The organism is Brevibacillus composti, from assembly GCF_016406105.1.
Lineage (GTDB): Bacteria > Bacillota > Bacilli > Brevibacillales > Brevibacillaceae > Brevibacillus > Brevibacillus composti.
The window spans coordinates 3,837,835-3,895,505 of the sequence record NZ_CP066308.1 but is presented as its reverse complement, the minus strand read 5'-3'; the positions used below and the strand labels follow the sequence as shown (position 1 = coordinate 3,895,505).

At 47.6% G+C, this 57,671-nt stretch carries 50 protein-coding genes, 2 other RNA genes, 2 pseudogenes and 1 other annotated feature (2 of these 55 only partly in view); of the genes and pseudogenes, 43 read left to right on the top strand and 11 right to left on the bottom strand.

Annotation, left to right across the window (positions count from 1 at the left end):
• From rnr to ssrA (JD108_RS19515), 3 genes are all read left to right on the top strand, one after another.
• Nucleotides 1-1,991: the 3' portion of a ribonuclease R gene (gene rnr / locus JD108_RS19525; protein WP_198827604.1), read on the top strand. Its footprint begins 496 nt before the window's first position; 1,991 of the gene's 2,487 nt are visible here — the last part of the coding sequence; the start codon falls outside the window, past its left edge; the stop codon is at nt 1,989-1,991.
• Nucleotides 1,992-2,325: 334 nt separating this feature from the next.
• A complete protein-coding gene (gene smpB / locus JD108_RS19520; RefSeq protein ID WP_198827603.1) occupies nt 2,326-2,799 on the top strand; it encodes an SsrA-binding protein SmpB in 474 nt (157 codons plus the stop codon).
• A 221-nt stretch (nt 2,800-3,020) separates the two neighbouring features.
• Nucleotides 3,021-3,376, top strand: a transfer-messenger RNA (tmRNA) gene (ssrA, locus tag JD108_RS19515).
• 162 nt (nt 3,377-3,538) lie between these two features.
• Here the strand turns inward: ssrA (JD108_RS19515) and JD108_RS19510 are convergent.
• Nucleotides 3,539-5,143 (bottom strand): recombinase family protein, encoded by a 1,605-nt coding sequence (locus JD108_RS19510; protein WP_198827602.1) that lies wholly within the window; start codon nt 5,141-5,143, stop codon nt 3,539-3,541.
• Nucleotides 5,144-5,249: 106 nt separating this feature from the next.
• On the bottom strand, nt 5,250-6,101 hold the full coding sequence (locus JD108_RS19505; RefSeq protein ID WP_198827601.1) for a recombinase family protein: 852 nt from the start codon (nt 6,099-6,101) through the stop codon (nt 5,250-5,252).
• A 330-nt stretch (nt 6,102-6,431) separates the two neighbouring features.
• Between JD108_RS19505 and JD108_RS19500 the strand changes: the two genes are divergently transcribed.
• The 3 genes from JD108_RS19500 (at nt 6,432) to JD108_RS19490 (ending at nt 9,648) form a co-directional block, all read left to right on the top strand.
• Nucleotides 6,432-8,135: an IS1182 family transposase gene (locus JD108_RS19500; RefSeq protein ID WP_228728223.1), complete on the top strand. Its 1,704-nt coding sequence runs from the start codon at nt 6,432-6,434 to the stop codon at nt 8,133-8,135.
• Nucleotides 8,136-8,395: 260 nt separating this feature from the next.
• A complete protein-coding gene (locus tag JD108_RS19495; protein WP_025848869.1) occupies nt 8,396-8,728 on the top strand; it encodes a transposase in 333 nt (110 codons plus the stop codon).
• A complete protein-coding gene (locus JD108_RS19490) occupies nt 8,719-9,648 on the top strand; it encodes an IS3 family transposase (protein WP_005837504.1) in 930 nt (309 codons plus the stop codon). The genes JD108_RS19495 and JD108_RS19490 overlap by 10 nt, the downstream gene beginning before the upstream one ends.
• Before the next feature lie 565 nt (nt 9,649-10,213).
• Here JD108_RS19490 and istB read toward each other — a convergent pair.
• Both istB and istA read right to left on the bottom strand, forming a co-directional pair.
• Nucleotides 10,214-10,933 carry an IS21-like element helper ATPase IstB gene (gene istB, locus JD108_RS19485; RefSeq protein ID WP_198827600.1) on the bottom strand — a complete coding sequence of 240 codons (720 nt, stop codon included), beginning with the start codon at nt 10,931-10,933 and terminating at the stop codon, nt 10,214-10,216.
• Nucleotides 10,930-12,441 (bottom strand): IS21 family transposase, encoded by a 1,512-nt coding sequence (gene istA, locus JD108_RS19480; protein ID WP_198827599.1) that lies wholly within the window; start codon nt 12,439-12,441, stop codon nt 10,930-10,932. The genes istB and istA overlap by 4 nt, the downstream gene beginning before the upstream one ends.
• 268 nt (nt 12,442-12,709) lie before the next feature.
• On the opposite strand from istA, the gene JD108_RS19475 reads away from it, so the two are divergent.
• The 8 genes from JD108_RS19475 to ssrA (JD108_RS19440) all read left to right on the top strand — a co-directional run bounded on the left by JD108_RS19475 (nt 12,710) and on the right by ssrA (JD108_RS19440) (nt 24,028).
• The gene (locus JD108_RS19475) at nt 12,710-13,471 is read left to right on the top strand and encodes a restriction endonuclease (protein WP_228728222.1); all 762 of its coding nucleotides are present in this window, start codon (nt 12,710-12,712) and stop codon (nt 13,469-13,471) included.
• 43 nt (nt 13,472-13,514) lie between these two features.
• The gene (locus JD108_RS19470; protein ID WP_198827598.1) at nt 13,515-15,629 is read left to right on the top strand and encodes a class I SAM-dependent DNA methyltransferase; all 2,115 of its coding nucleotides are present in this window, start codon (nt 13,515-13,517) and stop codon (nt 15,627-15,629) included.
• Nucleotides 15,626-16,831 carry a restriction endonuclease subunit S gene (locus tag JD108_RS19465; RefSeq protein WP_198827597.1) on the top strand — a complete coding sequence of 402 codons (1,206 nt, stop codon included), beginning with the start codon at nt 15,626-15,628 and terminating at the stop codon, nt 16,829-16,831. Before JD108_RS19470 ends, JD108_RS19465 begins: the two co-directional genes overlap by 4 nt.
• Before the next feature lie 5 nt (nt 16,832-16,836).
• Nucleotides 16,837-20,034, top strand: a complete 3,198-nt coding sequence (locus JD108_RS19460) for a type I restriction endonuclease subunit R (RefSeq protein WP_228728449.1) — start codon at nt 16,837-16,839, stop codon at nt 20,032-20,034.
• A 186-nt stretch (nt 20,035-20,220) separates the two neighbouring features.
• Entirely contained in the window at nt 20,221-20,742 is a 522-nt protein-coding gene (locus JD108_RS19455) for a DUF6932 family protein (RefSeq protein ID WP_198827595.1), read from the top strand.
• Between the two features lie 19 nt (nt 20,743-20,761).
• The gene (locus JD108_RS19450; RefSeq protein WP_198827594.1) at nt 20,762-21,811 is read left to right on the top strand and encodes a hypothetical protein; all 1,050 of its coding nucleotides are present in this window, start codon (nt 20,762-20,764) and stop codon (nt 21,809-21,811) included.
• Between the two features lie 221 nt (nt 21,812-22,032).
• Entirely contained in the window at nt 22,033-23,742 is a 1,710-nt protein-coding gene (locus JD108_RS22890) for an IS1182 family transposase (RefSeq protein ID WP_456062004.1), read from the top strand.
• Nucleotides 23,712-24,028, top strand: a transfer-messenger RNA (tmRNA) gene (ssrA, locus tag JD108_RS19440). Before JD108_RS22890 ends, ssrA (JD108_RS19440) begins: the two co-directional genes overlap by 31 nt.
• Before the next feature lie 185 nt (nt 24,029-24,213).
• Here the strand turns inward: ssrA (JD108_RS19440) and JD108_RS19435 are convergent.
• The 4 genes from JD108_RS19435 to JD108_RS19425 form a co-directional block, all read right to left on the bottom strand.
• Nucleotides 24,214-25,014 carry an ExeA family protein gene (locus JD108_RS19435; RefSeq protein WP_198827353.1) on the bottom strand — a complete coding sequence of 267 codons (801 nt, stop codon included), beginning with the start codon at nt 25,012-25,014 and terminating at the stop codon, nt 24,214-24,216.
• Entirely contained in the window at nt 25,007-26,359 is a 1,353-nt protein-coding gene (locus JD108_RS19430; protein ID WP_198827354.1) for a DDE-type integrase/transposase/recombinase, read from the bottom strand. Before JD108_RS19430 ends, JD108_RS19435 begins: the two co-directional genes overlap by 8 nt.
• A 48-nt stretch (nt 26,360-26,407) precedes the next feature.
• Complete coding sequence (locus JD108_RS22470) at nt 26,408-26,893, bottom strand: DUF6431 domain-containing protein (RefSeq protein ID WP_228728192.1); 486 nt, start codon at nt 26,891-26,893, stop codon at nt 26,408-26,410.
• Nucleotides 26,894-27,081: 188 nt separating this feature from the next.
• Nucleotides 27,082-27,450, bottom strand: coding sequence for an HsmA family protein (locus JD108_RS19425; RefSeq protein WP_198827593.1), 369 nt, complete (start codon nt 27,448-27,450; stop codon nt 27,082-27,084).
• 352 nt (nt 27,451-27,802) lie between these two features.
• Nucleotides 27,803-28,072: a binding site (T-box leader), on the top strand.
• 724 nt (nt 28,073-28,796) lie between these two features.
• Between JD108_RS19425 and ilvB the strand changes: the two genes are divergently transcribed.
• The 26 genes and pseudogenes from ilvB (at nt 28,797) to JD108_RS19300 (ending at nt 52,397) form a co-directional block, all read left to right on the top strand.
• On the top strand, nt 28,797-30,503 hold the full coding sequence (gene ilvB, locus JD108_RS19420) for a biosynthetic-type acetolactate synthase large subunit (RefSeq protein ID WP_198827592.1): 1,707 nt from the start codon (nt 28,797-28,799) through the stop codon (nt 30,501-30,503).
• A gap of 17 nt (nt 30,504-30,520) precedes the next feature.
• Entirely contained in the window at nt 30,521-30,778 is a 258-nt protein-coding gene (locus JD108_RS22885; RefSeq protein WP_407649448.1) for an ACT domain-containing protein, read from the top strand.
• A 6-nt stretch (nt 30,779-30,784) separates the two neighbouring features.
• Nucleotides 30,785-31,771, top strand: coding sequence for a ketol-acid reductoisomerase (locus JD108_RS19410; RefSeq protein ID WP_198827590.1), 987 nt, complete (start codon nt 30,785-30,787; stop codon nt 31,769-31,771).
• 682 nt (nt 31,772-32,453) lie between these two features.
• Nucleotides 32,454-33,599 carry an MBL fold metallo-hydrolase gene (locus JD108_RS19405; protein ID WP_198827589.1) on the top strand — a complete coding sequence of 382 codons (1,146 nt, stop codon included), beginning with the start codon at nt 32,454-32,456 and terminating at the stop codon, nt 33,597-33,599.
• Between the two features lie 94 nt (nt 33,600-33,693).
• A complete protein-coding gene (locus JD108_RS19400) occupies nt 33,694-34,479 on the top strand; it encodes a sulfite exporter TauE/SafE family protein (RefSeq protein ID WP_198827588.1) in 786 nt (261 codons plus the stop codon).
• A gap of 119 nt (nt 34,480-34,598) precedes the next feature.
• Complete coding sequence (locus tag JD108_RS19395) at nt 34,599-35,177, top strand: sulfurtransferase TusA family protein (RefSeq protein WP_198827587.1); 579 nt, start codon at nt 34,599-34,601, stop codon at nt 35,175-35,177.
• Between the two features lie 31 nt (nt 35,178-35,208).
• Nucleotides 35,209-35,607 carry a DsrE/DsrF/DrsH-like family protein gene (locus JD108_RS19390; RefSeq protein ID WP_198827586.1) on the top strand — a complete coding sequence of 133 codons (399 nt, stop codon included), beginning with the start codon at nt 35,209-35,211 and terminating at the stop codon, nt 35,605-35,607.
• A 149-nt stretch (nt 35,608-35,756) separates the two neighbouring features.
• Nucleotides 35,757-36,911, top strand: a complete 1,155-nt coding sequence (locus JD108_RS19385; protein WP_198826839.1) for an IS4 family transposase — start codon at nt 35,757-35,759, stop codon at nt 36,909-36,911.
• 203 nt (nt 36,912-37,114) lie between these two features.
• The gene (locus tag JD108_RS19380; RefSeq protein WP_198827585.1) at nt 37,115-37,339 is read left to right on the top strand and encodes a sulfurtransferase TusA family protein; all 225 of its coding nucleotides are present in this window, start codon (nt 37,115-37,117) and stop codon (nt 37,337-37,339) included.
• A gap of 60 nt (nt 37,340-37,399) precedes the next feature.
• Nucleotides 37,400-37,547, top strand: a pseudogene (locus JD108_RS19375) (DsrE/DsrF/DrsH-like family protein); the annotation flags it as partial.
• A 94-nt stretch (nt 37,548-37,641) separates the two neighbouring features.
• Nucleotides 37,642-37,785 (top strand): annotated as a pseudogene (locus JD108_RS22465) (metal-sensing transcriptional repressor); the annotation flags it as partial.
• 9 nt (nt 37,786-37,794) lie between these two features.
• Nucleotides 37,795-38,166 carry a rhodanese-like domain-containing protein gene (locus tag JD108_RS19370; RefSeq protein WP_198827584.1) on the top strand — a complete coding sequence of 124 codons (372 nt, stop codon included), beginning with the start codon at nt 37,795-37,797 and terminating at the stop codon, nt 38,164-38,166.
• Between the two features lie 403 nt (nt 38,167-38,569).
• Entirely contained in the window at nt 38,570-39,775 is a 1,206-nt protein-coding gene (locus JD108_RS19365; RefSeq protein WP_007781419.1) for a transposase, read from the top strand.
• Nucleotides 39,776-39,978: 203 nt separating this feature from the next.
• Nucleotides 39,979-40,770, top strand: a complete 792-nt coding sequence (locus JD108_RS19360) for a DNA alkylation repair protein (protein WP_198827583.1) — start codon at nt 39,979-39,981, stop codon at nt 40,768-40,770.
• Nucleotides 40,771-40,854: 84 nt separating this feature from the next.
• Nucleotides 40,855-41,760 (top strand): ArsR/SmtB family transcription factor, encoded by a 906-nt coding sequence (locus tag JD108_RS19355; RefSeq protein ID WP_198827582.1) that lies wholly within the window; start codon nt 40,855-40,857, stop codon nt 41,758-41,760.
• Nucleotides 41,761-41,868: 108 nt separating this feature from the next.
• Nucleotides 41,869-42,894: an NADPH dehydrogenase NamA gene (gene namA / locus JD108_RS19350; protein ID WP_198827581.1), complete on the top strand. Its 1,026-nt coding sequence runs from the start codon at nt 41,869-41,871 to the stop codon at nt 42,892-42,894.
• Nucleotides 42,895-43,604: 710 nt separating this feature from the next.
• Nucleotides 43,605-45,383 carry a sensor domain-containing protein gene (locus JD108_RS19345; protein WP_198827580.1) on the top strand — a complete coding sequence of 593 codons (1,779 nt, stop codon included), beginning with the start codon at nt 43,605-43,607 and terminating at the stop codon, nt 45,381-45,383.
• 239 nt (nt 45,384-45,622) lie between these two features.
• A complete protein-coding gene (locus tag JD108_RS19340) occupies nt 45,623-47,239 on the top strand; it encodes a methyl-accepting chemotaxis protein (protein WP_198827579.1) in 1,617 nt (538 codons plus the stop codon).
• A gap of 166 nt (nt 47,240-47,405) precedes the next feature.
• Entirely contained in the window at nt 47,406-48,635 is a 1,230-nt protein-coding gene (locus tag JD108_RS19335) for an IS256 family transposase (RefSeq protein WP_005837483.1), read from the top strand.
• A gap of 322 nt (nt 48,636-48,957) precedes the next feature.
• On the top strand, nt 48,958-49,182 hold the full coding sequence (locus tag JD108_RS19330) for a hypothetical protein (protein WP_198827578.1): 225 nt from the start codon (nt 48,958-48,960) through the stop codon (nt 49,180-49,182).
• A 31-nt stretch (nt 49,183-49,213) separates the two neighbouring features.
• A complete protein-coding gene (locus JD108_RS19325; RefSeq protein WP_228728219.1) occupies nt 49,214-49,990 on the top strand; it encodes a DUF3991 domain-containing protein in 777 nt (258 codons plus the stop codon).
• A gap of 343 nt (nt 49,991-50,333) precedes the next feature.
• Nucleotides 50,334-50,624, top strand: coding sequence for a type II toxin-antitoxin system Phd/YefM family antitoxin (locus tag JD108_RS19320; protein WP_198827577.1), 291 nt, complete (start codon nt 50,334-50,336; stop codon nt 50,622-50,624).
• A complete protein-coding gene (locus JD108_RS19315) occupies nt 50,602-50,919 on the top strand; it encodes a type II toxin-antitoxin system RelE/ParE family toxin (protein WP_198827576.1) in 318 nt (105 codons plus the stop codon). Before JD108_RS19320 ends, JD108_RS19315 begins: the two co-directional genes overlap by 23 nt.
• 262 nt (nt 50,920-51,181) lie before the next feature.
• Nucleotides 51,182-51,646, top strand: coding sequence for a hypothetical protein (locus JD108_RS19310; protein ID WP_198827575.1), 465 nt, complete (start codon nt 51,182-51,184; stop codon nt 51,644-51,646).
• Nucleotides 51,647-51,711: 65 nt separating this feature from the next.
• Entirely contained in the window at nt 51,712-51,861 is a 150-nt protein-coding gene (locus tag JD108_RS19305; protein WP_198827574.1) for a hypothetical protein, read from the top strand.
• On the top strand, nt 51,828-52,397 hold the full coding sequence (locus JD108_RS19300) for a bifunctional 4-hydroxy-2-oxoglutarate aldolase/2-dehydro-3-deoxy-phosphogluconate aldolase (RefSeq protein WP_198827573.1): 570 nt from the start codon (nt 51,828-51,830) through the stop codon (nt 52,395-52,397). The genes JD108_RS19305 and JD108_RS19300 overlap by 34 nt, the downstream gene beginning before the upstream one ends.
• Nucleotides 52,398-52,492: 95 nt before the next feature.
• Here JD108_RS19300 and JD108_RS19295 read toward each other — a convergent pair whose 3' ends face one another.
• Nucleotides 52,493-53,110 carry an RraA family protein gene (locus JD108_RS19295; RefSeq protein WP_198827572.1) on the bottom strand — a complete coding sequence of 206 codons (618 nt, stop codon included), beginning with the start codon at nt 53,108-53,110 and terminating at the stop codon, nt 52,493-52,495.
• 300 nt (nt 53,111-53,410) lie between these two features.
• Between JD108_RS19295 and JD108_RS19290 the strand changes: the two genes are divergently transcribed.
• On the top strand, nt 53,411-53,863 hold the full coding sequence (locus JD108_RS19290; RefSeq protein ID WP_198827571.1) for a hypothetical protein: 453 nt from the start codon (nt 53,411-53,413) through the stop codon (nt 53,861-53,863).
• Here the strand turns inward: JD108_RS19290 and JD108_RS19285 are convergent.
• Nucleotides 53,774-54,151 (bottom strand): S-layer homology domain-containing protein, encoded by a 378-nt coding sequence (locus JD108_RS19285; RefSeq protein WP_198827570.1) that lies wholly within the window; start codon nt 54,149-54,151, stop codon nt 53,774-53,776. The two genes, JD108_RS19290 and JD108_RS19285, sit on opposite strands and share 90 nt — an antisense overlap.
• Nucleotides 54,152-54,349: 198 nt before the next feature.
• On the opposite strand from JD108_RS19285, the gene JD108_RS19280 reads away from it, so the two are divergent.
• Together JD108_RS19280 and JD108_RS19275 are read left to right on the top strand one after the other, a co-directional pair.
• Nucleotides 54,350-54,952 carry a uracil-DNA glycosylase gene (locus JD108_RS19280; protein WP_228728217.1) on the top strand — a complete coding sequence of 201 codons (603 nt, stop codon included), beginning with the start codon at nt 54,350-54,352 and terminating at the stop codon, nt 54,950-54,952.
• 140 nt (nt 54,953-55,092) lie between these two features.
• Nucleotides 55,093-57,249, top strand: coding sequence for a GDYXXLXY domain-containing protein (locus JD108_RS19275; protein ID WP_198827569.1), 2,157 nt, complete (start codon nt 55,093-55,095; stop codon nt 57,247-57,249).
• Between the two features lie 45 nt (nt 57,250-57,294).
• On the opposite strand, the gene JD108_RS19270 is transcribed toward JD108_RS19275, so the two are convergent.
• Nucleotides 57,295-57,671: the 3' portion of a sensor histidine kinase gene (locus JD108_RS19270; RefSeq protein WP_198827568.1), read on the bottom strand. 1,039 nt of this gene lie beyond the right edge of the window; 377 of the gene's 1,416 nt are visible here — the last part of the coding sequence; its start codon lies beyond the right edge, outside the window; the stop codon is at nt 57,295-57,297.

Sequence of the window (57,671 nt, the reverse complement as noted above, 5' to 3'; positions counted from 1 at the left end):
CCTATAACGGAGCGGTGGACGGCCATAAAGTCGTGGTGAAAATCGTCCGCTATCCGGAAGGGCGCGTCAATCCCGAGGGGGAAGTAGTCGAGATCCTGGGTCATAAAAACGATCCGGGCGTCGACATCCTCTCGATCATTCGCAAATTCGGTCTGCCGGAGGCTTTCCCTGCGGATGTGCTGGCGGAGGCGGAGGCGGCACCGGATGAGATCTCCGAAGAAGAGATCAGGGGCAGGCGCGATCTGCGCGACCGCATGATGGTCACCATCGACGGCGCAGATGCCAAAGACCTGGACGATGCCGTGTCCGTAGAGGTATTGCCCAACGGCCATTACCGGCTCGGCGTCCACATCGCCGACGTCAGCTATTACGTCCGGGAAAATTCGCCGCTGGATCAGGAAGCCTACCGGCGCGGCACGAGCGTCTACCTCGTGGACCGGGTCATCCCCATGCTGCCGCATCGCTTGTCCAACGGGATCTGCAGTCTCAATCCCAAGGTGGACCGCCTGACGATCAGCTGCGACATGGAGATGGATGCCGAGGCCAATGTCGTGAAATACGATATTTTCCTCAGCGTGATTCGCACGAATGAGCGGATGACCTATGCGGATATCCGCAAAATCCTCGAAGACAATGACGAAGAGCTCATCGCCAAGTACGAAGAGCTGGTCCCGATGTTCCGCAAAATGGAGGAGCTGGCCCGCAAGCTGCGCACCAGACGGATGAGACGCGGAGCCATCGATTTCGATTTCCGGGAAGCCAAGATTTACGTCAACGAAGAGGGCACCCCGACCGATATCGGCTTCCGGGAACGCTCGATTGCCGAGAGCATCATTGAGGAATTTATGCTGGCCGCCAATGAGACCGTGGCCGAGCATTTCCACTGGATGAAGCAGCCGTTTATTTACCGGGTGCACGAAGATCCCAAAGAGGAAAAACTGCAGGCATTCATGGAGTTCATCACCAACTTTGGCTACAGCATCCGGGGGAAGGGCAATACCGTTCATCCCCGCGCCCTGCAGCAGCTTTTGGAGGAAGTAAAAGGGACGCCGGAAGAAATCATTATCAGCACGGTGATGCTGCGCTCGATGAAGCAGGCGCGTTATGACGCGGAAAGCCTCGGCCACTACGGGCTGGCCACGGAGTTTTACACGCACTTTACGTCTCCCATTCGCCGCTACCCCGACCTGATCGTGCATCGCCGCATTCGCGAGTCGCTGGAAGGCGATCTGTCGGAGAAGCGGCTGGCCCACTGGCAGGAACAGATGCCCGTCATCGCGGATCACTGCTCCCAGCGCGAGCGTCTGGCCGTCGACGCGGAGCGGGAGACGGATGATCTCAAGAAAGCGGAATTCATGCTGGAGCGGATCGGCGAGGAATTCGAAGGGGTCATCTCCGGTGTCACGTCGTTTGGGATTTTCGTCGAGCTGCCCAATACGATTGAGGGCCTCGTGCACGTCAGCTTTTTGACGGACGACTATTACCATTACCACGAAAAAGCCTACGCCCTGATCGGGGAGCGGACCGGCAAGCAGTTCCGCATCGGGGATGTCGTGCAGGTGCGCGTCTCCAATGTAAACGTAGACGAGCGCGCCATCGACTTTGAAATCGTCGGGATGAAAAAGTCAGGAGGCTTCCGCGGCCGGGAACGCGGCCCCAAGGTGATCGAAGGCCGGGGCAAACGCAACGGCAAAGAGCGGCCGGGCCGCCGCACCAAGCAGGAGCGCACCGCCATAAAGGAGCCGGCAGCGAGACGCGAGCTGCATCCGGCTGCTTTCCGCAAAAAGCAAAAGGAGAGCGGAGCCAAGACCTACCGGGTCAACGACAACCCGGCCGCAACCGGAGCGGGAACCCACGGAGAATCCGTCATCCCGATCGGGGAAGCAGAACAGGCCGCACCGCGCGAGAAGGCTTTCTGGGAGGACCTGGTTCGCTCCAAAAAGAAAAAGCGGAAGAACGTGGCCGGGCAGGCGAAGAGGAAACGGCGGTAATTTGGAGCGCTCAAACAGTTTAACGTAAAAGAGAAGGCGGAAAAGGTTGGAATGACGGCGGTGAAAACGGAACGGGCAGCCTGAGATGGGAGAGCCGGTGCCGGAGCGAGAGACACCGCCGTCTGTTCGTTTCCATGTGGGTAAGCAAACGAGGGGTGGTCAAGCATTCCAACTGGTATCACTGTGGCCGGGAGGTCGAACTTCTTCGCGGTCTCGTCGCCCGCTGACTCCACTGTATCCCCTGAATTTTCTCTTGCCTCTCATTCGTTTTTTTGCTAGACTAACTGTTACCATATTTTTTAATTCAAGCTATGCCAGAAGCGAGGTGATCTCCATGTCAAAACCCAAAACAGGTGTCAAAACGCTGGCGCAAAACCGGAAAGCTCGCCACGATTACCACATCGAGGAAGTCTACGAAGCAGGCATTGCCCTGACGGGGACGGAGATCAAATCGGTGCGGGCCGGACGCGTGCAGCTCAAGGACAGCTTTGCCCGCATACAAAATGGCGAAATGCTGCTCTACAATGTGCACATCAGCCCGTATGACCAGGGGAACCGCTTCAATCACGAGCCGGAGCGGACGCGCAAGCTGCTGCTGCATCGTCTGGAGATCCTGAAGCTGAACAGCCTCACCCGGGAGCGCGGCTATTCGCTCGTCCCGCTCAGCATCTACCTCAAGGGCGGCTGGGCCAAGGTGGAGCTGGCGCTGGTCAAAGGGAAGAAGAACTACGACAAGCGCGAGGATCTGAAGAAAAAGGATGCCGCGCGGGAAGTGGAGCGCGCGCTGCGGGAGCGGCAGAAGGTGTAGCTGAAAACACCAGTTGGCGTACTCTGGCAAGGCTGCCACAAACCTACGTTGAGAAACACATCATCCATATGCTATAGTAAAGAAGCAATGAGTGATGATGTGAGTCAATACGTCCGGGTGTGGAACCGATTCTCGATTTCGCCTGGGCTTTTTTTATCTGGTGGGTGTTTTTGAACCAACATCGCCGTTCACCTAATCGGTGACGCGATCTTTTCCATCCTGGGGGCGTTCTGGATTCGACGGGGATGGTAGAGCATAAGAAGCGAGCCGGGGGGTTGCGGACCTCGTCATCAACGCAAACGCCATTAACTGGCAACAAACAACTTTCTCTCGCTGCTTAATAACCAGTGAGGCTCTCCCACTGCATCGGCCCGTGTGCCGTGGATAGGGCTCAACTTTAACGGGCTACGCCGGAGGCCTCCGTCTGGGGCCAAAGGAAGAAGACCAATCAGGCTAGGTGCTGGGTCAGCGCGTCACTCCGCGAATCCAGTACCGAAATGTAAATGAGTGACTGCGCTCGGAGATGCTTATGTATCGCTGTTTTCGGACGGGGGTTCGAATCCCCCCGCCTCCACCATACATATGCGAGGATACCACCTGATGAGGGTGGTTTTTTTGTGCTTTTGACGTCCTCGCTATACAGGACGGCTTTTGATGTCTTGATATGAATGGTTTTTCGATGAGCTGTCGATGTATAGCGAGGAACCTCGTGTTCTCTTCGAGTCGGTTAGCGCAATGGTTACGCTGTGTATTCAGCTACGACGGTTTTTTCATATAGTATGGCATCGCCTGATTTGAACTGCATGATGATGTGGATCACCTTGGTTTCTCGCTGGATGAAAACCCTGCTGACGTATTTGGCGACCAGTTGATGGATGCTCTCAGGATTGGATACTTTGTCCAACAGAGCGATCAGCGTCTGCACATCGTACTTCACGGAGTCAATGTACTGCTCAGGGAGGATTAAGGACTGCACGGAACCGGAAAGAGCCGAGTACTCATTCTGGTTGTCCGTAAGCTCCTGTTGCATCTCAAAGATCATATCGGCGTAGTATGGTTTGCCTTTTCCTGTACGGATGTCTTGTTCCATCGTTTCGATACGTTTTTGCAAGAAGTTGATCTCCGTTTCCAGTGAAGATATCTGCATGAAGACATTTTTGTTTTGATCTGCATGGTATCGTCTGATTTCTTCCTCCAGATGATTGTCTTCAAGGGACAGACGGAGCAGAGCATTCCTCAGTTTGGCCGATACGATCTCTTCCACACGTTCTTTTCGCCATCCGACGTAAGTGCAATAATCCTTCCCATGGCGCTGATAACCTCCGCAAGTGTAGTAGCGCTGTCCACCGCCTTTCTGACGAGAAGAATTGGAGTTGCCGACCATTTTGCTTCCGCATCTGTCGCAGTACATGATGCCGCGCAACCAGAAAGGGGAGTGTGGTTTGATCTGGAACGGATTATGCACTTGTCCGCCGCCATTGTGACGCTTCTTCGCCATCTCTTGGCATCTGTCGAACAGTTCCTTGGTGATGATCGACGGATGGGCGTTCTCCGTGATGATCCATTCAGAGCGATCTTTCCACTTCTTGCCCTTTGTCTGGTAGTCCTGCTTGTTCCATACTCGGCGTCCGATGTAGGATTCATTGAAGATGATGGCGCGGATCGTACTTGCAGACCATTTGCCGCCTTTCAGCGTAGGAACGCCTTTCTGGTTGAGCAGGGTAGCGATTGCCTTGTAACCCAATCCCTCCTGAGCATACTGGTTGAAAATCCATTTGATCGTATCTACTTCTTCACGAGGGCCGAGCACCCATACAGTTTTCGTTTTGTTGGCGCTGAGTGCGATATGTTCTGTGCGATAACCATAGGGAGCATTACCGCCGTTGCTGTAGCCTTGTTTGGCGTTCTGGGACATGCCTTTCTTCACTTCAGCGGCGAGATTGACGTTGTAGAACTCTGAGATGACTTCTAGCATGACTTCGAGCAACATGCCGTGTGGTGTTTCTGGGTCGGTCTGTTCCGTTGCTGATATGACCTTTACGCCGTGCTTTTGAAGTAATGCTTTGTAGATGATGTGATCTTCACGTTTGCGAGAGAAGCGGTCGAACTTGTGGACGACGATGGCATCGAAATGACGATTTGGGCGCTTTGCCATCGCAATCATCTTCTGGAACTCTGGGCGGTCGTCCGACTTTGCAGATTTGCCTTTTTCGAGATATTCGCCGACGACTATCCATCCTTTCTCTTGGCAGAACTTATGGATTGCCTTCAGTTGAGCGGGAATAGACAGTTCTTTTTCTGCTTGATGGTCGGATGATACGCGAGCGTAGATAATAACTTTCATTTGGATACATCTCCTTTGGGGTTATGGTGTAAGTGCTGAAAAACAAAAAAGGCAGGTATGCCCGATGTGAGCGATACCTGACTCTTGAAAACGAGTGAGGATGAAGCTATTTACTTTTCTTGCGTCGTTGTAATTCTGTATGGGCGGAGTCCCATTGCTGTTGACTGATGAGGGGAGGGTGACTGTTTGGTGTGATGATCCATTCATCTTCATCCTTGAACTGCGTCATACCTTTGGTGCGCTTGTTCCAGATGCGGTGGCCGAGGTACACTTGGTTGCCCAGAATGGAGAGGACGGACGATGGACTCCAGCGACGATCATCTGCATGTGCTAGGCTGTATTCATTCAGGATGTGTGCGATCTTTTTGCCACCCATCCCATCTGCCGCAAGCTGGAAGATGAGGTGGATGGCCTCTACTTCATGACGTTCGCCGGGGATCAGCGTAACGTGTCCGTCGACGACGATGGTGCGATACCCGTATGGAATGCGTCCTCCGCAGTGAAATCCCCGCGATGCGTTTTCCTTCATTCCCTTCAACGTCTCGTTCTTCAGATTCAGGTTGTAGAATTCAGAGATAACCTCCAGCATGCCTTCCAGCAACATGCCGTGTGGAGTGTCGGGTTCTGTTTGTTCTGTCGCGGAGTACACAAAAATACCCTGCTTCCTGAGCAGGGCTTTGTAGATGATATGATCTTCACGACTACGGCTGAAACGATCGAATTTGTGGACAAGGATGGCTTGGAAGTTCTTCTGAGGTTGCTTTGCTTTGGCGATCATCTGCTGGAAGGCTGGGCGATCTGCGGTCTTTGCAGATTTGCTTTCATCGACGAACTCTTCGACGATGGTCCATCCTTTCTGATCTGCATATCGTTGAATGGCTTCTCGTTGTGCCGGGATGGACAACTCACGTTCGGATTGCTGTTTTGAAGATACGCGCAGATAGGTGACGACGTTCATAAAGGTTACCTCCATTTGTTAAACTTGAAGATAGAGTTACTAATGCATATCTCGTGGATGATTATTTCTTCACCTCCATGGTTCAACCCGCCTTTGTCGTTGCGTAAAAATAAAAAAGGGGCTGTCCAGAAAGTCAGCATAAACTGACTTCTGGGCGCCCCGTTTTTGTTGAATGTAAAAAATAAGCACAAAAAAACCGTCTTTTCTTGTAAAATGGAAGTTACCACACTACCAATTCAAGAAAGGACGATTTTCTTGCGTAATCGGACGACTACTAATCATGATTATACCATGCAACTGGCTCTTCCTCTACAGGATGTGGAAGAAAAAATGATGCCCACGCGACATCTTGCCCCTACCTTCAAACCGTACGACAACAAGCAGGCTCAGATGATTCTGGATTTGGAGATGTATGTTCCCACCCATCATGTGGCTCGTGTCATTGATGAAATGATCGAAGCCATTCCGGATCAGCAGTTGTTTGCTCATTACACGGGCGGAGGCCGCAGTTCCTACCATCCCAAAATGATGCTTAAGGTGATCCTTTACGGCTACTCACAAAAGGTTTATTCCTGCCGCGGTATTGAAAAGCTGTTGCGTGAGAACCTCCCGGCCATGTGGCTGGCGGCGATGCAGCAGCCTGACTTCCGTACCTTGAACGATTTTCGCGGCGTGCGCATGAAAGCGTTCATGGACGAACTGTTTGAAACGATGATCCGCAAGCTCATCGCGGACAACTACATTTCGATGGAGCAGTACTTTTTGGATGGCACAAAGATTGAAGCCGATGCGAACAAGTACTCTTTTGTGTGGAAAAAATCCACGCTTCGCTTCGAGGAAAAGCTCAAGGAAAAGGTGCAGGCCACCCTTGCGCATATTCATACGCTCACGCAGCAAGAAGCTGGCGAATATGCAGCGGCAGACCCGGAAGAGCTCCCTGCCAAGCTCGAAGAAGCAGCGGCCGTGCTGGAGGAAAGAGTCGAAGGCTTAACCGAACAGCTCACGCAGACCAGCGGCAGCGAAGAGCGGAAAGCCTTGCGCAAAGCGCGCAGTGCCTTGAAGAGGCCGCTGAAACAGATTCGGAAGGATTTCCTTCCTCGCTTCGCCAAGTATGAGCAGCAGAAAGCCTGCTTTGGCGATCGCAACAGCTACTCGAAAACCGATCCGGACGCCACGTTTATGCGCATGAAGGAAGATCACATGAAAAATGGCCAACTGAAGCCAGGCTACAATGTGCAAATGGCCACGGAAAACCAGTTTGTTTTGTTCTACAGCATCCATCAGCGTCCTACGGATACACGATGCTTTATTCCGCATATGGAGCGATTGGCGGCGTCTTCGTTGCCGATGCCCAAAACCGTGATTGCCGACGCTGGCTATGGCAGCGAGGAAAACTACTTGTATGCGATGGGCGAAGAAAAACAGCCGCGATTTGAGTTTCTCATACCCTACGGCAACTATTTGAAGGAGAAAACCCGACGATACCAGAAGGACATCCGGCACGCTTCCAACTGGACGTATGAAGAGCAGGATGATCGCTTTGTTTGCCCGAATGGTCGATACGTTCGCTTTAAGAAATACCAGACGAAAAAAAACGCTTCTGGCCTGGAGCAAAGCTTCAAGATCTATGAATGTGAGGATTGTAGCGATTGCCCGCTCAAGCTCTCGTGCACCAAAGCAAAAGGGAATCGCCAGGTACACTGGAACACGATATGGGAAGAGTTAAAGGCAAAGGCCAAAAGAGCCCTTGAGGATGACGAGAAGTCCGCGATCTATGCTCGGCGTAAAGTGGAGGTAGAAAGCGTGTTCGGTCACCTCAAGGGCAACCGGTCGTTCCGACGGTTCTCCTTACGGGGGCTGGACAAGGTTCACGTCGAGTTTGGGATTGTGGCATTGGCCCACAATCTATTGAAAGTGGCAGGCATCCGCCTCGCTACTTTCCTGCAAAAGCAGCCGCACAAAAAAGTTGGACGGAAAACATTACGTTTTTCCGCCCAACTTTTTATTTTGGGGACTTATTGGACAGCCCCATAGGACAACGAATATGCAGATGAAACGATAACCGGCTCATCTCTATTAATGTCTGCAGATGAGTACCCCGAAAACAGCGGTTAAACCCTTGATGCTCTAGGGATTATCCGCTGTTGGACAGGCATACACTTATTGTACGACGATGAGCGTATACTCTGTTCATGATGATCGGCACTCTTTTCTTTTAAGCCCCAAAATTGGATTTGAGTCATACCCCCTTATCTTGTTAAGCTGATATCAGAAGAACAGAGGGGGATATTTTTATGCAACGGAGACGCTATTCAATCGAGTTCAAACAACAATTGATCCAGGAAGCCCACGAAGTAGGAAACGCTAGCCAAGTAGCCAGACGGCATGGGATAGACCCTAAAATGCTGTATCGATGGATACGTGACTCCAAACACGCAGATTGGCAGAATACGTCTTCCGAAGCTAAAGCTGTAACAAGCTATACACCAAGTCCAGGAGAGTTTCGGGAACTGGAAACGGAGAATGATAAACTGAAGAAATTACTGGGAGAAAAGGACTTGGAAATCGCGATCCTTCGTGATCTTGTAAAAAAGGTGAACCCAGCTTATCGGACAAAATGGAAATAGCCGACAAGTGGATACAGCTGGGGTACACAGCCAAACTAGTGCTACGTATTGTCGGCATCCTGGAAGCAACCTACTATTACCGAAAAAACAAAGCCTCCCAAAAACCTCGCGTTTATCACGGAGGAAGACCTATACCCGGTTATTCGTTGTCAAAAGACGGACAACCTGTCAGTGACGAACAAATCAAAGAATGGCTATCCGAGCTGATTGCCGATGAAGAATCTGCTTATGGATATCGAAAGCTTACCGTCTGCCTACGGCGAGACCACCAACTGGTCATCAACAAGAAAAAGGTTTACCGCTTGCTGAAAGAAGAAGAACTCCTGCAACCACAACGACAAAAGAAAAGGAAACATCCTCGAAAGTTGGCAAACAACCGAGAGATTACCGCTCCGAATCAATTGTGGGAGATGGACGTAAAATACGGATTTATCGTAGGAGAACAGCGTTTCTTTTTCCTGATGAGTCTCATTGATGTCTATGATCGAGCGATCGTGGACTACCATTTCGGACTGACCTGCGAAGGAAAACATGCTGCTCAGATTCTCCAACGTGCTTTGTGGAAACGGCAGCAATTCAATTGTGATGATCGCCCTGTTATCCGTACGGATAACGGTCCACAGTTTATTAGCCATGCCTTTGAAGAAGCCTGTCAGCATTTCCAAACGGTGCATGAGCGAATTCCTCCAAAGACACCCAATAAAAACGCTCACATTGAGTCATTTCACAGTGTTTTGGAGAAAGAATGTTTGCAGCGGAATGAATTTCAGAGCTATCAAGAAGCCTATGAAATCGTGACAAACTATCTGCTCTTTTATAATCAGCGACGGATTCATGGAAGCTTGTACGATTTATCACCTGTAGAATTTGGTAAAGCCTTTGCCTTGCAACTCATTACACCATTTGTTGTGAAAGTGTAGTATGGCAAAGGATTGCAGAATGATCCCTACTTCAACCTAGCTGACAAGCAGGAAGGAAAACGTCTGGGGTCAAGTGATCTCCTTGACGCTAGGCGTTTTCCTTCCTAGACTCCTAGGTGGTTGAAGGAGGGAAGAAGCATATGAAAATGCGAAAATAAGGGTGAAAAACTCAAATTTTAAGGGGTTAAACCGTTTTTGCACAATCGAATGTTGTGTATATCGTTGTTGTTTAGTCCGAGTTGCTTCAGAATTGGGAGATACGCTCTTGCCATGTTATCGACGTCCTTGCTTAATGCGGATACTCCGGTGAAGGTCATGCTAACTTGATAGGGGCCCGCGCCCGCGATCTTCAAGCCATCTTGAGAAAGGGCCGCCGCAATATCATCTTGGTAAAACTCAGTGTTTAAAGGCAATAGAAGTGTGTTCTCCCAATCCATCAGATGAGGGGTTGCTTTAGGTACAACATGCAGTGGGACGCTCTTAAAACTTACTATGGGTTGTTGTATTTGGCAAGTAGAAAATGTACCGTTTGGCAATTAAAAATGCACACTTGCCAACCAGGGTATCATCGATTCATCAGTGAATCCTTATGACGAAAACTATCACGATTAAAAACAATCAAATGCGAATAGTGAATGAGACGATCAATGAATGCTTCCGTCAGTATTGGATCGCCCAAAACGTGATTCCATTGGCCGAACTGTAAGTTCGTGGTTATGATGACACTACGCTTTTCATAACACAGATTGATCACTTGAAACAGTAATTCTGCTCCTTGCTTGTGAAGGGGTACATAGCCTAATTCATCAAGAATTAATAGATCCAGGCTCTCTATTTGTTTAAACAGCCTACCAAGAGTTCCCTTCTCGTTAACCTCTAACAGGCTGTTCACGAGTTGAGCGACTGTATAGAAGCGCACCCGTTTTTGGCTTTTTTGGATGCAGTTCCAGCCTGCCAAGGCTGCCATAAGCGTTTTCCCGACCCCGACGCCTCCATATAGGATTAAATTCTCTTTTCTCTCTATGAACCTGCCTTGCAAGATTTCTTCCTTTGTAATGTTTCCATTCATATGAATACCGTGCCATTCTAGCTGCTTGCCAGATATATCCGGCAAACAGGATTGACTGAGAAGGAGATTGAGCTTCCGTTCCTCTCGTTGCTGTATTTCCCTTTCGAATAAGCAGAGCAGAAATTCTTCATGTGTTTCAGCTTCCACCGCGTGATAATTCTCCCGTATCCAACTTAATTTCAAACGCTTGGCATGCTCTTCAATGAGGCTTCTCACCGCTGCTCACCTCCTGGCATAATCATCAACCGATCATAATGAGAGAGGCCTCTGCTTGAATTTCTAGTTGATGGCACTGAAGGCGGAAGCGACAGTGTTTCTCGAATGCCTCGTCCATTCACAAGCTGATAATAGACGTGCTTGATGGATTCCGTGGTAGGATGTCCATGTTCGGATGCAATCCGTAGGGCTTGTAGAGATATGTCGAAATCCTGTTCCTTTAATATGACGGATAAAAGTTGGAGAGCATTCCGTTTCTCCTCGACTGTACATTCACCGAAAAAGGCTTTCCATTCCTCCGGCAATTGATCGTAGAATGAGCTGTATTTCAAAGCGGTTGGCCTCTTTGCCATCAAGGTCAGATAAGGTTGCCAGTCCATCGACTTCTTTGTCTCCCCATATAATCTGGGGTGGCGTACGATCACTTCATTTTCCTCGTTCAGAAGCGAGATCGTATCAAATGAGATCTTCGCCAAGACCGCTTGTCCCGCAAAGCGTGGCGAAGTGGAATATTGCTTTTGGTCAATACGGACGATTCCGTATTTATCCGCTTTGACCTGCTCGAACCGAACGCATTCGTACGCTTTACCGGGCAGTTGGAGGAAGCGCTCCTTGTCTTCCAAATATAGTTCGGCAATCAGGGTATCCTTTTCATAGTGGCAACGTTTCCGATCCCCCAGGCTCCAATTCAGGGTCTTCTCATTCAAGACCGACAGGTCTTCATAGTGGATTTCCGGCAACAGATAGTTGTTTCGTATGTATTTGACCATCGCTTCCACGTGCCCTTTCTCGTTTCCGCTTCCCGGATTGCAGAATTCATATTGGAAGCCATAATGGGCAACAAAACGAGCGAATTCCTCTGTTACTTGCCGTTCCCCGTTTGGCAGCACTTTCTTCACCGCAGGTGACAGGTTATCGAAACGGATCGTATGCGGCACGCCTTCTAGAAAGGCGAACATGTTCGTCAGTCCTTGTAGAAAACACTCCCGGTTTTGGGAAGGGAACACTTGAAACAGGAATGAATTGCTGTAAGGGAATGAGAGGACGAGGAAGGGCAAGATGACCTCTTTTCCCCTGTGCTTAAAAGGAGCTTCCCCAAAATCTACCTGTGCTGTGCCGGCCTTCGCCTCTAACGGTAAGGCAGTGTCATTGCTCTCGTCCAATAAGGCGGCTTTCCTTTTCGCCACATAGGCACGAATCGTACGGTCAGAGCCTTGGAATCCATGTTCCGAAACGAGAAGAGTATAGATTCGCTTTGCGGTTCTTCTGAACTTCTTTTTCTTCCCCATATCTTCAAGTAGCCATTGATCAACGATTGGTTTAACCGGATCCATTACATTGGCTTTCCTTATCTGTACAGACTTCACCTCCTGATTGAAATCCTCCATCTCCGAATACTTCTTGATTGTCCTGCGATCCATATTCATCTGTCTTGCAACAGAAGAGTAGGAGCGACCTTTTGTGTTTGTTTCATGTCTGATATAATTGACTTCAGCCATTGCTAACATCTCCTATATACCTCCCATGAACGTTATGCCCAAGGGGAGTGTATGTTTTTTAATAGATGTTGGCAAGTGGCTCTTTTTAATATGAGCATAAATTAGCTGCCATTTAGTACATTTAAATCATGCCATAAACAGTAAATTGGGGAACCCGTTATCTTATCAAACCAGAGAGAAACTGGTTGAGAAAGCGCATGCAGTTTTTACGAATGAAAGGCCCGGAACCCGAATTCAATGGGCAAGTCAGGTTTGGAAGTTTAGCCGGGAAATACAAATGGAAGATAAAATCATTACATACTCTAAGGAAACACGCGAATATCTGGTTGGTACGGTAACAAAACCATTTTCTCATAATCCTGCTATTATCAGTGATTACTACCCAAACGTAATCGGTGTGCAATGGGATTCTAAGCGAATCTCACGCGATGATCTTTCACAAGGTGCCAAAAACACACTTGGGGGTATTTCAACAGTATTTCGCGTAGACAGTTGGGCACAAGAATTTGAGAGTTTACTGCAGGGACAAGGATATACAACAACAGCGATTACACACGATGGTAATGACAACAGTGAAGAGAATGAAATGATTATCCAACAAGCGTTAACTATGCTTGAGGACGCTTTTGATAAACTTGATGCCTGGCAGATGCAAGACTTAGTCGGTGGTCTATTAGAGGCTATGGGGTATCAGGTTCGAATAAGCCCTAAAGGCCCTGACGGCGGTGTGGATATCATAGCCCATCGAGATGCTTTCGGATTCGAAAAGCCAGTTATAAAAGTACAAGTAAAGCATCGTAAAACTGCTGTGGGTGGCCCCGAAATTCAACAACTTTTAGGGGCTAACCCAATCAATGCAAATAGCTTGTTTGTTTCAACTGGTGGCTTTACACCGTCAGCAAAAAACGTGGCTCAACAAAATGGAGTGAAACTGCTCGACCTAACAGAATTGGTTGAGTTAGTGAGTGAGTGGTATGAAAAAATGACAGTTGAAAGAAAAGCGTTGATTCCTCTTAGAAAAATATATGTGCCAGTGTAAATGCATTTAATACATCGTTGATTTGAAGTAGGAGGAAATTATTATGGCTCAACTGGAAAACATCGAAGCGATTGAGAAAAAGCTGTGGGAAGCGGCAGATACACTGCGGGCAAACTCCAACTATGCCAGTAATGAATACTTTATGCCCGTAATGGGCCTGATCTTCTTACGGCATGCCTATAGCCGATATTTATCAGTAAAAGATGAGATTGTGGCGAACTTGCCAAAACGCGGTGGGAAAACACGTGAGTTGACTAAAGAAGACTTCTCACAAAAAGGGGCAATTTTCTTAAGAGAAAAGGCTCAGTTTGATTACCTCGTTGCTCTCCCTGACAGTGAGGATAGAGCAAAAGCAATCATCGAAGCGATGGAATCCATTGAAGAGGATTACGAGACTCTGCGAGGCGTTTTACCTAAATCAGAATATCAAGAATTGGACAATGATGTATTGGGCCAACTCTTACGTACACTGAACCCTGAAGAATTAAAGAATGCAACGGGGGATATTTTTGGCCGTATTTATGAATACTTCCTTACCCAATTTGCTGACCAAAAGGCACACGACGGTGGAGAGTTTTTTACACCTGTTTCCTTAGTATCGTTTATTGCTAACGTGCTTGAACCAAAGAAAGGTACCATTCTCGATCCAGCATGTGGGTCGGGGGGGATGTTTGTTCAAAGTGCTCATTTTGTCGAGCGTCTCCAAGAGAACCCAACAGAACGGCTGACGTTTTATGGAATGGAAAAAAACCCTACAACTATTCGTTTGGCAAAGATGAATCTGGCTGTTCATGGATTAGAGGGGAATATACAAAAAGCTATTACCTACTATGAAGATCCGTTGGGGTTGAGAGGCGAAGTGGATTTTGTTATGGCTAATCCCCCTTTTAACGTGGATGAAGTAGATGCGGACAAGATAAAGCAAGATCCCAGATTACCTTTTGGTCTGCCCGGAATCAATAAAAACGGCAAAGTACCAAACGGAAATTACTTATGGATAAGCTACTTCTACAGCTACCTTAATGATACAGGTAGAGCAGGTTTTGTTATGTCGTCTCAGGCTTCCAGTGCTGGCCGAGATGAGGCAATTGTTCGTCGGAAGCTTATCGAAACGGGAGCGGTCGATATCATGGTAGCCATTCGCTCCAACTTCTTTTACACGCGATCTGTTCCATGTGAGCTGTGGTTCCTAAATCGAGCAAAACCAGAGCATCAGAAGGATAAAGTATTGATGCTGGATGCACGAAATATCTACCGTAAAGTAACCCGCAAAATTTACGACTTTAGTCCAGAACAATTACAAAATCTACTCTCAATTATCTGGTTATATCGAGGAGAAAATGAGAGATTTTCCAAGCTTGTTGAAAATTATTTGGAACGGACATTTGAAGAGGCTAAACGTTGTTTTAATCAGGTGGATGATAGAGGGAATAACATTAACCTGTTGAAAGGCTATATAGACGCAATCAATCAACTGCTACAAGTTTTAAAACCATTTCTGCAAACTGTTGAGGAAGAGGAAGTACATTCCACCGTACTTAAAGAACTAAAACAGGGATTGCGGGTCTTTTCAGATGATGTGGAAGATTTCTGCGTCATTCTTGAAAAGGAAAGAATAGACTGGGAGAGTCACACAAAGAGTTTCTCTGGAATTAAGGACGAAACTGAGCGACTTGTATCGTTAACTGATCAGAGTCGCGTTCTCGTAAAACAAGCTGACATGCTTTATAAGTTAGCTATCCGTTTGATTGAAGTCTGCGAAAACGAGTTAAATGCCAGAGAAAGCAAACTCTGGGTTAATCGTGAAGTAACGAAGGCACGGAAGGAAGCTGATATAGCTCGTCAAGAAGCTGTTGAGCAACTGAAAAAAGTACGCTACTTCCATAAACAGGCATTTTGGTTAACTGAACGTTTTCCAAATGGCGTTTACAATGATGTGGAAGGCCTTGTTAAACTGGTTGATAGAACGGAATTGGAAGAAAAGGACTGGAGTCTTACACCGGGACGTTATGTGGGTGTGGCACCTGAAGAAGTAGACGAGGATTTCGATTTTGAAGAGGCATTGAGGGATATTCATATTGAACTTGAAGGATTGAACGCAGAAGCGGTTGAACTTGCAAAAAATATTATGAAAAACTTTAAGGAACTAGGCTTATGAAGCAACGGTATATTTTATTAGGGAAAATAGCTCATGTAATATCAGGTTATGCCTTTAAGTCTCAGGATTTCCAGGAATCAGGTGTTCCTGTAATCAAGATAAGTAACATTAAACAAGAATCTATAACTTTTGAGAATTGTCAGTACTTGAATGAAGAATTTCTTTCTATTGATAAAAAGTATCATGTTAGTAATGGAGATATTTTAATTTCCTTGACGGGCTCACATCTTTCTCAACCCAATTCTGTAGTTGGTAGGATTGCTAGATATAGACATCCTTTTGATTCTCTCCTTAACCAACGCGTTGGGAAGATAATAGTGAAGGATACAAGCAAATATGTAGACACCTATATCTATTATTTCTTACTTCAAGATGACGTTCGCTATACTTTAGCGGTCAATGCTAAAGGTTCTGCTAATCAAGCGAATATTAGTCCATCTGACGTTGAAGGCTTATTGATTCCTGATTTTCCCTATTCCCTACAGAAACGCATAGCGGATATCCTATCCTCATACGACGACTTAATTGAGAATAATAAACGCCGTATTGCTCTCTTGGAAGAGTCAGCTCGACTACTCTACAAGGAATGGTTTGTTCATTTTCGTTTTCCCGGGCATGAGCATGTGAAAATTATTGATGGAGTACCAGAGGGATGGAGAAGAAGTACTCTAGATCAAATAGCAGAGATTGTTATGGGACAAAGCCCAGAATCAAAATATTACAATGAAACCGGAGATGGACTTCCTTTTCATCAAGGGGTAAGTGATTTTGGCGTAAGGTTTCCTAGCAATTCAATTTATTGCACAATAAAAAATCGGACAGCTGAACCAGGTGATATCCTGTTTAGTGTTCGAGCTCCGGTGGGAAGAATCAATATCGCACCTGAGTTGCTTGTAATCGGTCGAGGTCTAAGCGCAATTAGGGAAAAAAGTGGGTATCAATCTTTTCTGTTTTACCAACTCAAAAACCATTTCTTTAAAGAAGATATTATTGGCGGTGGAACTATTTTTGCGTCAATAACAAAGAAAGCTCTACAAGAAGTAAATCTATTGACACCACCGGTTCAACTTATAGAGGCATTTCAGAGGTATGTCTTGCCTATTGATAAACAAATAGAAATCCTACACAAGTCAACTGATAGCCTTAGAAAGGCCCGCGACATCCTACTTCCACGCCTGATGAAAGGGGAGATTCAATTGTGACTCGTATGAACGAAGATACGCTAGTACAAGAAACTACGGCCGAGTATATGCATAATGTACTTGGCTGGGAGAGCGTAAATGCTATTTCGGAAACGTATGGTACAGATGGTTTACTGGGAAGAACCTCTTCTAAAGAAGTTGTTCTTGTTCGTTACCTTCGGGAGAAGTTAGAGGAACTTAACCCTGGATTACCTTCCTCTGCCTACGAGGACGCAGTACGACAGCTTAAGGAATATAGCACGAGTCACAACATGCTGACTATTAACCGTGAAAAATATTCACTTTTGAAAGACGGTGTACTGGTTACGTATCACGACAGTAACAACGAACTCCAAAAAGATCGGTTGAGAGTATTCGATTTTAATAGAGCGGATCGCAATCATTTTCTATGCGTCCGTGAATTTTGGGTAAAGGGTGATATCTACACACGCCGTGCGGATATAGTTGGCTTCGTTAACGGCATCCCCTTATTGTTTATGGAATTAAAGAATGTCAATCGAGATATTCGTATTGCTTACGATCAAAACCTGAGCGACTACAAAGACACCGTACCACATTTGTTTCATCACAACGCATTTATTGTGCTGGGAAATGGGATCGAAGCGAAAATAGGATCGCTTTCCAGCCGTTATGAGCATTTTCATGAATGGAAGCGCCTTGCGGAAGAGGATAAGGGAGTAGTAGACATGGAAACGCTCCTGAAAGGTATTTGTGACAAGGACAACTTCATGGACTTGTTTGAAAACTTCATCCTGTTTGACGAGTCTTCAGGGGGAATCGTAAAGATTCTTGCTCAAAACCATCAGTTTCTTGGCGTAAATCGAGCGGTAAAGACGGTTACCGAACGTCATGAACGACAAGGAAAACTAGGGGTATATTGGCATACACAAGGCTCTGGAAAGAGTTATTCCATCATCTTTTTTACTCGAAAAGTTCATCGCAAACTTGGTGGAAACTTCACTTTTTTAATTTGTACCGACCGAGAAGACCTGGACTCGCAGATTTATAAGAGTTTTGCAGGTTGTGGACTCGTCAGCGATCGCGATCCTTGCAGAGCTTCTTCTGGTGAGCATTTAAGAGCGTTGTTTACTCAGCATAAACCCTACATTTTTACACTGATTCAGAAGTTTAACCAAGATGTTGACCCCAACCAGCCTTATTCAACCCGAGACGATATCATTGTAATTAGTGACGAGGCACATCGAACACAATACGGACGATTGTCATTGAATAGACGCAACGCTTTGCCGAACGCTAGCTACATTGGATTTACTGGTACACCTCTGTTCAGTAATGACGAAATCACCCGTCAAACATTTGGTGATTATATCTCTACTTATGACTTCCAAAGGGCCGTAGAAGACAAGGCGACTGTCCCGCTTTATTACGATGCACGTGGTGACAAACTGGGAGTTGCAAAGAACGAGTTAAACGAGCGTATTGCAGAGAAACTGGAACAGTTCGAATTTGAAGACATTGATGTAGAGCAACGGCTGGAAAGGGAATTAAAACGAGATTATCATGTCTTTACAGCAGGTGAACGTTTGGAGCAGATAGCCAAAGATTTTGTGGAACACTATTCAACTGCTTGGGAAACGGGTAAGGCAATGCTGGTTTGTATAGACAAGATTACGTGTGTTCGTATGTACAATTATATTCAGAAATACTGGAAAGAACGAACACAGCAATTGGAATTAGATGTGCGAAATAGCCTCAATGAACAAGACATGATTTATCGGCAACGACAGGTCAATTGGATGAAGGAAACACAAATAGCAGTTGTAGTAAGTGAAGAGCAAGGCGAAGTAGCCAAGTTCCAAAAATGGGATTTGGACATTAGACCACACCGTAAACTGATTAAAGAGGGATTCGAAAATAGTAATGGTGAACGCATCGATCTTGAGTCTGCTTTCAAAAAAGCGGAGCACCCATTTCGTGTAGCGATTGTATGTGCTATGTGGCTTACAGGATTTGATGTTCCGAGTTTATCCACGCTTTATCTCGACAAGCCGTTGAAGGCGCATACTCTGATGCAGACGATCGCTCGTGCAAATCGTGTGAGTGAAGGCAAAAATAACGGAATGATCGTTGACTACTGCGGTATTTTCAAAAACCTGCGGCAAGCATTAGCTACTTATGCTGGGCAAGGGGATAGTGGACGAGATTTTACAAGTGGCGATGTTGATCCTACAAAACCGGCAACCGAATTGATACCGGATTTGGAAGAAGCTATTTCTTTCGTCCGTGCGTTCTTAAAAGAAGGCGGGGCTTCACTAGATGATATTATTGAGAAGACCGGGTTTGAACGAAATGCGGCGATTGTGGCGGCAAAAGACGTAGCAAATCAAAATGATGAGACACGCAAACGTTTTGAGATCATGTGCCGTGCAGTTTTTAAGAAATTTAAGGCTTGCCTAAATGAGGAGAGGGTAAACGATTATCGCAGGGATTATGATGCAATCAACATCATTTACCGGAGCTTAGAAAAAGATCGTCAACAAGCAGATATAAGTGATATTATCCGGCAACTACATGAAATTGTAGACGAAGCAATTGTAACTGCTCCAGCACAAGTCAAAGAAGAAAGTACACCATACAATATTGCTAATATCGATTTTGAACGCCTACGCAAGGAGTTTGAAAAGAGCCCTGCAAAGAATACAACTGTTCAAAATCTTAAGAATGCAATTGAAAACAGGTTGGCTCGCCTACTAAAGCAGAATCCACTCCGTACAAACTTTCAGCAACACTATGAAAAAATTGTTGAAGAGTACAACCGTGAAAAAGACCGTAGTACGATTGAGAAAACGTTTGAGGCTTTGTTGAAGCTAGTTCAAGAACTGGGTGAAGAAGAAATCCGAGCAGTGCGCGAGGGTTTGGATGAGGAAAGTCTCGCCATTTTCGACCTTCTAAAGAAACCAGATCTGAGTAAAAAAGAAACTAATAGAATAAAAAATGTAGCGGTACAATTGTTGCAGACGTTAAAGGAAGGTAAATTGAAAACGGAACGTTGGAAAGAAAAAGAATCAACACGTGATGCTGTTTTCAGTACTATACGTGACTTCCTTTGGGACGATACAACTGGATTGCCAGTGGACAGCTTTACCGATGACGAAGTGACCGAAATGAGCCATCGTGTATTCCAGCATGTTTTCTATGCGTACCCAACTTTGCCTTCGCCTATTTACAGTAATATTTCATGAGGATAAGCTCACATTGCTGACGAAGGATTCTTTCAAGGTATATATCCTATGGGGCATAATGATGGATGTGCTAAGTAGTGAAAAAAGGGGAAGATGAAATAGCCATTCCCCAGATGTTGATGTATTATGGAATAAAAAGGAGCTCTTTGGAGTCGCAAATTTTAGTCCTAGAAGGGAGATTTACCAGTGTCTCCAATTCCAGATTTTATTGATGGTTATCATTTACCACCTGGAGAACATGAATGTTCATTTGACGAAATAGAACAAAGGTTTGTTAATAATCCGCAAAGGCAGAAAGTATGGTCGGATTATAAGCGATTGTATGACCGTTTAAGTTCCCTTGGCCTTAATCCTAAGTCAGTATTGATTGATGGGAGTTTTGTGACGGGAAGAGAACAGCCAGGAGATGTTGATTTCGGAGCATTATTTCCCCCAAGTGTGGTTAAACAAGCCCTCAGTAATGTCCAGGATTCGCATGATAAAGAAGCAATAATGATGTTTAATAATCCAAATAATCAAATTGTAATTAGAAATTTATTTGGTGCCCATATGCTGGTTGCTCCCAATGAGTTTGGGTTACGTCAAATTTCGAAGTTATTCAGAACAGGGGGAGACCAGTTCGGTAAACTTAGAGATCGAGATCCAAAAAGGGATCCCGACTGGGTAATAATTCCTAAAGAAAAGGGTATACTTAGAGTGAATTTATAATTGAAATGGGTGTATAAATATGATGAGCCCAAATACTCCCCTGATAATTGAGGCATTGAATGATTTAAAAGAAGCGAAGGAGTATTTAAAGAGTATTCAAGAAGAATTCAAAGATGATCCGGAGCTTTTAGGCTTTTATGAGCCATCGGCAAAGGAAATCGTTAGGCAATATGAAGCCCGTCTTAAATATGCACTTGAGCAAGAAGCTGGTTTTGATCTACAGTTTGACCAGAAAACCAAGGATGTTGAGATGTGGATTAGGCTTCAAGGAGAGAAGTTTAATCAAGGAATGGGGCCGATAGATGCGGTTGGGACTTTCCTTCATAAGCTAAACCAAGCAAGCCACAAAGTGATAAAATTACTCCAGGGAGATAATACAAGGTTTGCTCCATCCTTCTTTAATCTTGTAGCAACAGCAGAAGGCAGTCTAAAACTAGGTATAAGCAGATCTAATTTACATGAAGAAAGCAATGGTCAACTTCATATTGGAGTAGAAGATCCTTGGGAAGAATTTAAAATAATAAATCAGCAAAATGAAAAAGCAATTAAAAGTCTTCAATTACTTATTAGGGCGTTGGATATTGAAAATGAAAACTCAATGAATGAATTACAAATGGAACTACAGAATCAAAATGATCTATTAAAACTTTTGCATTATGCTAAAGAGATAACACCAAGTATCCGATCATCTATTGAACAAATTTCTTTCGAAGGGCCAGCAGTACCAAAAGAAGAGAAAGTTATCGTCGTCAATAAGCAGACAAGAAAACTGTTATCCGAGAGATCAAAAGGACTAAAGAAAGATATGCAATATGTTGAGGGCAGAGCCCTAATAAGACAGCAAGATATGGACGCTCAAATCCTTACTGCAAGGCCATTAGTTCTAGATGATAATAAACAATATTCTGAAGTCAGATGTGTTTTTTCGTCACAATATGCTTCTGAACTACAAAATCTCTTAGGCAAGTTTGTAACTGTAAGTGGGTTTCTGATTTTTGGAGCAAACAACCAGCCATTGCGTTTGGAAATTGATGAGATAACTATTGAGGAAGAGTCATTTGAAGAATAAACACACTTGGGGCTGTCCAGAAAGTCAGCATAAACTGACTTCTGGGCGCCCCGTTTTTGTTGAATGTAAAAAATAAGCACAAAAAAACCGTCTTTTCTTGTAAAATGGAAGTTACCACACTACCAATTCAAGAAAGGACGATTTTCTTGCGTAATCGGACGACTACTAATCATGATTATACCATGCAACTGGCTCTTCCTCTACAGGATGTGGAAGAAAAAATGATGCCCACGCGACATCTTGCCCCTACCTTCAAACCGTACGACAACAAGCAGGCTCAGATGATTCTGGATTTGGAGATGTATGTTCCCACCCATCATGTGGCTCGTGTCATTGATGAAATGATCGAAGCCATTCCGGATCAGCAGTTGTTTGCTCATTACACGGGCGGAGGCCGCAGTTCCTACCATCCCAAAATGATGCTTAAGGTGATCCTTTACGGCTACTCACAAAAGGTTTATTCCTGCCGCGGTATTGAAAAGCTGTTGCGTGAGAACCTCCCGGCCATGTGGCTGGCGGCGATGCAGCAGCCTGACTTCCGTACCTTGAACGATTTTCGCGGCGTGCGCATGAAAGCGTTCATGGACGAACTGTTTGAAACGATGATCCGCAAGCTCATCGCGGACAACTACATTTCGATGGAGCAGTACTTTTTGGATGGCACAAAGATTGAAGCCGATGCGAACAAGTACTCTTTTGTGTGGAAAAAATCCACGCTTCGCTTCGAGGAAAAGCTCAAGGAAAAGGTGCAGGCCACCCTTGCGCATATTCATACGCTCACGCAGCAAGAAGCTGGCGAATATGCAGCGGCAGACCCGGAAGAGCTCCCTGCCAAGCTCGAAGAAGCAGCGGCCGTGCTGGAGGAAAGAGTCGAAGGCTTAACCGAACAGCTCACGCAGACCAGCGGCAGCGAAGAGCGGAAAGCCTTGCGCAAAGCGCGCAGTGCCTTGAAGAGGCCGCTGAAACAGATTCGGAAGGATTTCCTTCCTCGCTTCGCCAAGTATGAGCAGCAGAAAGCCTGCTTTGGCGATCGCAACAGCTACTCGAAAACCGATCCGGACGCCACGTTTATGCGCATGAAGGAAGATCACATGAAAAATGGCCAACTGAAGCCAGGCTACAATGTGCAAATGGCCACGGAAAACCAGTTTGTTTTGTTCTACAGCATCCATCAGCGTCCTACGGATACACGATGCTTTATTCCGCATATGGAGCGATTGGCGGCGTCTTCGTTGCCGATGCCCAAAACCGTGATTGCCGACGCTGGCTATGGCAGCGAGGAAAACTACTTGTATGCGATGGGCGAAGAAAAACAGCCGCGATTTGAGTTTCTCATACCCTACGGCAACTATTTGAAGGAGAAAACCCGACGATACCAGAAGGACATCCGGCACGCTTCCAACTGGACGTATGAAGAGCAGGATGATCGCTTTGTTTGCCCGAATGGTCGATACGTTCGCTTTAAGAAATACCAGACGAAAAAAAACGCTTCTGGCCTGGAGCAAAGCTTCAAGATCTATGAATGTGAGGATTGTAGCGATTGCCCGCTCAAGCTCTCGTGCACCAAAGCAAAAGGGAATCGCCAGGTACACTGGAACACGATATGGGAAGAGTTAAAGGCAAAGGCCAAAAGAGCCCTTGAGGATGACGAGAAGTCCGCGATCTATGCTCGGCGTAAAGTGGAGGTAGAAAGCGTGTTCGGTCACCTCAAGGGCAACCGGTCGTTCCGACGGTTCTCCTTACGGGGGCTGGACAAGGTTCACGTCGAGTTTGGGATTGTGGCATTGGCCCACAATCTATTGAAAGTGGCAGGCATCCGCCTCGCTACTTTCCTGCAAAAGCAGCCGCACAAAAAAGTTGGACGGAAAACATTACGTTTTTCCGCCCAACTTTTTATTTTGGGGACTTATTGGACAGCCCCTTTTCGTTAACAACGCGGAAAGCCATTAACTGGCAACAAACAACTTTCTCTCGCTGCCTAATAACCAGCGAGGCGCTACCACTCCATCGCCCGTGTGGCGTGACTAGCGCTCACTTCTAGCGGGATACGCCGGAGGTCTCCGCCTGGGGCCAAAGGAAGAAGATCAATCAGGCTAGGTAACGGGTCAGCGCGTCACTCCGCGAATCCGGTACCGAACTCCAAATGAGTGACTGCGCTCGGAGATGCTTATGTATCGCCGTTTTCGGACGGGGGTTCGAATCCCCCCGCCTCCACCTTACATAAAATATAAGTCACCTTCATGGCTGTGACTTGAACCATATATTTGCCGAATCGGCAAGATTATGCTTCAGAAAACTTTAGTGTTACTGCTAATACATAATGTCCTCCAGTTGACGGCATAAGTTGTCCTGCTGATGACGGACAAACTGTCCGACTGAATTGATGAAAAAAAGGGGGAGAATCATGATAATTCTCCCTGTATAACACGCTTGACCATATGATCATCGATGATCCGATGTTTGTTCTGTGAGCCGTAGATCAGGCAGTGCGTGCAGGCTTTGTTGATCATGCGAGCGGCTCCACTGGAGAAACGGTAAATGTCGTCGATCGCACCTTCGGTAAATATGTCATGCTCCGCTCCAGCATAAGTTAAATGCCGCTGAATATATGCACCGGTCTGGGCCCGATCGTAATGCGGCAGCTTCCGCTGCAAATCGATGCGCTGACGAATGGCAGCATATGCCTGAAGATTCAGGCGATCCCATAGTTCGCTTTGGCCTACGAGAATGAGTGCCATCGGGCTCTGGGCGTCCATCTTGAAATTCAGCAGGAAACGTACCTCCTCCAGCATTTCGCGGTCGAGAAGATGGGCCTCATCAATGACAACGACCGGCTGAAGCCGATGAATGCCGCGCATGAGCTCGATCTCGCGATGAAGCTGGCGTTTGGCGTCACCTCGGTAGAACTTTGACTCGCAACCGAGTTGCTCGAGCAACCCTTTGTAGAAGTGTCTCGGCGTCAGCTTGGAGTCCGACAGGTAGAGCACCTTGTACGTAGCAGGATCGAGCACCTCGGTAAACCGACGTATCGTCGTTGTCTTGCCTGTTCCGCAGTCGCCGGTAACAACGGCAAACCACTGCCGTTCGGCTGCGTACGTAAGACGCCCGAGGGTTTCTTCCAGTATGTCTGACTCGTACAATTCGTTTGTCGGAATATCCCTCGAAAATGGAGAACAATGGAGGCCATAAAAGGATTCAAACATGGCTGTCCTCCTTGCTCACCCGGCGATAGGCTACGGCAGGTGCCTGGTTGACCTTACGGTCCCGGCTGCGATCTTCTGCGGCAGCAAGCAACCTTGACGTATTAGCTGGCAATCTGTTTAGGTGTTCCGGCAACGGCGGACGCTTTCCTGCACGTTCGCCGATGACGAGTTCCCGTACACGCCATGGCGTATGCCCCTCATACTCGATCGTGAGCTCGGTGATATCCGCAGGGTCGTAGACGACATCCACTGTGCAGCCGATGAATGGAAGGCCAACCTCGTACTTGCGATCCATGAAACTGATGCAACCTGACTTGTCGACCTTACGTGTTTCACAGTGTAAGAAGGCATTCGCGAGCTCATCTGGATCCACGAAACGTAGGGCCTTCTTGTCGCTGCGGAAGGCACTTTCTGGACTTCGTTTGTTCTCAAGCGCTGAGTGCGGCTTGTTCTGGTAGCACTCTGACAACCACACGGCAAAAAGCTCATTCAGCCGTTCCAGTGTCTTCGGTTTTTCAAGCGCCACCTCACTCAGGAACGCGTCGACGACGCGATTGAAACGCTCGACCTTCCCTGTGGCCTCCGGCGAATAAGGCTTCGCGAACAGAAGTCGAATACCGAGCTTGGAGCATGCGCGGGTCATCCACTTCGTGCGGTATTGCTTGCCGTTGTCAAAATAGACCGATTCAGGCACGCCGAACTTCTGGATCGCCCGGCGGAAGCAGTTCTCCACGATGGATTTGTCCATGACTGGATAGAACTCACCATGCAACACAAACCGCGTCGCATCGTCGATGAACGTGACAAGGAACACTTGCTTCATCGAGCCAGCCGGACCGATGGGCAGATACGGGCCGTATTTGATGTCTGAATGCCAGAGACGATTGCGATAGCGCTGTTGAAAACGCCTTGCGGCCACTCCTGATTCCGCATACATGCGCATGTGGCGTGTGCTGTAGCCGCGCTGCGCAAGCTTCTCCTGGAGCGTACTGCGTTTGATTTCACCAGGCTGGATTCGTCCTTCCCATTCGAGGATTTGAATGAGCTGGGCCACGCTTCTGCTGGGTACCTCACGGCGTAGCAGAATGGCCTGTTCCAATACCTCTGGTGGAATGGTTGCATCTGACGGTTGCCGCCCTTTGCCTTTCGGCTTTAGCCCTCCAAACCCCTCTTGGCGATACTTTGCCAAATACCGGCGCAGCGTCCGTTCGGAGATACCTGTCTGCTCGCAGATCCTGGCCTTGATCTCACGGGCCTTGGCAGGATCGAGTCCTTCTGCCAAGAGCGGAGACAGCAGTTGTACACGCTCCGCCGCAATGGCCTCAGCTTTCTTTTGATCTTTCATGTTCTTAGCACCTCACTTGGTAGACTTCGAGATGAGTCTACCGCAGGGCTAAGTGGACAAGAATGCAGAACGGGTATGTACCCACAAATTTGAATTGACGATGGGGCGGACAATTCTCGCCAGCCAGCCGGGGGCGTCCCCAACGTAGTGTCCGATACTGTGATGTGCAGACTGTGAAGATACGGACGATTTCCCCACAGGGTCCTGATGAAAGCGAATGGTGATCGATACCAAACACCCCAGCCAGTATGAGCACTGCTCATGAAACCAGTTCTTCCAACGCAACAGGGTAGCGTCGTCAGACGCTACGGAAGATAGCGTATCCGGTTCTGAAATCACTTGCTCGATACATGATGATTCATACCGTTTGTATGGCACGATACAATCTGGAAGCTCATGGTGAATTTTCTGGCAGTGCGAACAACGCAACCGTCGGATGACAAGCAGGCGGTCTTCCCCACCCTCACTCACGATCTTCCTCCTCCGGCTACCAATAACATTCATCTCTTCTCCACAGCAAGGAGAGGGAACCACCTCTGCACATCTAACGAAAAACGCCGGGTACCTTCTCAATCAGCTCATAATTTGATACAATGATCATGGTGTTTTTTGGGGATGCATCCCGTGGACCTGTTCCAGCAGGCTCACATCATGGGAGGCATCCTTTTTCCTTTTCAATGATAAGGTCATTATATTCAGCAACGATTGGACAGGCAATTCCGTCAGCAACTGGACATTATGTTTGAGCCGCAACACGAATAAGGAACTAGCCATAAAATCCATACTAACAGACTGAATTTATGGAATTGCTTGATCTGGTTCTCCTTCTTCCTCCATAAGACGAAGCTGGCCCATACAGTGTGGAAAAACATCAGAACCAATGCTATCAACCCAGTAATGCCATGTAAATTTAAAACTGTACTTTCTGCGAGCAGCTTCATAAAGGTAGTTCCTACTGTATCAAATAGTAGCCCAAGGCCAAAATAAGCAAGGTGTTTCATTTGGAGCTGGCCGGAACGCTTTTCACTCCATACACCAATCGTATATGAGAGTAGTGCAAGATTGATAAAAATAACTGCGAACGCTAACAACTTAGATCATCTCCTGTGTTACATTTTTGATTACGCTTATGAGTGTAGTGCAGGAAAATGAACAAAAGATGAATAACCGTTTAGTGTTATTTAACATCATCACCATGATCTGGTTAAATGACCTTTCGATGGTCGTCATTATCTTAACACTTGTAGCATTCGGCGGAGTTTTTTTCCGTCATCAATATCGAAAGCGAACCGCTGGCGAAGCTTATTTCGAAATGTTGATGGCACCCCATGAGTCAGGGTTGCGATCCCAAGTTTAATCAAAGTAACTTTATTTACTCGCTTGACAAAAAATATTTTTTATATTTATAATCAGTTCAAACATTTACATACGATTATTTACCAATAGATGGCGTGGAAGAGGACGAGTAGAATCAGGCTCTGATGCCAGAGAGCCGTCCCGTGGCTGGAAGGACGGTCATCACCCTTATTCGAATATCACCTCTGAGCTTTGTCTGCGAACGACACAATTGTGTAGCAGTAGTGGGCAACGACATGGTTCTCGTTACTGAACCGAAGTCTGAACTGGCGATCTGTCAGGGACGATCTTCTTAAGTCTGCCTTTTGTAAAAGGGGCGGAGAAGCTGAGTGGTACCGCGAGACTCTCGCCTCAGCAACCAATCGGTCCGAACATTGGATGAAATTCAATGTCACCGCATGGTTGTGTGAGGCGGGAGTTTTTTATTGGAAAGGATGACGGTTCATGATTGACGGAGAAATTGCGATTATCATACCAAAACCCATAAAACCAAAACCCATAAAAGAAAAAATAGTGTGGAAGAGGACAAGTAGAATCAGGCTCTGATGCCAGAGGGCCGTCCCGTGGCTGGAAGGACGGTCATCACCCTTATTCGAATATCACCTCTGAGCTTTGTCTGCGAACGACACAATTGTGTAGCAGTAGTGGGCAACGACATGGTTCTCGTTACTGAACCGAAGTCTGAACTGGCGATCTGTCAGGGACGATCTTCTTAAGTCTGCCTGTTGTAAAATGGGTGGAGAAGCTGAGTGGTACCGCGAGACTCTCGCCTCAGCAACCAATCGGTCCGAACATTGGATGAAATTCAATGTCACCGCATGGTTGTGTGAGGCGGGAGTTTTTTTATTTTATCTCAGACTGAATATTTGAAAGGTGGTGTTTTGGATGTGAGCAAAACAAGAATCATTGGTGTTCATGCATGGAAAATGGGTACCGAAGAGCCAAGCAACTGTTTCCATGTTTGATCATGGTAAGTAACGAACCAGATCATGCAGGAATTCCGAAAGCTGACCAAGTTGTATGGAAGCAAGGTGCAAGGACTTTCCGAGTGTACACTCGATTAAGGAGATGATGACAAAGTATGGAACAACCAAAAAACGATGCCACCGTGGATATGACTGGTGCCAAGAAAGTAATTGAGACATTAAAGCAATTAGGGGTAGATACTGTATTTGGCTACCCGGGCGGAGCGATATTGCCGATTTATGATGCCCTGTATCAAAGCGGGATTCGACACATTTTAACCAGGCACGAACAAGCAGCAATCCACGCAGCAGAAGGGTATGCCAAGGCCACCGGGAGAGTCGGGACAGTCATTGCCACCTCAGGTCCAGGAGCCACGAATCTGGTAACAGGTATTGCAGACGCCTATATGGATTCGGTTCCCCTTGTCGTCATAACAGGCCAGGTTGCCTCCTCATTCATCGGTACAGACGCATTTCAAGAGGTGGATGTGATCGGAATCACGGCACCAGTGACAAAATACAGCTTTCAGGCACGTACACCGGAAGAACTGCCAAGCTTGCTTGCGGAAGCGTACCAGATTGCCTCAACGGGTAGACCAGGTCCGGTCCTTATTGATATCCCGAAGGACATCGCGAGTACCCATTGCATATACCAAACTGCCTTACCTGCTACGAAACGGATCAAGCAAACGATATCTGAAATCGATAGGGATCAAATGGAAGCAATCCGTCAGGCAATCTCACAGGCGAAACGACCACTTCTTTACATCGGTGGAGGGATTATAAGTGGGAACGCTTCCGAGGAATTACGCCGATTTGCCAAGGAAACGGGTATTCCAGTCTGTTCGACATTGATGGGATTGGGAGCGTATCCTCCTGATGACTCCCTGTTTCTTGGGATGCTGGGTATGCATGGAACGTATGCTGCCAATATGGCTGTGTATCATTGTGATCTCTTGTTGGCATGTGGTGTCCGCTTTGATGACCGGGTTACAGGGAAACTAGAGCGATTTTCTCCACAGTCCACAAAAATTCACATTGATATCGACCCGTCTGAACTGGGTAAAATCGTTCCTGTTGACTATTCACTGGTATGCGATGTGAAAACAGCCCTACAAGCTTTGTCACTTCCTTCTCCAATACCTGATTGTGAGAATTGGAGAACGCAGGTGCAGCAGTGGACGCATGAGTATCCACTTTCGTATGACCAGGTTCAGGCTCGTGCATTGAAGCCACAATTTGTCATTGATTTGTTGAGTAACATCACGGATGGAAATGCAATCGTCACAACGGAAGTAGGACAGCACCAGATGTGGGCGGCACACTATTACCGTGCCAAGAAGCCTCGAACGTTTCTCACATCTGGAGGACTCGGTACGATGGGATTTGGTTTTCCTGCCGCGATAGGCGCTCAAATTGCCATGCCTGAATCAACCGTTGTTTGTATCGCTGGAGACGCCTCTTTTCAGATGAATATCCAGGAATTGCAGACAATTGCCGAACTAAACATCCCTGTGAAGGTGTTTATTATCAATAATCGCTTCCTTGGAATGGTAAGGCAGTGGCAGGAGATGTTTTATGAAAATCGTTTGTCAGAGTCACAGATTGGTGGTCCAGATTTTGTCAAGGTAGCTGAGGCGTTTTGCGTGAAAGGATTACGTGCCGCAACAGTGGCTGATGCGGAGCTTGTCATTAAAGAAGCCCTAGCTCACCCGGGCCCTGTCGTCGTGGATTTCTTGGTAGAAGAGAGCGAGAATGTCTTTCCCATGGTACCACCAGGCAGAGCGAATAGCGAATTAATCGTGAAAGGGTGGGAAGAGTGAACGAACAAACGATCCAAATGATGGTGGTCAATCACCCGGCAACTTTTATTCGAATCCTTGGTGTATATTCTCGTCGAGGAATTCGGATTGATCGTATGTCCATAAATAGAGCAGATCAACAGCATCTATCCAACGTAAGGATTACCGTCCAATGCGATTCCAGCATGATCGATCAGCTCATCAAGCAGTTAGCAAAGCAAATAGACGTGATCAACGTTTTTAAATGCTCGGACCGTAACATTGCTTCTAAAAATAACAACCAAACGAAAGAGTGAGCGATAATGAAGTTGTACTATGACCATGATGTAAACATGGAACTTCTAAAAAATAAAGTGGTTGCGGTGGTAGGCTATGGCTCTCAGGGACATGCTCAGGCACAAAACCTGCGTGATTCTGGTATCACTGTATTGATTGGGCTGCGTACTGGCCGCTCCTGGCAGCAAGCCGAAAAAGACGGCTTTGAAGTCGTCAGCGTAAAAGAAGCGGTTCGCCGCTCTGACGTCGTGCAGATGTTACTTCCGGATGAACAACAGGCTCGGGTATACCGGGAAGAAGTGGCACCAGAGCTTCGTGCTGGACAAATGTTATTGTTTTCACATGGCTTCAATATTCATTTTGGCCAAATCGTACCGCCGGAGGAGGTTGATGTAGCCATGGTCGCACCAAAAAGCCCAGGTCATTTGGTGCGTCGGGTGTACTCCCAAGGCGGTGGAGTTCCAGGATTGCTTGCCGTTCACCAAGATGCAACAGGGCAAGCGAAGGAGATATCACTCGCTTATGCAAAAGCAATTGGTTGTACTCGCGCAGGGGTATTCGAAACAAGCTTTCGTGAAGAGACGGAAACGGATCTGTTTGGGGAGCAAGCTGTTTTATGCGGTGGCATGACAGCATTGGTAAAGGCAGGATTCGAGACGTTGGTAGAAGCAGGCTATCGTCCGGAGATCGCCTACTTTGAATGTCTGCACGAGCTAAAGCTAATCGTAGACTTGATGTATGAAGGCGGTTTATCCCGTATGCGTCACTCTATTTCTGATACAGCCGAATATGGAGATTACGTCACGGGATCACGCATCGTTACGGGGGATACGAAAAAAGAAATGCGCCAAGTATTAACCGAAATTCAGCGTGGGGAATTCGCCAAGAAGTGGATTTTGGAAAATCAAGCCGGTCGCCCTCTTTATCATGCAATGAAGCAAATGGATGCGAACCACCCTATTGAAGAAATCGGTGGAAAACTGCGAGCCATGATGAGTTGGATCGGAAAATAGGATTCGTGGAGCCTACCATTTGATTCGCATGCTATCTCCAGAGTAGATGACAAAAGGGGTCGTCTGTGCGAGTGCAGGCAATCACGCGCAAGGTGAAACGTAAATGAGTGACTGCGCTCGGAGATGCTTATGTATCGCTGTTTTACCCCTGCGGGGCACTAAGGTCGGACGGGGGTTCGAATCCCCCTGCCTCCACCAATACATAAGATTAGCCGCCTTCATGGCGGCTTTTTATTGTGTGTTGATCAAAACTTTCCCGCTGTGGCAAACTTATGCATGAATAATTTCGATGAAGACCTCTGATTTTTTCACTATAAATGCATGCATAACAGAAAATAAAAGTCGCCTACGGGTGACTTTTTATTTTATAAGTGGGAAATTATTATGTACAAGCAATTGTCGCCGGTCGATCATCGAAAGTGCCATAATGCAAGAAAACCACCTCATCCGGGTGGTTTCTTCTTTGCAGAATAGAGTTAGCCATTCTTGAAACACTACCAGTTTAATTCCCATGATCTATGTCGTTGTGATGGTTGACACATTCGTAAAGATCAAGTAGTATATACACATACCCCCATGGGTATTAATTTTTGGAGTCATATATACCCCCATACGTATTTGTTTGGGGTTATCAACACCAAAAAGAACATAATAAAACCAAACATGGAGGAGGTCAGTAAAAATGGTTACTGCCACAATGAAGGCGATGACTTCGGAACAGCTGACAAAGAAGCTGCTGAAGAACGAAGAGTTGTTCATACTCGACGTTCGCAATACATCGGAGTATGACAATTGGAGAATTGAAGGCGGGAAGATTGATATCATCAACATCCCTTACTTTGATCTGCTGGATGGGGTGGATCCTGCACTGGATAAAATCCCAAACGGGAAAGACATCTTGGTGGTTTGCGCGAAAGAGGGCTCTTCTAAGTTTGTGGCTGAGCAGCTGGTCGAAGCCGGCAGAACAAACATCTACTACTTAGAGGGCGGCATGAAGGCTTGGAGCGAATATTTGGAGCCTGTTAAGGTGGGCGATTTGAAAAACGGCGGAGAGCTGTATCAATTCGTCCGAATCGGGAAAGGCTGTTTGTCTTACATGGTGATCTCCGGCAAAGACGCAGCCGTGATTGATGCCGTACGGATGACCGATGTATTCGAGCAGTTTGCTAAGGAGCACGGCGTTCAAATCAAGCATACGCTTGATACACACCTGCACGCAGACCATATTTCCGGAGGAAGACGGTTAGCCGAGAAAATGAATGCCAAGTACTGGCTGCCGCCGAAGGATGCGACAGAGGTGACCTTCCCATATGAACCGCTTGAGGACGGGGACGTAATTACCGTTGGGAACACGGAAATCAGAATGAAAGCCCTCTATTCCCCGGGGCACACGGTCGGCAGCACATCCTTTCTTGTGGATGATCAGTACTTGCTTACCGGAGACATCTTGTTTGTTGCTTCGATCGGCCGACCCGATCTTGCGGGGAAAGCGGAGGATTGGGTCAGCGATCTGCGGAAAACGCTGTATCAAACGTACAAGAATCTGTCTGAGGATCTGATTGTTCTCCCAGCGCATTTCGGCCAAGTGACGGAGCTTGGGGAAGGCGGGAAGGTGTCCGCAAGATTGGGCGATTTGTACCGTTCCAACCCAGGGCTGAACATTCAAGACGATCAAGAATTCAGAGTGATGGTCACGGAGCATCTTCCGCCGCAGCCGAACGCTTATCAGGAAATCCGCCAAACGAACATGGGCAAAATGACGCCGAATGAGGAAGAGCAACGTGAGATGGAGCTGGGACCGAATCGTTGCGCAGTTCACGACAAATAAGAAGTGGTTACACTTCCCAGAAGGAAATTGACAACACAGATAGCCACAATATATACCCATACCAGTATATGAAATATTGAAAGAAGGACTTTCAATGGAACTCGATGTAGTGTGGATTCTCACTTTGTTTGCAATAGGCTTCGTTGGGTCCTTCATTTCCGGAATGGTCGGGATTGGCGGATCCATCATCAAATACCCGATGCTGATGTACATTCCGCCTGCGCTTGGCTTCGTTGCTTTTACGGCACAGGAAGTTGCGGCGGTGAGCGCGGTTCAGGTGTTCTTCGCAACGCTAGCCGGCATCTTCGCTTACCGGAAAGGGAATTTTATCAATAAAAATCTTGTGTTTTACATGGGCATTCCCATTATTATCGGAAGTTTTCTTGGAGGTTACGGCTCCAAGTTTCTCCCAGACAGCGCGATTAACTTGACCTATGCCGTGCTTGCGTTGATTGCCGCGATGATGATGTTTATGCCGAAGAAAGGCGACGATGCCACGGACCTGTCGAATTTGCAGTTCAATAAGGGATTGGCATCCGTCTCTGCGGGACTCGTTGGAATTTTGTCAGGAATTGTCGGTGCAGCCGGAGCCTTTATCACGGTGCCGATTATGCTCGTACTGCTCAAGATCCCGACAAGGATAGCAATTGCTTCTTCCCTGGCCATCACCTTCATTTCCTCCATCGGGACGACGGTCGGGAAGGTGATGGGTGGACATCTGCTTTGGATCCCGTCGATCGTCATGGTAGTGGCCAGCATTATTGCTTCACCCCTGGGTGCAAAAGCAGGGAAGACGATGAATGTGAAAGTACTTCAATGGATCCTTGCAGGGCTGATTACAGCTACCGTTGTTAAAATTTGGTTTGATATCTTGATGTAAGGAAGGTGAATCATCTGGCAGGCAAATCTTCAAAGGATATTCTTCCTCATGAAGTAAAACGTCGGTTGTTGGAGTGGGACGGGGATGTTTCACATGACTAAGGTTGGGAGGTATGTAGAATGACAGCCGTAATCCAAACGAATCGTGTTGTCGATTGTGAAGGCTTGGCTTGCCCGATGCCTGTCGTGAAAACCAAGAAAGCCATGGAAGAAATTCAGTCTGGTGAAGTGTTGGAGGTACGCGCCACGGACAAAGGCTCCGTAGCCGATCTGCAAAGCTGGGCGAACCGCACAGGCCACCAGTATATCGGGTTGAAGGAGGAGGACGGAGTGTTCCGTCACTTCCTAAGGAAAGCGTCGGAGCATGAGACGAAACGCGAAACAAAGTACCCGCATGTTGTAAGTAATGAGGAATTGGCAGATAAACTTGCTTCCGGGGAGAAGATCAACGTACTGGATGTGCGGGAGCCTGCGGAATACAGCTTTGAGCGGATTCCTGGAGCGATCTCCGTACCAATGGGAGAGCTGGAGGAGAAGCTAAAGCAGCTGCAGCCCGATCAAGAATACTATGTTGTCTGCAGAACGGGTACCCGAAGTGATATGGCATGCCAATTGCTTTCAGAACGCGGGTTTTCCAAGGTAAAGAACGTAGTTCCCGGTATGTCCGGGTGGCAAGGCGCGACAGAACGAGACGAGTAAATTTATATACCTATAAGGAGGCCAACAAAACATGGCAAACAAAAGAGTGGCAATTATTGCATCGTCCGCAGGTTTGGAAACCGCGTATAAGGTGTTGAACATCGCAACAGCCGCAGCAGCATTAGACGCAGAAGTAGGGATTTTCTTCACCTTTGAAGGTTTGTCGATCATTCATAAGAATTCAGAGCAGATGCTTCAACTTAAGCCGGAAAATGCGGGTTTAACGGAGGGCTTTAAGAAGGCGAATGTTCCGACCATCGGCCAACTGCTTGAGATTGCAAAGGAATCCGGCGTGCGCATGATCGCTTGCCAGATGACGGTTGATGTCATGGGACTCGACAAGGAAGATTTCATCGATGGCATTGAACTTGGAGGAGCGGCGGCTTATCTCGATTATGCCTTTGATGCGCAAGTCACATTACATTTCTAATCAATAGCGTTGCATTAAATTCGAACCCTTCTCTGTTATTCTAAATTGTGCTAAAAATGTTAAATTAAAGACGTCCATTGCAAGAAAAAATCTCCATAATTAGGGTAGCAGGTAGTCCTGTCCAAATCCCTAATCATAGGAGATCACGCATGGACAAGGATACACTACTTTCGTCATTTGGTAAATGGGTTGCACCCTTAAATGCAAAAATAATTTCCGACTGGACCACAGAAACCGGCGAAGACAAGTATGTGAAGAAGCTTACCACTCTAGCGTACCTTCTCATCTTCATGGACGCTCAGCTGAATCAGCGCAAGGCTTTGCGGGACATTGTCACCGAAATTGAGAATAACGAAGCCTTCCAGAAAGAACTCGGCATCACCTCCATCAGTATTTCGCAGCTTTCCAGGAAGAACAACAAGCTGTCGCCGGAACTTTTACAGCAGCTATTTGTCGATCTGGTCGCTCAGGTCACTCGCATTCGCACGCCTGCCGCTGGGCGAGTCGGTACGGTTAAACTGCTGGATTCCACGACCATGAGTCTGTGTCTTAGCAAGTACAAGTGGGCAACGTACCGGAAAACGAAAGCCGGCGTGAAACTCCACTTACGCGTGACCTTCTGTGATCCGGATACGGTCTATCCGGAGAAGGCCGTGCTCACTCCGGCCAAGCCGTCAGATCGCACCCAAATGGATGCGCTCATCGATGAAACCGGCGCTACTTATGTATTTGACCGCGGCTACGTGGACTACGAGAAATACGACCAGTACTGCTGGGATGGAGTCTTCTTCGTTACTCGGTTGAAAGACAATGCTATTGTCGAAGTGATGGATGAATTTCCAACAGCGGAAGGCTCGGTCATGACTCGGGATCGCATGGTGAAGATCGGCAAAGGGGCCAAACAGATGAAGCATGTTCTTCGCCTCATCGAAACCGTCGATTTAAAAGGAAATCCCATCCGAATCATAACGAACCGATTCGATCTGACCGCTGAAGAAATCGGCGACTTGTACCGCAATCGCTGGAAGATTGAAACCTTCTTCCGATGGTTGAAGCAGCATCTGAAGTTGACGCGATTCTACGGTGAAGATGAAAACGCCGTATGGAACCAGATCCTGATTTGCCTGATTAGTTACTGCCTTCTGCTCCTGATGAAACTGGAGCTCTCGACAACTAAGTCGCTGCTTGATCTAAGCCGACTACTAAAATCGAATCTCACCAAGTCGTGGGAAGTTTTTAAAGCGGCTGTATTTCGAAAACCAGCACGCACTTCGAAAGGTCGGCAGAAGGTCGTGAAGAGCTAAGGCAACGCAAAGCAAGAAAAGGTAATCAGCACCTTGAAATCCTATATATTACCAAATGGACAATGACTGCCTTGCATGCATAGCCCCCTTAACTTTTTAGCCTATACGGCGGCAGGTCCGTTTTCAGAAAATTCTATAAACGATAGAAAAGCAATGTTTATGCAACGCTATTGATTTCTAATACAAAAGAGGGGGAGAACGAAATGGCCGATATCGTGATTGACGCAAAGGGGCTATCATGCCCAATGCCGATTGTGAAAGCAAAGAGAGGAATCGACTCGATTCAGACAGGTCAAATCATGGAGCTGCAAACTACCGATAAGGGCTCTATAAACGACTTCCAAGCGTGGGTGAATCAAACGAATCATGAACTGGTTGATGTGAAGGAAGAGAACGGCGTATTTACGTTCCTTGTGAAGAAAGGGTAATGTCACTGACGGATCGGGTGGCTTGCACCACCCGATTTTTACAAGGCAGAATACAAGGATCAAGAGCAAGGCGTGAAGCTAGATGCTTGTACCATGACCATGTAATTTACTAGGACTGCAAAAAGAAGAACTTATCGATGGAATCGTCTATGCAGGGGTCCCTGCTTATTTGGGGATGCAGCTGACGCGAACTGAATTGATTTATTAATGACGAGTTCCCCCCATTAAGGGTTAAAATATACCTATACATGTATAGGGGGTTGCTAAGATGAAATATGATGAAAGCATGAAAAGACGATTGAGCCGTGCGAAGTGCGATTGATAAAACGATGGCGCTTGTTGTAGCGGTGAATTTGGAGCAATGTATTCTGGACGAACAAGCGAACGGCGGAAATACAAAAAAAGTAGTGCAAGAAGCGGTGGAACTCTTAGTGAAAAGCAGGTAGGTGTAAGCTATGGATTATATCTTTTATATCGTTTTGGCTTTATTTGTCATCTGGATGCTGTATAAACAATTTGCTCCTGTAAAAGGAGTGCGTAATTTATCCGCAAAGCAGTTTCAGGAAGAATCCAAGGGGAATAAGGTCATTGATGTCCGGGAAGTTCATGAATATAAACGGGGACATATTGCAGGTGCCGTGAATATCCCGTTAAGTCAACTGTCGCAGCGCATGGGGGAGATTCCAAAAGACAAGAAAGTGTTTCTTTATTGCCAGAGCGGTATGCGGAGCAAGCAAGCTGCAAAACTGCTGAGTCGAAACGGATACACCAATCTTGCCAACTTGAACGGGGGAATCTCGGCATGGAGCGGCCCTATCCAACAATAAACCTGAAGTGCACGATGCCGAAGCCTAATGCCAGAGAGCTGGGGTTTGCACGGATTTATGAGAATTCGATGGACGGCCGCATCGGCAATACTTCAAAAACTTTAGGCAAACATTTGCTCTAAAGTTTTTTATTTATATTCGGACTTAGTCAACAAGTAGCAAAGATACAGGTGAGATAAAGGTGAAAGTTAAGTTCGATAATTTTTGAACAGTTTTATAGTTTTCAAAATCTAACAAAAAGTGCAAAATGATATTCAAGTGCACCTTTCATCTAATACGAGCCTTTTGCATAAATCTAAACCCTTGAGCAACAAGGTTTTCTGAGCATAAAAAAAGGACTTCACCCCGACCTGGAGAAGTTTTTCGGTGACCAAACCACAAACCCCAGAGGAGGGAAGTCACTTTGTATATTCTCCAAGAAAGTCTGTTTTCCTTTGAGGAACTGCAAAAGTTAGAATCGCGGGAGCGATTGCCTATTTTCTTCAGCGTGCTTGATTTACGTCCCTACGCCCAACAGCTAAGAAGTACTTCACCCCGTGGTGCTGAAGGGCACTGCCGCCAAGCGATTCTTCGGGCACTCCTGGTCGCACCGTTGGAAGGAATCTCAACATTTACCACATTGCAGCGTCGTCTTGAGTTGGATTTGCGTTTCAGATATCAATGCGGTTTCCCTTTAGACCGCTCAGCTCCATCAATCGCTACGATTAGCCGAGTATTTGCCGAACTGACCAGGAAGGGGTTGGCAGAGCAACTATTTCTGGATCTCGTTCGCTTCTGCCAAAGTGAAGGAATCATCAAGGGGAACCATCTGGCCATCGACAGCGCAGCCATTGAAGCGTATGAAAAGAAGCAACCGAAGTCTCGCAGTGAGCAGACAGGCAATGCCAATTGGGGAGCCAAATTCGACTCGTTCGGAAATAAGCTTTCGTGGTTTGGGTACAAGATTCACCTTGCGGTGGATACAAAAAGCGAATTGCCCATGGCTCTTAAGGTCACTCCCGCCCATATAAATGACGGAGATATGGGTCCTGTGCTGATGGAGCAGGTAGCGGCTCGTCGGCTAACAAAAGTGGACTTCGTCATGATGGATGCCGGATACGATCAGTTGAAGAATTACATAGCTGCTCGTAGAATCGGGGCGCAAGCGATTATCCCACTAAATCTACGCAATGAGAAAGAGCCTCCCGCTGGCATGACGTCAAATGGGACTCCCTGCTGCTCCATGGGGTACGAGATGACGTATTGGGGAGCCGATGGCGACCAACTCAAGTTCCGCTGCCCCCATGCAACAGGAAAAGTGGACTGTCCTCTCGGCATGGCGGCTTGTTCTGCATCGAATTACGGCATGGTGGTGAAAGTCGACATCAAGGATGATCTTCGTCGATACAGCCATCCACATCGAGATACCAAACGCTGGAAAGAACTTTACAACGAACGAACCAGTGTAGAGCGTTGCAACTCTCGCCTCAAATCGTATTTGACAGCCAATTCCCTGCATGTATGGGGCATCGAGAAAGTCAAGACGCATGTATATCTGAATGCCATCGTCCTTTTGGTTTCCGCACTGGCTGTGGCAAGAATACATAAGATCGAGAAGGAAGCTGCGTAAAAAACGGAGCGATAAAATTCTGCAGGTCTGCCCAAAATCAGTGTTAGCCCTTGATTTTCTTTTATTTTGATAACAATTCTTCATGCAAGGACTCCTTCGAATTTATCGCGTCTAATCAAGAAGTGAATTTTGCAAAAGGCTCAATACAGAAAATAGAGAGCAGGCGATGCATTTTGTGGCAAGAACCATTCCAAGAGGCTGTTATGAAAAGGGATATTTCAGTCATGCTTGATATTCTGCATATGCAAGTAACAGAACATGCAAACACGCCAAAACAATCCGTCAAAGATAAGGCTTTAAAAATCATATACCAGGGTTTACAGCAATCAGAGACGATCTACAGCGTCGGGCTTCAATTTGCGAATTCGGAAAGTCCGACAGGTGAAGAGTTAGGGGCCATACTATTAGCTACCAACTACGATGTCAATCCATCGGAAGTATCTTCGGTTTTATTAAGACTAGCTGATAACACCCATTGGGAAGTCAGAGAGTGGGCTGCAAGTGCTTGTGCAATCGTTTTAACAAATCACTTTCAGAACTTTTACCCGACTCTCATCCAGTGGACGAAAAACCATTCACCAAATGTGAGAAGAGCGGCAGTAGTTGCGGTAAAATATGCGGCGAGGAAAATGGATGAAAGATATGCAGAGCTACTCATTGATTTGATCGAACCCTTATTATGTGATGAAGACGAATATGTGAAAAAGAACTTGGGAGCGTTTGCCATTGGGGATGGATTATTAAAATACTATCCCAAACAACTGATGACCAGACTAAACACTTGGGTTAAATCAGAAAATGAACATGTGAGATGGAATATTATTAAAATTTTTTCGTCCAGAGAGGGAATCAAATACATCGAGGATTCTATTCATATAGTAAAAATCTTATCAAATGATCAGAGAAAAATAGTAAAAAGCGCATTCAATCGCACAATGTTATCATTAAAGAAACGTGATCCTGAAATCTACCATAAGTATTTTGGATCCATCTGAAAAGTAAACCATTAAAAATCTATAAAAGGCTCCCGAGGATAATAAAAAGAGGGGCGTGCTCGATCAGAGGGGGAGGCATCATTTATGTCGTATCAAGTAAAACTGCAGATTAGTCCCGTTTACGATCTTCTTTCAAGCTTAATGGCATACAGCAAATGTTCGAAAGCTTTTGATTTGGACAATCAATGGGTAAAAAAAGTCAGGAATGAGTTAGATAAAGATTTCATGGCGGAAATGGACAGCCTATCCCTGCCATTTCCACTGATTGCGCTTCTCATTTGGAGATGCCCAGACAACTCAAATTTGGATGCAGTTACAAACTGGTTAGCCAGCTTAACTGTAGGTGAGGTATTTGAACAGGTTTCCCCGTTTTTACTTGAGAACGTTCCAAATGACATTGGGACAATCAAAAACGATGTTATCTCTGTTTTTACACAATGGTATACAAAATACTACAAAGATCAAGAGCTAAAGATCCAGAAACTTCTTTCACAGGAAAGGGATCGCTTTGACGACTGCTTGAGTAATCTCGGCCCTCAAAAAACGATAGAAATGTTTTGTAACGGGTTAGCAATTGAAGAACACGAAGAGTTGAAAGAAGTCGTCTTGGTTCCTGTCTATCATACAAAACCCGTGAATGTCGTATTTGATGATTACAAAGGGTTTCTGATCATTCTATATCCGGTTGAGGCTCCGGAAGAAAACGATCTCTTCCCTCCAGATCGTTTGATGAGAATGACGAGAGCGTTAGCAGACGAGAAGCGGCTCCGGATTTTAAAGATCCTTTCATCCGGAAATAGAAGCTTTACGGATTTGGTCGAGGTCATGGAATTGTCAAAAAGCAATTTGCATTATCATTTGTCTTTGTTGCGAACAGCAGGTTTGATATCTATCCATCACGTTCCGTTTACCAATCAGGATAAGTATGGAATTCGAGCTGGAGTATTTGATGACGTAAAGCAAATGTTAGAAAGATATGTATTTCATTAGTTGGAATTTTTTATAAGAGGATAGTTGTAATCTTACCCGAACTGTGTTATTAATTCTTTAGTTCAAATTTTTTTGAACTAAATTTCAGTTCAATATTGAGGTGTTAGCATGAGTATCCTCTTTTCACCAATTACGATTGGCGGCGTATCTCTAAAAAACCGAATTGTCATGTCACCAATGGGCATGAACGCTTGCAAAGCCGAAGATGGGAAAGTCACGAATTGGCATAAAATTCACTACGCGAGCAGGGCTGTTGGACAGGTAGGCCTCATTATGGTGGAGGCAACAGCAGTAACTCGAGATGGGCGAACCGATCCTGATGATCTCGGGATCTGGGAAGATGGACAAATATCCGGTTTACAAGAGCTTGTAACCATCGTGCACGAACAAGGGGCCAAAATAGGTATGCAGCTCTGTCATGGAGGGAGAAAATCAAAAATACCGGGAAAAATCATGGCCCCTTCTGCAATCCCTTACGATGAAAGCAGCGTGGTCCCGGAAGAAATGACGGAAGAGCAAATACATGAGGTGATTCTAGCGTTTAAAGAATCGGCCAGAAGAGCAAAACAAGCGGGATTTGATGTATTGGAGCTCCATGCTGCACACGGATATTTACTGAATCAATTTTTATCTCCGTTATCTAACAAACGCGAGGATAACTACGGAGGTAATCCGGAAAAAAGGTACCAGTTTCTAAAAGAAATAATTCATGAAATAAAGAAAGTATGGGACGGAGCACTATTTGTCAGGATTTCAGCGACCGATTACCACCCCGAAGGATGTTCCATCGATGACTATGTATTTTACGGAAACCTGATGAAAAAACAGGGTGTTCATTTAATGGATTGTAGTTCCGGGTGGGTTGTACCACCAAAATTCCCGGAAAAACCTGGTCCAGGTTATCAAGTTCCCTTTGCGGCACAGATAAAAAAAGAAGTACAAATTCCTACAGCGGCAGTTGGTATGATCACGAGTGGATTCCAGGCCGAAGAGATACTGGTTCAAGGGCATTCCGATTTGATTTTTATTGGCCAAGAATTGTTAAGAGATCCTTACTGGCCGAGGAGGGCAGCAAAGGAACTGAATGTATCCATCGAGGCACCACCATCGTACGAGTACATCTGGAATAAGTAAGGGGGCTTCAATAACCTTTCCTGGTCGAAGCTACGTTGCGAGAATCAGGGATTTTTCAGTACATCTTCGGTTGCCTTCAATCAGAAATTTTGTAAGGAATGGATCATGAGGCCATAGAGCGTCAGATCCATAATGAATACCAACGACCAATATGTCTTTTCAGTCTGTCATCACGGTTACACCGTTCAATTCTGGCCCGTAGCAAATATGTGTAATGAACTGATGGAGGCTCCAGCATTGAGCAATTGCTTCAATGGGAGAAACAGTGGTTAAAAGTCGATCTAGCTATTCTTGATGAGGTAGGGTTTGTTCGTTGCTTCTTCAATTGTGCTACCCGTGATAAAAAAGTATGAAAACGGGACTCAACTGTTCAAGAATGAAACTTGCTTCGTTGGTGGATCGACTTCCCCCACTGCACTTACATTTTGCAATGAACGGTGTCAGCTGCCTAATTAAATAAAACCTGTAGCAATCGTGATCATGAAAAAGTTACCCACCCATCGGGTGGTAATCATTTTGCTATGGTGGTTAATTTTTTGATGAGACACGGTGGTTCGCATTTAGATTGACATTCACAACGTATTACGTCATCTCAGTGCATCCCGCTATCAGTTAGGTTCACGGACAGATATGGAAGAGACTGACAAAAGGACGCCTATGTCCCTATGTCTAGGATCTAAATCTACCTTCATAGCAGTGGGGGCATACAAGTGACATATGAATCGAGACATGTACCTTCCAAACGAACATCGAACAACAGTTTGCGGAAAAGAACTAGCCATTTGCAAAACTTAATGTTTTGTTTGCAAAGAATGTCCAATGGAGAAGTTGTATTTACCCTTTCTGAGGGAAAGTTAGCTAAAGAATTCGGTTTCACCACAGAACAGATATACCTCAAGACGCCGCACCAGGTATTCCCTCCACACATGGCTACATGGATTGAGAAGAATGCGCAGAAAGCGTTTGCGGGAGAAAACGGCAACCACGAACTTACCATTGGAGAGCGGATATTATTTACTTCTCTTTCACCCATTTGGAAAAATGGACAAGTTGTAGAGGTGATAGGCTCTTCAATCGATATAACGGATGCAAAGCGAATGGAGACCCAGGTAAGAATCATTGGCGAGCAATGGAGAGAGCTGAATCGCGATATGCGCGCTCAGCTTGAGTTTCACTCCTCCTATGATGAATGGACAGGGTTGCCCAAAAGACGCCTGTTCACCAATCTGCTTTCTCTGGCGATCAAGCGGGCGGAACAAAGCAGAAGCGTACTTGCGGTAGTTGTACTAAAGATCGACTCTCTTGACAGTATAAACGAACTATGGGGATACGAAGCAGGTGATCTCCTTCTTCAGAAAGTTGCAACAATCCTGATGGAGAAAACAAAAGGGGACGCGATCATTTCACGGCTGGGTGGACACGAATTTGGACTGGCTTTGCCGATATCGGGTGACCCCAAAAGGATTTATGACTCGCTGCTGCAGGTACGGGATTTGCTTTCTCTATCTATCCTGTGTAATGAACTCGAGTTGGAAATAATCACCTCCTTTGGCGTTAGCCTTTATCCAAACAATGGGGACCAATCTGAACTGTTGCTCAAACAAGCCCATATTGCCTTGAGCCGAGCCAGAGAAACCGGTTCCGGTTTCGAGTATTACCATATGGAGATGAAAAGGGATGCCCAAAAACGTATGGTGATGGTGCGAGAATTGAGAAAAGCTGTGGAGGATTTGCATTTCTTGCCTTACTATCAGCCGCAGTATTCCCTGCATAACGGAAATATATTAGGAATGGAAGTACTCGTCCGATGGAAGCATCAGGATAGAGGCATGATAGGACCGGGGGAATTCATTCAATTGGCGGAAGAAACAGGTTTGATCGTTCCATTGGGTGAGTGGGTCTTACGCACAGCTTGTATGCAGTGGAAAGAGTGGAGAAACAAGGGGCTTTCTCCCGGTAAACTAGCGGTTAACGTATCGGCGAAGCAGTTCCAACAAAACGATTTTGTCCATAAGGTCGAGTCGATCCTGGAGGAGACAGGGATGGATTCGCAATCGCTTGAACTGGAGATAACAGAGAGCGCGGCGATGTACGACACAGATAAAGCCGTGGCGAATATACATGCTTTGTCTGACCTGGGAATTGCCATTTCGATTGACGATTTTGGCACAGGCTACTTATCGTTCGGCTATTTGAAAAAATTCCCGATACAAAAATTGAAGATTGAGCGCTCGTTTGTCCGGGATCTTAGGGCTGATTCCGATAACGAAGCGATTGTATCCACGATAATTACGATGGCTCATAAACTGGGCATGTCCGTCGTTGCCGAGGGAGTGGAAACGGAGGAACAGGCACAAGTATTACGAACTCACCGATGCGAGGGAGGGCAAGGGTACCTGTTCCATCAGCCGATGCCCGCACAGGACATGGAAAAGTTGCTAAAGAGCAACATGAACAACCGTAATGTCCCTTTCAACACAGCTACTTGAAGTTGGAAGGGATGACTGTACACAGCACTAATTGGGATGTGACGTTATGTCCGTACATCTGAGTGAATATTACGCTCCGAAGATATCACAGAATATAAATCTTAAAAGTTGAGGTGGAAATGATGTATAGGTTCTCACGTTTTACGTTCTTTCAGAAGAATCTTATCTTCTCCGTTTCTAGTATTCTTGTTATTGGTATCGTTCTGATTACAGCTTGTTATTTCATCCAGGAGAATGTCATGCGCCAAAGTTTACTCCAGCAGGCAAGTGGTGTATTACAATTCGGATTTCAATTATTTCAACCCGACGAGTTCAAACAGGTGTTCACGAATCCTGATCAGAAGAGCGAACAACAAAAAAAGGCCATGGAAACATTCGAAAATCTCCAACGAAATCCGAATATCGCCCAAGCATATATCCTGGGAACGGAAGTGAGAGACAACAACAAGCTATTGGTAGTGTCAGTGCCTCAGCATGTCATTGATGCGGGCGCAGCACCTGGTCAATTGCTAGAACAACCGCCAGTCATTCTGAATGCGGTAGAGCAGCTTCAGAAAACGAAAAAGACAACATTTACCGGTATCTATACGGATCCATTCGGAACATGGGTCACGGTGATGGAGCCGATTCTGGATGAAAACGAACACGTCTATGCCTATCTGGGATTGGATTTGGATGCAAGCCTGGTGAAAGACGGGCAGCACGAGCTGTTGCTGTGGTCATCCATCACACTCGCGGCACTTGTCATCCTAATGATAATCGTACAGTTCTTCACATTAAAGAAACTGTTGTCTCCGGTGAAAGTGATTGAAAAAGCCATTCATGAAGTAAGCACAGGGAATTTTAACATTTCGCTTCATATCAATACGAATGATGAATTCGGGGAATTGAGCCAGCATTTTAATCATATGACCCAAGAGATCAGAGAGATAATCAAGGGAATCCAAAAACACTCGGAGCAGGCGGCCAGATCTTCCGAGCTGCTGTCTTCCAGCATCGAGCAAAATATCCAAATGGTGAATGAAAATACCTCCGTTATTCAAGGAATGGCAGTTGACGCGGACAGCCAAATGACGGGAGCCATCGAAAGCGCCCGAGCTATGGACGAAGTGGCATTTGGCATTCAGCAAATATCGACGACTGCTTCAGACGTTTCCGCTGCCTCACTCGGAACTTCTGAACAAGCAGAAAAAGGTAATCTGGCGATTCAAAATGCGGTCTCACAAATAGATTCCATCCGTCAATCCGTATCCGATACATCATCAGTGGTTCAAATGTTAGGAGAACGCTCAACGGAAATTGTGCGAATTATTGATGTCATCACAGGCATTTCCTCTCAAACGAATCTCTTGGCGCTAAATGCTGCGATTGAGGCTGCGCGTGCAGGAGAAGCGGGAAGAGGATTTGCGGTTGTTGCGGACGAAGTGCGGAAACTAGCTGAACAATCGGAAGAATCAGCTCGGCAAATCGCTGCTCTGATCGATGATATTCAGAAGGAAACACTACATGCGGTTCGCGCGATGACATCGGTAGACGAAGAGGTAAATGCCGGAATGAAAGTCGTAAAACAGGCCGGTGACGCGTTCAATCAGATCCTCAAGGAGATTCATTTGGTCAGCGGGCAAATTCAGGAACTATCCGCCATCTCGGAGCAGATTTCTTCTGCGACGCAAGAAGTTGCGGCTACGATCGATGGGGCCGCTGAAATCGCGAAGAAGACAGCGCAAAGCTCAATAAATATTGCGTCTTCATCGGAACAACAGTTGCTTTCGATGAAAAATCTGGCTTCGTCTGCAGATCACTTGTCGCAGATGGCCAACGAGCTGAATGGGTTGATCAGCAAGTTTAAGGTTTGATAATTGGCTCTACGAGATGTTGTGACCCGCGGGAGCGGGTATATATGAGTTGAGTCCGTATAATTGTGTAAAAACAGCATCTCTCTAAAAATAAGAGAGCCATTTTCAATCCCCCTCGGTTAGAATGAAGTTGACTAGACAACATTCGAAGGAGAGGGAATTTGAAATGGCTCAATACCAGATTACCGTAGATTCGCAACTTTTGCATCAGCTTTTTCTCGGCAATTCACAGGATTCGGGAGTGGCCAAGTTGTTGGAATCCGTATTGAACCAAGTCTTGCAGGCACAGGCGACCGAACAGTTGGGGGCGGAACCCTACGAACGGACAGATGAGCGTCAAGCATATCGAAATGGTACATACCCACACCAATTGACTACACGTGTCGGTACGATCACGCTTCGTGTCCCTCGCATTCGCGGCGGGAAGTTCTCCACCGAGTTGTTCGCCCGTTATCAACGCAGCGAACAGGCACTGGTGCTGGCTCTCATGGAGATGGTCGTCAACGGTGTGTCTACCCGTAAGGTGGCCCAGATCACAGAAGAATTGTGCGGTACGGAGTTTTCCAAATCGACCGTGTCCGATCTGTGCAAACGGTTGGATCCTATCGTGAACGCCTGGAACAACCGTCCGCTACACGATTCTTCGTTCCCCTTTGTCATCGTCGATGCCCTGTACCTGAAAGTACGCGAAGAAGGGCGGGTGCGGTCACGGGGCGCTCTCATCGGGATCGGTGTCAATGCCGATGGATACCGGGAGGTATTGGGCGTTATGCTCGGCGACAGCGAGTCGGAGGCCAGCTGGAGCGAATTTTTTGGCTGGCTGAAAAGCCGTGGGCTTAAAGGCGTCGATCTGATTGTGTCGGATGACCATGGAGGGTTGGTTCGAGCCATCCGCAGGAACTTCCAAGGGGTGACCTGGCAGCGATGCCAGACGCACTTCATGCGCAACATTCTTGACGCCACACCCAAATCCTTGCAGGACGAGATTCATAGCCGGATTCGCCCCATTCTGGAGGCACCGGATGCAAAGACGGCACGGATGCTGTTAGAGAAGGTACTGGAGGAGTATGAAACGAAAGCGCCGAAGGCCATGGCTGTCCTGGAAGCAGGCTTCGAAGATGTCACAGCCGTCTTGGCATTACCGGAAAAGTACCGCAAGCGTCTTCGCACCACCAATCCGATGGAGCGGTTGAATGAGGAAATCCGCCGCCGTGAACGCGTGATTCGGATTTTTCCGAATCGAGAGTCTGCCATCCGCTTGATAGGGGCCTTGCTCATGGAAACGGACGAGAAATGGGCTAGCGGCAAAAAGTATTTGGACATGACAGAATATCTTGAATGGCGTCAAGGACAATCCCCAATCTCCTCCCATACCAAAGTCACTCGCATCGGCTAATAAACACCGCATCTAAGCCTGTCAAGGCCGCGAAGCGTTCCATTTTTAGCCTTGACAGGCTGAATGAAACACACTTTTGAAAAACCCAGCAATCCCTTGCTGGGCCTGCCATACGGCGAGTGACGGGGTGCAGGGGGTGTGCTCCCTGCGTCTCCCCCTTCGGGGGACGGAAGGGGGCATTCTAACCGAGGGCAATTTTACACACAAATATGGACTTGATCGCATTTCACAGGTCGAATATAGCCCCACTATTAAATTAATAAATTACAGACGAAAAGGACTCCGACTTTGGGGTCCTTTTCGCATTTCCGGAGGAATGAACATGATGTATGCCATCCCAAGCGGCGGATGCTTTTGCCCGATTCTACCGCCTTTTTGTTACGGAACTAGCCCGGCCGAGGAGGGAGAAACCGTGCCAACATTGGAGTTGATGACCAGTCAAGTTTATGAAGGCGATCTTGACGCATTCATGAAAAAGAATGGTGCTACGGAGTTGAAGGAAGGCAGAGCTTATCTGTATCCCAAAAAGCGGGGTAAGGCACGATGAACGGTATATCCATCGGAGAGGAGCTACGGCAATGAGCTATGTAAGCAAGGAACAGATCGAACGTGCAAAAAGTCTAGATTTGCTCACGTATTTGCATATGTGGGAGCCCACAGAACTGGTACGTTGCTCTCGCAATGTCTATACCACCCGGACACACGACAGTTTGAAAATTTCCAACGGCAAATGGTACTGGTGGTCAAGGGGGATCGGCGGACGCTCGGCGCTTGACTATTTGATCAAAGTGCGGGGCTTGTCTTTTTCCGATGCGGTGCTGCAAATCGATGGCGTTGATTCGGGCAGCGCACCTACATTTACGCAATCTTTGCAACAACGTTTTTCTCCTGTGCGGTTTGAGCTTCCCAAATCGAATCATACTTCGTATCGCGTCATGGCCTATCTCAGCAAACGCGGTATCCATCGCACGTTGATAGACTACTGTCTCGAAACGGGGCGATTGTATGAAAGCAGACGCTACCACAATGCGGTATTCGTCGGTTTTGACCAGGAAGGGACGCCGCGCTATGCGGCGATACGAGGTACGACAAGTACCCGTTATATGGGGGAAGCCGCTGGGAGCGACAAGCGGTTTTCGTTTTCTATTCCGGCCTTGGGAAACGCTACGGAACTGCATCTATTTGAGAGCGTCATTGATCTTTTATCCTTCTGTACGCTAAAACATCTCGCCGACCGGGATTGGCGGCAGGTGCATAAGCTGTCGCTGGCCGGAATATATAGGCCCAAGACAGAGGGGGAAGACCCTACTCCCCCGGCTGCCCTAATGCAGTACTTGCAGTGCTTCCCCAGGTGAATCGACTTGTCCTGCACTTGGACAATGATGATCCAGGGCGAATGGCGGCAGCCACGATACAGAGGCTCCTCTCCCCCGCCCTTCTTATATCCGATGAGCCGCCTAAGTACGGAAAGGATGTAAATAACGATTTGATGGAATCCCGAAGAAGACGCGGAGAAACATCCCGATAGCGGTAGATGCCGATCGGGTCTGTGTCTTTTCTTATTGTGTATCAGGAAATGTGATTCTCACTGTATGCGGATGGGATGTAGATAAATTGAGGGTAAGCACAGCCCATTGATTGCATAGCATGTAATAGGTATAATAAAATCAATAAACAGCTATACAAGGAGTGAGCTAGATGATAATCAAGCCTTCCGCCAGTATCCGGCAAAACTATAATGAAATCGCCGATCTATGCAAATCTTCCGGGGAACCGGTTTATCTGACCAAGAACGGTGAAGGAGATCTCGTCGTGATGGACATGGAGACGTTCTCCCGTCGCGAGAGGATGTTAAAGCTGCGCGAAGAACTGCTCGCTGTGCAAGAGGATCGTTTGGCGGGCCGTGTTGGTGTGACGCCGGATGAACTAGACACTTACCTAGAGGGCATTATTGACGAGGTTCAGCATGGAAAAGATGCCCGGTTATAAGATCATCGTTTCCGATCGCGCCCGCCAAATGCTGGCGGCTCATGTGCGATTTCTTGCGGAGAAAAGTCCTGATGCGGCGCGGAAAGCGAAAAACGAATTGCTGCATGCGATACGTTCCTTAGCGCGATTGCCGGAACGCTATCCTTTTCTGGAAGCGGAATTTATCCCGTCAAACAAGTATCACAAGATGTTCGTGGAAAAATGGTATCTGGTATTGTATCAAATTCAGGATGAAATCGTGTATGTCGATTTCATTGTAGACTGCCGCCAGGATTACCGTTGGTTGGTAAGATAACAAAAATGTTCTGAGGAAGACGCTGAGTGGATGGGCGTCTTTTTGTTGTTTCGGGGGCCCCCTCTTTTTCCCGGCAGGTGCTTTGAGGCGACGCGAGACGACTGTCTCGTGTTGCAGCAAGCACTGAATTTGGCTAGCCAAATTCGCTTTTTAGGGGCTGCGCCCCTAAGACCCCACCATTACCTGGATATCGTTTCGATGAACGGATAGTTTGCAGGATGGTTGTTTATTGCTTCGGCGATTCGGTTTATGAAGCCTACTTTTGAAAGGGGTGATCGAAGTTGAGGAAGCGCTCGATTTCGGTTCTGGTACGGTTATCACCGCACAGACAAAGCTGCTTTGCCAGCACCGCATTTCCAGTAAAGAGCAGCTTCTGGCGTTTGCGTCCGTTACGGAGCAAGAGATGAACGAGCTTTGCGGCAAACGCAAAACGCTCTACAACCGCATCCGCCGCGCGAACGACGCCGATCAGATCGAGCCTATCTCCGAGCGCAGCGCGGCATCCGCAAGGGGTACTATGACTGAAGCTGAACGGCACGCAGTTCCGCAGCGACAATCGATTCGCGCACTGCTCCGCGAGCTTCGGGAAGAAAACCGCAAAGCTGAAAAGGAACGCCGTCAGCCGGACAGGGAGCCATCGTTGCCGAAACGGCGCGAGCGCCAAGTTGGCAACGCGAAGGCGGCGCTAAGCGAAGACAGACAATTAGGCCAAAGACGGACAATCTGACTTTTCCTCACGAAGTGGTGTTTCCATGTGAGGAGGGCACGACTTCCGGAGCTGCTTCCTACGGGATGAGAGCTGTAGATGACGGCGAGCTGTACGCGATGTTTGAGCGGATTGCAAAAAGCAAACAGACGGCAATGGTTCATGCCGAAAATGAATGGATCATTAATCATCTGGTGAATGAGTGGACAAAGGAAGGCAAGACCTGGCCGCTTTGATTAAAGGCGGAGTGACGGCATTGGAGATTACGGTAGATTCTCCCGAGTCGTTTGAGATCATCCAACGACTGGCGAGGAAATACGGAGACCAGGCCGTGATCGGAGCCGGCACGGTTCTGGACGGTCAAACGGCCCGGATGGCGATTCATCACGGAGCGGAGTTTATTTTTAGCCCGAACTTGAAACAAGACGTGATTCAAACAGCTCTCCGGTATGGAAAACAGCCGGTGCCAGGAATATTCACGCCCACGGAAATCGTACAGGCTGTGGAATGGGGCGCCCAACTGGTAAAATTGTTTCCCGCTTCATCAGTGGGGGCCAATTTTATCAAGGATGTCATGGCACCACTGCCGCATGTATCGATTATTCCCACTGGGGGAGTCAATCTTGAAAATGCAGCGGAGTTTATCGCGGCGGGCGCCGTCGCAGTAGGGATCGGCCGGAACTTGGTGCCGTCCTGGGATGATTACGAGGGAATCGAATCGCGTGCGCGGGAATATGTGGCGTTGATCCAAGCGGCGCGCAACAGATCATAGACGCAGTAGGACGATGAAAACCAAAACACCTTCAAGCAGGCGCAACCATATCGGAAGAGATGGAGGCGGCTTGAAGGTGTTTTTTCTTTGGGCACTTACTTTCCCAGAACAGAATCGAGATACTTTCTGACGGCTTCCGGATTTCCAGAGACCAGGTCTGCCCGTTCCTGGTCCTTTTTCATCTTTTCCAATGCTTTGGAGAGGATAACCGTCTCCAGGTTTTGAGGGACCACGACAACACCATCGGCGTCTCCTACAATGATGTCTCCGGGGTGGACCGCGACTCCGCCGCAAGAAATGGGGACGTTAACTTCCCCTCCGCCGGCTTTGGCACTGGCAGCGACTGTGGTTCCCTTGCAAAAGACAGGGAATTGCAGATCCAAAATGCCCTGTATATCTCGAATGACTCCGTCCACTACGATGCCGCTGATTCCCAGGGTTTTTGCCATCCCCACGACGAAGTCGCCGGCAACCGCCCGGTAGGTATCTCCCTTTGCGTCAATGATCAAGACGTCGCCGGGTTTTGCTTCCCGAATGGCCCGAAGAACCGCATGATTGTCGCCGACGGGCATCTTTACCGTGAAAGCTCTCCCCGCAATTTTATCGTGCTCCCTCAATGGCTTAATGCTTGGATCCAAATTATTCAGTCCCTGCATGGCATCGGATATGCAAGGGGTCGGGATTTCCGCAAACATGCTCAGGATGTCCTTCATCGAATCTCCTCCGTTTCTGGTGTGGAATTTATTACCAATCGGATTTTGTCTGGCTGCCAAGAGATGCCTCGGCAGATTTTTTTATGCAGCGGGCTGAACCCATTTTCACATAGAAGACATCTTCTCCAAGCCTGAAAGAGAGTTGGTTTCGGCTCAATTATACCACTCTTGCGAAAATTTCCATTACAGCGAAAGATCTTTTTCAAAAAACTTGAAACAAAAACAGCGTTCATACGAATAATGGGTGAACCACCAAATTGACATGGATTTGCAAATTCAAAAAGCAAGCGAGGGAGAAAGATGAAAAAACTGACCCAAAGCCTGTTCCTGCTGATGACGGCCAGCGTCGTTCTGGCGGCCCCGATCAGCTCTTATGCGCAAAATGCCTCCATTATCAACGAAGAGAGCGGCGAGGTATCCGCCGAGTGGATGAAAAAGATCGAAAATGAACTGCAAAAGGCAAAGAAGATCCTTCCTTACCTCAAGGACTACCCCGTCATGGAGGTGGAAGTAAATGACCCGAATGCAGGGGGAAAGGTCCGGCTATACCAGGCCGACATGAAAAAGTATCCGCATGTCATTATGAACGTCGACCCGTCCGGCAAGCTGCTCACCTTTACCCTGGCCAAAGGCGATTGTCAAGCGGGATGGGCATGTTCAATTTTACTTGTAGGGATGGAGATTCGGATAATCCTCGGGCTGGTTCGGACGTTTTTTCATGCTGTGCAGTCCGCTGGTCGCGATATTTTTTAAAAACTGAACGGCTTCCGCCCGGGTCAGATACTCAAGCGTTTCGACCTCCAGCTTTGTATTTTCGAACATGCGGAGCAGCATCGCGAGGAATTCCGCTTCTGTTACGATGTGGTCGGGTTTAAAGGTGCCATCCGGGTAACCGACTACCATATTTTTGGCCAAAGCCCACTGAATACTGGATTTGGCCCAGTGTTTGTGCGTATCCGGAAACGGGGAATCGGCACTGGCTATACCTGCCAGCGCTGTGCCGGCGAAGAGCAGCACACAGATCATCATGGCGATCTTCATAGGGACTACTACCTCCTTTTTGCCTCCTCAGTGTCCTCCCTTCATCTCGGGGGCGAATTTATATATATGCGCAAGCGAGGAGGGCATGTATGTCCCCAGGCACTTTCGAAAACAATCCCCGCTGGGGCTTTTTTTGTTTGAAAATCTGTTTTTGCTCCCAAGCTATGGCAAACGGATCCATTGAGGGAGGATATTACGATGGAGATGGATGGAAATACGGATGTGCATTGCCCCGCGGCTTGGCCGGAGGAATTGCCGCCGGCAGGGGCAGAGGGCTGCCCGGACTGCGGCTTGATCCGGCACGGGACACGGATGGTATGGGGGGAAGGAAATCCGAATGCACCGATTATGGTGGTGCTTGATAACCCGGGCTCGCGGGAGGATCGGGAAGGGCGCCCCTTTGTCTGCGGCACGCGCAAGACCCTGCAAAAAGCGGCGCAGCTGGCGGGTTTGGGACAGGAGGATCTGTATGTGACCTATGTGCTCAAAAGGCAGCCGAAAAAGGCCTACGAGAAAGTAGTGGCCAGGTCGATCTGCATGAAGCATCTCCTGGATCAAATCGAGAGCAAATCGCCGCAGTTCATCTTCTGCCTGGGCAATGTGGCGGTACAGTCTTTTTTTGAACAGGGGGAAGCGGAGGTGAAAAGGCTGCGGAAAGCCTGGCATGCTCCCCGCGGCATCCCGACTGCGGTTTCCTACCACCCGCTGGCGATCAACCGACGTCCCAACCTGTGGCCCTCTTTTTTGGAAGACTGGCAGTTTCACTGCGGCGTACCGGGGGGAACAGGTTTCGCTGCCTGAGATCTAGAATTGGCATTATTTTCTTGTCAAGGAGGCAAAGAAAGCGTACGATTTTTACAAAGAAAAGGAAATATTCGCTTCGCGGGAAAGAGGGACGATCCCATCGATCCCCGCATGCGGAGTGAAAGGGGGAATGGGGATTGAGACTGCCTTGGGTGCGACTGGGCTATTTGCTCGGCATCGCCTGTTTCCTGTCGGCCGTTCTGTACTTCTTTGCCTCCAACTGGCCGGCGATGGACAGGGGGGAACGGATTGGCGTATGTACAGGCATGCTTCTGCTCTTTTATTTGACATCATACGCGGGTCATCTTTTATGGAAAAGACATCTCTTTTTAAGCAATTGGCTGCTGGCAGCGGGCGGGCTGGCTTTTGGCATTTGCGTGGCCTTGCTTGGACAGGTGTACAACTCACATGCGGACAGCTATCTGCTTTTCGCGGTATGGCTGCTCCCCAATCTCCTGTTTGCGCTTATCACCAGGTACCAGCCTTATTATGTGATCAGCTATGTGCTTGTTCATCTTACCGTCTATTTTTATCTGGAGCCATCGGTCGTCCTTGCTGCGCATGGCGAAGAATTCGCCTACTGGATGTACCTGGGCATCGCCTGCTTCAATGCCCTTCTTTTCGGACTGACAGCGCGGGGATTGCTCCCGTCTCGTCCGGTCTACTACCTTTCTTTTGCAGTTCTCCAATTCGCCCTGTTCATCAGTGCCTTTGCTGACGTCTACGGCGCGATGCCGGAGATCCTCTATCTGTTGGCATTCGCGGGGCTATTTGCTTATTTTCTGAAGGTGCGCCCCCATCGTGGGTTTCTCATCGCCACAGCTGCAGCAGGAGCCGTGTTTATTCTCGGGAAGTTCTTTTTGTTTCTCATTGAGCATTTTTCAGAGGGCTTATTGTGGCTGGGCTTAATGTTGGCTGCCGGTCTCGTCTGGGGGTCGGTGGCCGCTCTCAAATGGGTGCGCCAGTCCGGCCAGCCGGAGGGCAGTATCTGGCAGCGTGCCTTTCGCGAGGCGATCGTCGTCCTGGTGACAGTGGTAGCCTCCCTGATCGGTACCGTCTGTCTCGTGATCTTGCTGGCGCTGATGCTGGAGGGGGAGGGCGTCGATTACGTAGTCTTTTGCTTGTCCGCTGGCGCCTTTATTGCGCCCGTAGTTTTTAACAAGCAGATTCAGGATACGGTCCGGTACACGCTTCTGACGATGGGCTATTTGATGGGAGCCGGTTCATCGCTGATGATCTCTCATGATTATTTTGCGGGGATTCCCTTTTTCTGGACGGTATTTTTGCTCGTATTGGCATTCGTCTGGGTAAAGCTGCCGGAGCTGTGGGCCCGGCTGCTGACTCAGCTAGCATTTGTGCTGGTGCTTTACTTTGGGCTGGAGTCGGTGCTGCCCGGAAAATTTTGGCCGTGGCTGATTATCAGCCTCTTTCAGCTCGCGATGTACTTCGTCCCCGGCCAGCAGACGCTTGTGCGCCGAAGCGCGCTGGTATACGGGCTGTACGCCTTTCTCCTGCTGGCCGAAACCGCACATGGCATAGGCTATGCCATCGCCAATATCGCCTTCTTCCTGTTTGCCACGGGGATGATGTACGGGGCGCACGGGAGGGGAGAGAGAGGAGAGGCAGGCATCGTCCTCTTGTTCTGGTTCGGTTTTCTGGTCAGCAAATATTACGATTTGCTCTGGAGCTTGCTGCATAAGTCGATCAGTCTGCTCGGGCTCAGCCTGCTTTTCTTCGGCGTCAGTTTTTGGCTCGACCAGAGGCAGAAATCCCTTCCGGACAGACAGGAGCGGGCGATTTTTTCCCGCCGCCGGATCGCTCTTCTGCTCGTCATCCTGCTTCAGTTTGGGATGATCGGCTATCAGGTATGGAACAGCGAAGCGATTCTCGCCCACGGAAAAACAGTCAAGCTGGAACTGGCTCCCGTAGATCCGCGGTCGCTTTTGCAGGGAGATTATGTCCAGCTCAGCTATGCGATTTCGCGAATCGACGAGGTTGTTGATGAACGGCAATCCGCTCGCGTGCGCGTGGTGCTGCGCAAAGGCGAAGATGATGTGTACGTCTACAGCGGCTATCATCAAGTGGAAGGAAGATGGAATCAGGCGTATCAACCGGCTCCGGATGATGTCATCATCAACGGTCGGGCGGTCGGCGGCGACCGGGTGGCGTACGGCATCGAGAACTTTTTTGTTCCGGAGGGAACGGGGCTGGATGTGGAAAGGTCGGCGAATTATGCGTACGTCCGGATAGGAGAAAGCGGCGACGCGATCGTGGAGCGGCTGGCCGAGGAATAGCAGGGGGAAATAGCACGGAGGACGCAGCCATTCGCAAGGATTAGGCTACGTCCTCTTTTTGGTGAGCGGGATCGAGACGGTGAAAGTGCTCCCTTGTCCCGGCGCACTGGACACGGAGATGGTGCCGTCATGGGCTTCGACAATCCACTTGGCGATCGACAGTCCCAGGCCCATTCCGCCCATTTGCCGGGAACGGTTTTTTTCTACCCGATAGAAGCGGTCAAAGATGCGGTCGATATGGCCAGGCGGGATGCCGATACCGCTGTCCCGTACTTTTACCAGCAGCACAGGATGCTTGTCCGTCAAATCCTTGGACAGACTGAGGTGGATCTCTCCCCCGGGAGGCGTGTATTTGATCGCATTGTCCAGAAGGATATAGAGCAGCTGCTTGATCCTCTCCGGGTCCCCGTACATCGGCAGGG

What these genes read in the sequence shown, in the direction of transcription:
- smpB (WP_198827603.1), top strand. Translation starts at nt 2,326, where the DNA reads ATGTCAAAACCCAAAACAGGTGTCAAAACGCTGGCGCAAAACCGGAAA.
- JD108_RS19510 (WP_198827602.1), bottom strand. Translation starts at nt 5,143, where the DNA reads ATGAAAGTTATTATCTACGCTCGCGTATCATCCGACCATCAAGCAGAA.
- JD108_RS19505 (WP_198827601.1), bottom strand. Translation starts at nt 6,101, where the DNA reads ATGAACGTCGTCACCTATCTGCGCGTATCTTCAAAACAGCAATCCGAA.
- JD108_RS19500 (WP_228728223.1), top strand. Translation starts at nt 6,432, where the DNA reads ATGATGCCCACGCGACATCTTGCCCCTACCTTCAAACCGTACGACAAC.
- JD108_RS19495 (WP_025848869.1), top strand. Translation starts at nt 8,396, where the DNA reads ATGCAACGGAGACGCTATTCAATCGAGTTCAAACAACAATTGATCCAG.
- JD108_RS19490 (WP_005837504.1), top strand. Translation starts at nt 8,719, where the DNA reads ATGGAAATAGCCGACAAGTGGATACAGCTGGGGTACACAGCCAAACTA.
- istA (WP_198827599.1), bottom strand. Translation starts at nt 12,441, where the DNA reads ATGTTAGCAATGGCTGAAGTCAATTATATCAGACATGAAACAAACACA.
- JD108_RS19475 (WP_228728222.1), top strand. Translation starts at nt 12,710, where the DNA reads ATGGAAGATAAAATCATTACATACTCTAAGGAAACACGCGAATATCTG.
- JD108_RS19470 (WP_198827598.1), top strand. Translation starts at nt 13,515, where the DNA reads ATGGCTCAACTGGAAAACATCGAAGCGATTGAGAAAAAGCTGTGGGAA.
- JD108_RS19465 (WP_198827597.1), top strand. Translation starts at nt 15,626, where the DNA reads ATGAAGCAACGGTATATTTTATTAGGGAAAATAGCTCATGTAATATCA.
- JD108_RS19460 (WP_228728449.1), top strand. Translation starts at nt 16,837, where the DNA reads ATGAACGAAGATACGCTAGTACAAGAAACTACGGCCGAGTATATGCAT.
- JD108_RS19450 (WP_198827594.1), top strand. Translation starts at nt 20,762, where the DNA reads ATGATGAGCCCAAATACTCCCCTGATAATTGAGGCATTGAATGATTTA.
- JD108_RS22890 (WP_456062004.1), top strand. Translation starts at nt 22,033, where the DNA reads ATGATGCCCACGCGACATCTTGCCCCTACCTTCAAACCGTACGACAAC.
- JD108_RS19435 (WP_198827353.1), bottom strand. Translation starts at nt 25,014, where the DNA reads ATGTTTGAATCCTTTTATGGCCTCCATTGTTCTCCATTTTCGAGGGAT.
- JD108_RS19430 (WP_198827354.1), bottom strand. Translation starts at nt 26,359, where the DNA reads ATGAAAGATCAAAAGAAAGCTGAGGCCATTGCGGCGGAGCGTGTACAA.
- ilvB (WP_198827592.1), top strand. Translation starts at nt 28,797, where the DNA reads ATGGAACAACCAAAAAACGATGCCACCGTGGATATGACTGGTGCCAAG.
- JD108_RS22885 (WP_407649448.1), top strand. Translation starts at nt 30,521, where the DNA reads ATGATGGTGGTCAATCACCCGGCAACTTTTATTCGAATCCTTGGTGTA.
- JD108_RS19410 (WP_198827590.1), top strand. Translation starts at nt 30,785, where the DNA reads ATGAAGTTGTACTATGACCATGATGTAAACATGGAACTTCTAAAAAAT.
- JD108_RS19405 (WP_198827589.1), top strand. Translation starts at nt 32,454, where the DNA reads ATGGTTACTGCCACAATGAAGGCGATGACTTCGGAACAGCTGACAAAG.
- JD108_RS19400 (WP_198827588.1), top strand. Translation starts at nt 33,694, where the DNA reads ATGGAACTCGATGTAGTGTGGATTCTCACTTTGTTTGCAATAGGCTTC.
- JD108_RS19395 (WP_198827587.1), top strand. Translation starts at nt 34,599, where the DNA reads ATGACAGCCGTAATCCAAACGAATCGTGTTGTCGATTGTGAAGGCTTG.
- JD108_RS19390 (WP_198827586.1), top strand. Translation starts at nt 35,209, where the DNA reads ATGGCAAACAAAAGAGTGGCAATTATTGCATCGTCCGCAGGTTTGGAA.
- JD108_RS19385 (WP_198826839.1), top strand. Translation starts at nt 35,757, where the DNA reads ATGGACAAGGATACACTACTTTCGTCATTTGGTAAATGGGTTGCACCC.
- JD108_RS19380 (WP_198827585.1), top strand. Translation starts at nt 37,115, where the DNA reads ATGGCCGATATCGTGATTGACGCAAAGGGGCTATCATGCCCAATGCCG.
- JD108_RS19370 (WP_198827584.1), top strand. Translation starts at nt 37,795, where the DNA reads ATGGATTATATCTTTTATATCGTTTTGGCTTTATTTGTCATCTGGATG.
- JD108_RS19360 (WP_198827583.1), top strand. Translation starts at nt 39,979, where the DNA reads ATGAAAAGGGATATTTCAGTCATGCTTGATATTCTGCATATGCAAGTA.
- JD108_RS19355 (WP_198827582.1), top strand. Translation starts at nt 40,855, where the DNA reads ATGTCGTATCAAGTAAAACTGCAGATTAGTCCCGTTTACGATCTTCTT.
- namA (WP_198827581.1), top strand. Translation starts at nt 41,869, where the DNA reads ATGAGTATCCTCTTTTCACCAATTACGATTGGCGGCGTATCTCTAAAA.
- JD108_RS19340 (WP_198827579.1), top strand. Translation starts at nt 45,623, where the DNA reads ATGCGCCAAAGTTTACTCCAGCAGGCAAGTGGTGTATTACAATTCGGA.
- JD108_RS19335 (WP_005837483.1), top strand. Translation starts at nt 47,406, where the DNA reads ATGGCTCAATACCAGATTACCGTAGATTCGCAACTTTTGCATCAGCTT.
- JD108_RS19330 (WP_198827578.1), top strand. Translation starts at nt 48,958, where the DNA reads ATGATGTATGCCATCCCAAGCGGCGGATGCTTTTGCCCGATTCTACCG.
- JD108_RS19325 (WP_228728219.1), top strand. Translation starts at nt 49,214, where the DNA reads ATGAGCTATGTAAGCAAGGAACAGATCGAACGTGCAAAAAGTCTAGAT.
- JD108_RS19320 (WP_198827577.1), top strand. Translation starts at nt 50,334, where the DNA reads ATGATAATCAAGCCTTCCGCCAGTATCCGGCAAAACTATAATGAAATC.
- JD108_RS19315 (WP_198827576.1), top strand. Translation starts at nt 50,602, where the DNA reads ATGGAAAAGATGCCCGGTTATAAGATCATCGTTTCCGATCGCGCCCGC.
- JD108_RS19305 (WP_198827574.1), top strand. Translation starts at nt 51,712, where the DNA reads ATGAGAGCTGTAGATGACGGCGAGCTGTACGCGATGTTTGAGCGGATT.
- JD108_RS19295 (WP_198827572.1), bottom strand. Translation starts at nt 53,110, where the DNA reads ATGAAGGACATCCTGAGCATGTTTGCGGAAATCCCGACCCCTTGCATA.
- JD108_RS19290 (WP_198827571.1), top strand. Translation starts at nt 53,411, where the DNA reads ATGAAAAAACTGACCCAAAGCCTGTTCCTGCTGATGACGGCCAGCGTC.
- JD108_RS19285 (WP_198827570.1), bottom strand. Translation starts at nt 54,151, where the DNA reads ATGAAGATCGCCATGATGATCTGTGTGCTGCTCTTCGCCGGCACAGCG.
- JD108_RS19280 (WP_228728217.1), top strand. Translation starts at nt 54,350, where the DNA reads ATGGAGATGGATGGAAATACGGATGTGCATTGCCCCGCGGCTTGGCCG.